This window comes from Candidatus Omnitrophota bacterium (assembly GCA_041649175.1).
GTDB lineage: Bacteria > Omnitrophota > Gorgyraeia > Zapsychrales > JBAZNR01 > JBAZNR01.
Map to the genome: position 1 here is coordinate 576,715 of JBAZNR010000001.1, position 57,671 is coordinate 634,385.

General features: G+C 42.9%; 58 protein-coding genes, 4 tRNA genes and 1 riboswitch (1 of these 63 running past the window's edge). Of the genes, 47 read left to right on the top strand and 15 right to left on the bottom strand.

The features are described from left to right. Nucleotides 1-1,141: the 5' portion of an FIST N-terminal domain-containing protein gene (locus WC676_02095; protein MFA5059401.1), read on the bottom strand. It extends 80 nt beyond the left edge of the window; the window shows 1,141 of its 1,221 coding nt (coding positions 1-1,141); it begins with the start codon at nt 1,139-1,141; the stop codon falls past the left edge of the window. A gap of 155 nt (nt 1,142-1,296) precedes the next feature. Between WC676_02095 and WC676_02100 the strand changes: the two genes are divergently transcribed. Further along, a tRNA-Glu gene (locus WC676_02100) sits at nt 1,297-1,374 on the top strand. A 26-nt stretch (nt 1,375-1,400) separates the two neighbouring features. Next, complete coding sequence (locus tag WC676_02105) at nt 1,401-2,177, top strand: dienelactone hydrolase family protein (GenBank protein MFA5059402.1); 777 nt, start codon at nt 1,401-1,403, stop codon at nt 2,175-2,177. A 1-nt stretch (nt 2,178) separates the two neighbouring features. Here WC676_02105 and WC676_02110 read toward each other — a convergent pair whose 3' ends face one another. From WC676_02110 to WC676_02160, 11 genes are all read right to left on the bottom strand, one after another. Then, nucleotides 2,179-3,057 (bottom strand): ATP-binding cassette domain-containing protein, encoded by an 879-nt coding sequence (locus tag WC676_02110; protein MFA5059403.1) that lies wholly within the window; start codon nt 3,055-3,057, stop codon nt 2,179-2,181. A 2-nt stretch (nt 3,058-3,059) separates the two neighbouring features. Continuing rightward, nucleotides 3,060-3,731 (bottom strand): molybdate ABC transporter permease subunit, encoded by a 672-nt coding sequence (modB, locus tag WC676_02115; protein MFA5059404.1) that lies wholly within the window; start codon nt 3,729-3,731, stop codon nt 3,060-3,062. A 6-nt stretch (nt 3,732-3,737) separates the two neighbouring features. Beyond that, on the bottom strand, nt 3,738-4,139 hold the full coding sequence (locus WC676_02120) for a TOBE domain-containing protein (GenBank protein MFA5059405.1): 402 nt from the start codon (nt 4,137-4,139) through the stop codon (nt 3,738-3,740). Beyond that, a complete protein-coding gene (gene modA / locus WC676_02125; protein MFA5059406.1) occupies nt 4,136-4,894 on the bottom strand; it encodes a molybdate ABC transporter substrate-binding protein in 759 nt (252 codons plus the stop codon). Before modA ends, WC676_02120 begins: the two co-directional genes overlap by 4 nt. Before the next feature lie 23 nt (nt 4,895-4,917). Next, nucleotides 4,918-6,210, bottom strand: a complete 1,293-nt coding sequence (locus WC676_02130; GenBank protein MFA5059407.1) for an alginate export family protein — start codon at nt 6,208-6,210, stop codon at nt 4,918-4,920. Beyond that, complete coding sequence (locus WC676_02135) at nt 6,210-6,788, bottom strand: TetR/AcrR family transcriptional regulator (protein MFA5059408.1); 579 nt, start codon at nt 6,786-6,788, stop codon at nt 6,210-6,212. Before WC676_02135 ends, WC676_02130 begins: the two co-directional genes overlap by 1 nt. A gap of 89 nt (nt 6,789-6,877) precedes the next feature. Continuing rightward, nucleotides 6,878-10,090, bottom strand: a complete 3,213-nt coding sequence (locus WC676_02140; GenBank protein ID MFA5059409.1) for a CusA/CzcA family heavy metal efflux RND transporter — start codon at nt 10,088-10,090, stop codon at nt 6,878-6,880. Beyond that, nucleotides 10,080-11,213 carry an efflux RND transporter periplasmic adaptor subunit gene (locus WC676_02145; protein ID MFA5059410.1) on the bottom strand — a complete coding sequence of 378 codons (1,134 nt, stop codon included), beginning with the start codon at nt 11,211-11,213 and terminating at the stop codon, nt 10,080-10,082. Before WC676_02145 ends, WC676_02140 begins: the two co-directional genes overlap by 11 nt. Before the next feature lie 53 nt (nt 11,214-11,266). Beyond that, on the bottom strand, nt 11,267-11,560 hold the full coding sequence (locus tag WC676_02150) for a TRASH domain-containing protein (GenBank protein MFA5059411.1): 294 nt from the start codon (nt 11,558-11,560) through the stop codon (nt 11,267-11,269). Between the two features lie 84 nt (nt 11,561-11,644). Then, nucleotides 11,645-12,055, bottom strand: coding sequence for a hypothetical protein (locus WC676_02155; protein MFA5059412.1), 411 nt, complete (start codon nt 12,053-12,055; stop codon nt 11,645-11,647). 18 nt (nt 12,056-12,073) lie between these two features. After that, nucleotides 12,074-12,358, bottom strand: coding sequence for a metal-sensitive transcriptional regulator (locus tag WC676_02160; protein MFA5059413.1), 285 nt, complete (start codon nt 12,356-12,358; stop codon nt 12,074-12,076). A 150-nt stretch (nt 12,359-12,508) separates the two neighbouring features. Here WC676_02160 and WC676_02165 point away from each other — a divergent pair, with 150 nt between their 5' ends. The 27 genes from WC676_02165 (at nt 12,509) to WC676_02295 (ending at nt 33,634) form a co-directional block, all read left to right on the top strand. Then, a complete protein-coding gene (locus WC676_02165) occupies nt 12,509-13,342 on the top strand; it encodes a serine hydrolase (protein MFA5059414.1) in 834 nt (277 codons plus the stop codon). An 86-nt stretch (nt 13,343-13,428) separates the two neighbouring features. Continuing rightward, nucleotides 13,429-13,644, top strand: a complete 216-nt coding sequence (locus WC676_02170) for a hypothetical protein (protein ID MFA5059415.1) — start codon at nt 13,429-13,431, stop codon at nt 13,642-13,644. 18 nt (nt 13,645-13,662) lie between these two features. Further along, on the top strand, nt 13,663-14,025 hold the full coding sequence (locus WC676_02175) for a PilZ domain-containing protein (GenBank protein ID MFA5059416.1): 363 nt from the start codon (nt 13,663-13,665) through the stop codon (nt 14,023-14,025). An 18-nt stretch (nt 14,026-14,043) separates the two neighbouring features. Beyond that, complete coding sequence (locus tag WC676_02180) at nt 14,044-14,832, top strand: thioredoxin domain-containing protein (protein ID MFA5059417.1); 789 nt, start codon at nt 14,044-14,046, stop codon at nt 14,830-14,832. Nucleotides 14,833-14,980: 148 nt separating this feature from the next. Then, a complete protein-coding gene (locus WC676_02185; protein ID MFA5059418.1) occupies nt 14,981-15,244 on the top strand; it encodes a 50S ribosomal protein L27 in 264 nt (87 codons plus the stop codon). A 2-nt stretch (nt 15,245-15,246) separates the two neighbouring features. Then, on the top strand, nt 15,247-17,085 hold the full coding sequence (gene glmS / locus WC676_02190) for a glutamine--fructose-6-phosphate transaminase (isomerizing) (GenBank protein ID MFA5059419.1): 1,839 nt from the start codon (nt 15,247-15,249) through the stop codon (nt 17,083-17,085). Between the two features lie 131 nt (nt 17,086-17,216). Beyond that, entirely contained in the window at nt 17,217-17,888 is a 672-nt protein-coding gene (gene rsmI, locus WC676_02195) for a 16S rRNA (cytidine(1402)-2'-O)-methyltransferase (GenBank protein ID MFA5059420.1), read from the top strand. Nucleotides 17,889-18,067: 179 nt separating this feature from the next. Then, nucleotides 18,068-20,029, top strand: coding sequence for an APC family permease (locus tag WC676_02200; protein ID MFA5059421.1), 1,962 nt, complete (start codon nt 18,068-18,070; stop codon nt 20,027-20,029). Nucleotides 20,030-20,066: 37 nt separating this feature from the next. Further along, nucleotides 20,067-20,723 carry a MotA/TolQ/ExbB proton channel family protein gene (locus WC676_02205; protein ID MFA5059422.1) on the top strand — a complete coding sequence of 219 codons (657 nt, stop codon included), beginning with the start codon at nt 20,067-20,069 and terminating at the stop codon, nt 20,721-20,723. Then, nucleotides 20,707-21,132 (top strand): biopolymer transporter ExbD, encoded by a 426-nt coding sequence (locus WC676_02210; GenBank protein MFA5059423.1) that lies wholly within the window; start codon nt 20,707-20,709, stop codon nt 21,130-21,132. The genes WC676_02205 and WC676_02210 overlap by 17 nt, the downstream gene beginning before the upstream one ends. A gap of 19 nt (nt 21,133-21,151) precedes the next feature. Continuing rightward, entirely contained in the window at nt 21,152-21,406 is a 255-nt protein-coding gene (locus tag WC676_02215; protein ID MFA5059424.1) for a Smr/MutS family protein, read from the top strand. Next, a complete protein-coding gene (locus tag WC676_02220) occupies nt 21,387-22,238 on the top strand; it encodes a trypsin-like peptidase domain-containing protein (protein MFA5059425.1) in 852 nt (283 codons plus the stop codon). Before WC676_02215 ends, WC676_02220 begins: the two co-directional genes overlap by 20 nt. A gap of 133 nt (nt 22,239-22,371) precedes the next feature. Beyond that, on the top strand, nt 22,372-23,079 hold the full coding sequence (locus WC676_02225; protein MFA5059426.1) for a trypsin-like peptidase domain-containing protein: 708 nt from the start codon (nt 22,372-22,374) through the stop codon (nt 23,077-23,079). Between the two features lie 33 nt (nt 23,080-23,112). Further along, nucleotides 23,113-23,937, top strand: coding sequence for a hypothetical protein (locus WC676_02230; protein ID MFA5059427.1), 825 nt, complete (start codon nt 23,113-23,115; stop codon nt 23,935-23,937). A gap of 202 nt (nt 23,938-24,139) precedes the next feature. Beyond that, on the top strand, nt 24,140-24,685 hold the full coding sequence (gene pyrR / locus WC676_02235) for a bifunctional pyr operon transcriptional regulator/uracil phosphoribosyltransferase PyrR (protein ID MFA5059428.1): 546 nt from the start codon (nt 24,140-24,142) through the stop codon (nt 24,683-24,685). After that, nucleotides 24,663-25,616 (top strand): aspartate carbamoyltransferase catalytic subunit, encoded by a 954-nt coding sequence (locus WC676_02240; protein ID MFA5059429.1) that lies wholly within the window; start codon nt 24,663-24,665, stop codon nt 25,614-25,616. The genes pyrR and WC676_02240 overlap by 23 nt, the downstream gene beginning before the upstream one ends. Next, nucleotides 25,613-26,887 (top strand): dihydroorotase, encoded by a 1,275-nt coding sequence (locus WC676_02245; GenBank protein MFA5059430.1) that lies wholly within the window; start codon nt 25,613-25,615, stop codon nt 26,885-26,887. The genes WC676_02240 and WC676_02245 overlap by 4 nt, the downstream gene beginning before the upstream one ends. Then, nucleotides 26,888-26,959 (top strand) — tRNA-Arg (locus WC676_02250). A 503-nt stretch (nt 26,960-27,462) separates the two neighbouring features. Continuing rightward, nucleotides 27,463-27,927, top strand: a complete 465-nt coding sequence (locus tag WC676_02255; protein MFA5059431.1) for a TIGR00725 family protein — start codon at nt 27,463-27,465, stop codon at nt 27,925-27,927. Nucleotides 27,928-28,012: 85 nt separating this feature from the next. Continuing rightward, nucleotides 28,013-28,819 (top strand): DNA-formamidopyrimidine glycosylase, encoded by an 807-nt coding sequence (mutM, locus tag WC676_02260; GenBank protein ID MFA5059432.1) that lies wholly within the window; start codon nt 28,013-28,015, stop codon nt 28,817-28,819. Between the two features lie 4 nt (nt 28,820-28,823). Further along, nucleotides 28,824-29,513 carry an isoprenylcysteine carboxylmethyltransferase family protein gene (locus WC676_02265; protein MFA5059433.1) on the top strand — a complete coding sequence of 230 codons (690 nt, stop codon included), beginning with the start codon at nt 28,824-28,826 and terminating at the stop codon, nt 29,511-29,513. Continuing rightward, entirely contained in the window at nt 29,494-30,264 is a 771-nt protein-coding gene (locus tag WC676_02270; GenBank protein MFA5059434.1) for a dihydroorotate dehydrogenase electron transfer subunit, read from the top strand. Before WC676_02265 ends, WC676_02270 begins: the two co-directional genes overlap by 20 nt. Continuing rightward, on the top strand, nt 30,265-31,173 hold the full coding sequence (locus WC676_02275) for a dihydroorotate dehydrogenase (GenBank protein ID MFA5059435.1): 909 nt from the start codon (nt 30,265-30,267) through the stop codon (nt 31,171-31,173). Then, complete coding sequence (pyrF, locus tag WC676_02280) at nt 31,170-31,901, top strand: orotidine-5'-phosphate decarboxylase (GenBank protein ID MFA5059436.1); 732 nt, start codon at nt 31,170-31,172, stop codon at nt 31,899-31,901. The genes WC676_02275 and pyrF overlap by 4 nt, the downstream gene beginning before the upstream one ends. Before the next feature lie 142 nt (nt 31,902-32,043). Continuing rightward, nucleotides 32,044-32,117: transfer RNA gene (locus WC676_02285), tRNA-Val, on the top strand. 61 nt (nt 32,118-32,178) lie between these two features. After that, on the top strand, nt 32,179-33,456 hold the full coding sequence (gene nhaD / locus WC676_02290; GenBank protein MFA5059437.1) for a sodium:proton antiporter NhaD: 1,278 nt from the start codon (nt 32,179-32,181) through the stop codon (nt 33,454-33,456). Nucleotides 33,457-33,559: 103 nt separating this feature from the next. Then, nucleotides 33,560-33,634: transfer RNA gene (locus WC676_02295), tRNA-Asp, on the top strand. Nucleotides 33,635-33,755: 121 nt separating this feature from the next. Here the strand turns inward: WC676_02295 and WC676_02300 are convergent. Further along, on the bottom strand, nt 33,756-35,366 hold the full coding sequence (locus WC676_02300; protein MFA5059438.1) for a hypothetical protein: 1,611 nt from the start codon (nt 35,364-35,366) through the stop codon (nt 33,756-33,758). Between the two features lie 116 nt (nt 35,367-35,482). Here WC676_02300 and metG point away from each other — a divergent pair, with 116 nt between their 5' ends. The 18 genes from metG (at nt 35,483) to era (ending at nt 52,462) form a co-directional block, all read left to right on the top strand. Beyond that, the gene (metG, locus tag WC676_02305; GenBank protein MFA5059439.1) at nt 35,483-35,830 is read left to right on the top strand and encodes a methionine--tRNA ligase subunit beta; all 348 of its coding nucleotides are present in this window, start codon (nt 35,483-35,485) and stop codon (nt 35,828-35,830) included. Nucleotides 35,831-35,875: 45 nt separating this feature from the next. Beyond that, a complete protein-coding gene (locus WC676_02310; protein ID MFA5059440.1) occupies nt 35,876-36,409 on the top strand; it encodes a YkgJ family cysteine cluster protein in 534 nt (177 codons plus the stop codon). A gap of 205 nt (nt 36,410-36,614) precedes the next feature. Beyond that, nucleotides 36,615-37,520 (top strand): phosphatidylglycerol lysyltransferase domain-containing protein, encoded by a 906-nt coding sequence (locus tag WC676_02315; GenBank protein ID MFA5059441.1) that lies wholly within the window; start codon nt 36,615-36,617, stop codon nt 37,518-37,520. Beyond that, nucleotides 37,513-38,067, top strand: a complete 555-nt coding sequence (locus tag WC676_02320) for a 3'-5' exonuclease (protein ID MFA5059442.1) — start codon at nt 37,513-37,515, stop codon at nt 38,065-38,067. The genes WC676_02315 and WC676_02320 overlap by 8 nt, the downstream gene beginning before the upstream one ends. A gap of 78 nt (nt 38,068-38,145) precedes the next feature. Continuing rightward, nucleotides 38,146-39,549, top strand: a complete 1,404-nt coding sequence (locus WC676_02325) for an anthranilate synthase component I family protein (GenBank protein MFA5059443.1) — start codon at nt 38,146-38,148, stop codon at nt 39,547-39,549. Further along, complete coding sequence (locus WC676_02330) at nt 39,546-40,382, top strand: aminotransferase class IV (protein MFA5059444.1); 837 nt, start codon at nt 39,546-39,548, stop codon at nt 40,380-40,382. The genes WC676_02325 and WC676_02330 overlap by 4 nt, the downstream gene beginning before the upstream one ends. A gap of 55 nt (nt 40,383-40,437) precedes the next feature. Continuing rightward, complete coding sequence (locus WC676_02335) at nt 40,438-41,799, top strand: tetratricopeptide repeat protein (protein ID MFA5059445.1); 1,362 nt, start codon at nt 40,438-40,440, stop codon at nt 41,797-41,799. Between the two features lie 54 nt (nt 41,800-41,853). Continuing rightward, complete coding sequence (locus WC676_02340) at nt 41,854-42,339, top strand: Lrp/AsnC family transcriptional regulator (GenBank protein MFA5059446.1); 486 nt, start codon at nt 41,854-41,856, stop codon at nt 42,337-42,339. Between the two features lie 20 nt (nt 42,340-42,359). After that, complete coding sequence (locus WC676_02345) at nt 42,360-43,517, top strand: aminotransferase class I/II-fold pyridoxal phosphate-dependent enzyme (protein MFA5059447.1); 1,158 nt, start codon at nt 42,360-42,362, stop codon at nt 43,515-43,517. Between the two features lie 23 nt (nt 43,518-43,540). Next, nucleotides 43,541-43,939 (top strand): hypothetical protein, encoded by a 399-nt coding sequence (locus WC676_02350; GenBank protein ID MFA5059448.1) that lies wholly within the window; start codon nt 43,541-43,543, stop codon nt 43,937-43,939. Nucleotides 43,940-43,944: 5 nt separating this feature from the next. Beyond that, nucleotides 43,945-45,054 (top strand): M48 family metallopeptidase, encoded by a 1,110-nt coding sequence (locus WC676_02355; GenBank protein MFA5059449.1) that lies wholly within the window; start codon nt 43,945-43,947, stop codon nt 45,052-45,054. Beyond that, nucleotides 45,051-47,087 carry a PilZ domain-containing protein gene (locus tag WC676_02360; GenBank protein MFA5059450.1) on the top strand — a complete coding sequence of 679 codons (2,037 nt, stop codon included), beginning with the start codon at nt 45,051-45,053 and terminating at the stop codon, nt 47,085-47,087. The genes WC676_02355 and WC676_02360 overlap by 4 nt, the downstream gene beginning before the upstream one ends. Before the next feature lie 52 nt (nt 47,088-47,139). Next, a complete protein-coding gene (locus WC676_02365; protein ID MFA5059451.1) occupies nt 47,140-48,876 on the top strand; it encodes a tetratricopeptide repeat protein in 1,737 nt (578 codons plus the stop codon). Nucleotides 48,877-48,907: 31 nt separating this feature from the next. Continuing rightward, nucleotides 48,908-49,327: a secondary thiamine-phosphate synthase enzyme YjbQ gene (locus WC676_02370; protein MFA5059452.1), complete on the top strand. Its 420-nt coding sequence runs from the start codon at nt 48,908-48,910 to the stop codon at nt 49,325-49,327. Between the two features lie 14 nt (nt 49,328-49,341). After that, nucleotides 49,342-50,244, top strand: a complete 903-nt coding sequence (locus tag WC676_02375; GenBank protein MFA5059453.1) for a PfkB family carbohydrate kinase — start codon at nt 49,342-49,344, stop codon at nt 50,242-50,244. Between the two features lie 32 nt (nt 50,245-50,276). Then, nucleotides 50,277-51,257 (top strand): bifunctional oligoribonuclease/PAP phosphatase NrnA, encoded by a 981-nt coding sequence (locus tag WC676_02380; protein MFA5059454.1) that lies wholly within the window; start codon nt 50,277-50,279, stop codon nt 51,255-51,257. A gap of 9 nt (nt 51,258-51,266) precedes the next feature. Next, the gene (locus WC676_02385) at nt 51,267-51,539 is read left to right on the top strand and encodes a hypothetical protein (protein MFA5059455.1); all 273 of its coding nucleotides are present in this window, start codon (nt 51,267-51,269) and stop codon (nt 51,537-51,539) included. Further along, entirely contained in the window at nt 51,536-52,462 is a 927-nt protein-coding gene (gene era / locus WC676_02390; GenBank protein MFA5059456.1) for a GTPase Era, read from the top strand. Before WC676_02385 ends, era begins: the two co-directional genes overlap by 4 nt. A gap of 75 nt (nt 52,463-52,537) precedes the next feature. On the opposite strand, the gene WC676_02395 is transcribed toward era, so the two are convergent. Both WC676_02395 and WC676_02400 read right to left on the bottom strand, forming a co-directional pair. After that, entirely contained in the window at nt 52,538-55,354 is a 2,817-nt protein-coding gene (locus tag WC676_02395) for a hypothetical protein (GenBank protein ID MFA5059457.1), read from the bottom strand. A gap of 18 nt (nt 55,355-55,372) precedes the next feature. Then, nucleotides 55,373-57,346, bottom strand: coding sequence for a Hint domain-containing protein (locus tag WC676_02400; protein ID MFA5059458.1), 1,974 nt, complete (start codon nt 57,344-57,346; stop codon nt 55,373-55,375). Nucleotides 57,347-57,480: 134 nt separating this feature from the next. Beyond that, a riboswitch (cyclic di-GMP riboswitch) is annotated at nt 57,481-57,599 on the bottom strand. Between the last annotated feature and the right edge of the window lie 72 nt (nt 57,600-57,671).

Genomic DNA, 57,671 nt, shown 5'->3' on the forward strand with positions numbered 1-57,671 from the left:
TTTCACCGTAGCTATACATTCCCGCGACAGGGACGGATGGACCGAAGATCTCTTTAATGCTTTTGATCTCATCGGACGAATCCCGTCCGAGCAATTTATGGCGCGTTAATGATTCAAAGATCAAAATAAGTTTTGGCTGTTTATCCGCTAAGTTTCTTTTTACATCCCAAGCGGCTTCAATGCCAGAGGATTTGCAGAAATCTTTATTATTGATCATGACATGGACTTCTGCGCCAGCGGGAATATCGCCCCGGCAAACAAGACTACCGTCTTCTGCAATATCGATGATATCACGCAAAAGGTATTCTTTGTGATGTTCTAGATAAATTCCTAAAGGATAAAGAGCCAGCTCATTGTTGGCATGCGCTTTTTTAAGATTCTTGAAATCTAAGCTAAGATAATCCTCATAGATAGCGCAGGCTTTTTTCCCGTCGATGGTTTTAATGACATGATTGTCCACTTTGTCGACGTATCGCGGTTTTCCTAAAGGCTTCCATCCGTGGCGGCTGGCGGTTGACACGGTCAGCTGTCCGCCCAAAAGAAGGGCAACGACGGATCTTGTGAGAGGTTTATCCTGAAAATATTGATGTGTTTCTTTAAAATGGAAAAGGTCGCTGCTTCCAGCGCCGACAATAGGGAACATTCTCCCCAGCATTTCTTGGATACCGGTAATGAACGGAGAATAATTTGCGATCAATCCATCAGAAAAAAGCAGCATAGATTGCCGCTTGCTTTGTTCCGGGCTGCCGACGATGTTTTTTGCGAGCATTGCCCCCAAGGGGCGCAGGTCATTTTGTGCGATATTTTCCATGACGGCTGCGCTGAATTTAATATCCTGCGAACTAATGGCAATAATGGTAATTCCGCGCATTTCCACGGCTGATGAAACGATAAGCCCGGCTGTTGAGCATCCTACTATTTTTGCGGGATTAAGGGTTTGGCGGATCACGTGAAGCGTTTCTAGCGGGCTGTAGTGAGGTGTGCAAAAAACGATGGCAACGTCAACGCTTGACTGCCGGGTTTGCGCTTTAGCTTCCAGGGCAGCCTCACGAGCGGCCAAGAGGGTTGTTAATTCGCGGCTAAAACCGATCCCGATATGTGTTTTTTCGACGGAGGAAAGATTTAGATGGCTTGATGGCATTTTTATGGTTTTCTAGAATGAAGAATCCGGATAAGAATTAACGAAACGGTTTCATTCTATCCGTTGCCTTAGGGAGTGTCAATAATTTTTGTTGACCTCGAGGGGGAATGTGATAAGATTTTAATCCACATTTGCTTTTTTACCTTTTCAGATGAGGCCCCATCGTCTAGCCTGGTCCAGGACGTCTGCTTCTCAGGCAGAAAACACGAGTTCGAATCTCGTTGGGGCTACCAAATATAAAATAATCAGGAAAAAATCAATGCGCTATCTGTTTTTTACGATATGTATTTTCTTATCAGCCAGCAATGTCTTTGCCGCCATTCATACGGAAACTGTGGAATACAAACAAGGTGATGTTCTTTTGGAAGGTTATTTGGCGTATGATGACGCGCTCGCAGGCAAGCGTCCCGGGGTTCTAGTTGTTCACGAGTGGAAAGGCATTGTTCCTTACACAAAAACGCGGGCTGAAAAACTGGCTTCATTGGGATTTGTTGCTTTCGCTGCTGATATTTATGGCAAGGGAATAAGACCTCAAAGCAATGAAGAGGCAGCCCAGCAAGCCGGTATTTATAAAAATGATCGTAGTCTTATGCGCGAGCGTGCCAAGGCAGGTTTAAATGTTTTGCAAAACCACGCATTGGTTGACCCCAAACGTGTGGCGGCCATTGGATACTGTTTCGGCGGAACAACCGTATTGGAATTAGCCAGAAGCGGCGCGAACCTTAAGGGAGTGGTGAGTTTTCACGGCGGGCTAGGCACACCCAATCCAACGGACATTAAGAATTTCAAAGGAAAGATCCTCGTCTTGCACGGCGCGGATGATCCGTTCGTTTCTTTAATGGAAGTTTTAGCTTTTCAAGATGAGATGCAAAAAGGAAAAGCAGATTGGCAATTTATTTCTTACGGCAACACCGTCCATAGCTTCACTAATCCTGATGCAGGAACAGATTCATCCAAAGGCGCTGCTTATAATAAACTTTCCGATGAGCGTTCGTGGGAAGTGATGAAGCAATTCTTCGCGGAGATCTTCAAATAATTTAAGAATTAAGTTTAAGAATGATGGGATTAAAGGCTTTTGACGCGACGATAATGCGGTCGTTGATACGAAGGCCTTGCATCTCCTCATCTGTGGCGACAACACGGATCAAATGATTTCCTACGCTGACCAGGACAATATTCAGAAACTCCTCCTTTTGAATATCAATGATCTCTCCGGTAAATTTAAACTTTCCGCTTAAATGGTTTTCTAAGAAAACTTCAGCAGGAATACCTTGTTTTTTTATTTCTCCATTTTCTAAAATAAAAACCTTTGAAGACATTTTAAAGATTTCCGGTAGGCTGTGGCTAACAAAGATCGTGGTGATTTTGAAGCGTTTATAGATATTTAATATTGAATCTTGGAGTTTTAGGCGCATGTCCATATCTAAGCAAGAAAAAGGTTCGTCTAAAAGAAATATCTTTGGTTTTCGTAAAACGGCTCGCGCCAAAGCCACACGTTGCTGCTGTCCGCCCGACAATTGATGAGGCTTTTGATTTTGTAATTCTTTTAAATGAACGATTTCTAAAAGTTCATCAACAGGGCCTCGTTTTTTCTGGTCACTCAAAGCAAATTCTAAGTTCTGCCGTACGGTCATGTGGCCAAATAGGCTGTAATTCTGGAAGACAAACCCAACTTGTCTTTTTTGTGGGCCCAGGTTAATGCCCTTATCGCTATCAAACCAGATCTCATTGTTAACTTCGATCTTGCCTTGGTCAGGATCTGCTAATCCGGAAATTATTCTTAAGATCGTTGTTTTTCCAGCCCCAGATTCTCCAAAAAAGCTGGCTAAATCGCCTTCGTTGACCTCAAAGTTGACTTTAAGCGTCATGGGGCCGCGCGCGGTCATTAAATCTTTTTTGATATCGGCTTTGATCATGATTAGAAAGTTTGCGGTGATCTTCTATTAAACCAGTAAAGTGAAAAAAGTAAAAGAAAACAGGTTCCGACCAAGATAAGGGAATAGAAATTTGCTGTCGAATAATTAAGCGCCTCTACTTCTCCATAGATCGCGATAGAGGCAACCTTTGTTTTTCCGGGAATGCTGCCGCCGATCATTAAAACGACACCGAATTCTCCTATTGTGTGAGCAAAACTCATAACGATTCCCGTCAGTAAAGAGGGTTTAAGGCTTGGCAAGAGGACCTTAAAAAGAGTTTCTGATTTTGTTTTTCCTAAAGTGTAAGAAACTTCGGTCAGATATGCCGGAAGGCTTTGAAAACCCGCTTTAAGAGGATTGACCATGAAAGGAAGGCTGAAAATGACAGAACCGATGACGAGCCCCAAGAAGGAAAACACAACACGGATATCGAATGTTGATTCCAGAAAATGTCCTAAAGCATTATTGGGGCTAAAGATCAGCAACAAATAAAATCCTAAAACGGTGGGAGGAAGTGCCAAAGGCATGCTGACCAAAGCTTCGATGATATATTTAAATTTTCGTTTTGAGAAGCTTAACCAGTACGAAAGGGGAATGCCAATGACGATTAAAATAAGCGTTGTGACCAATGCAAGTTTAAACGTCAAAAATAAAGGCTGCCAATCATAAAGCATGGATTGTTACTCCGCGAGAATAGAAATTTCGTTGGCCTTAACGAGCCATTCTACGTCGTCGTTCTCTTTTAGTTGCATGCGTTCAATCGCTGTAGCTGAGATAATAGAGGTAATATTCTTACCATAATAATTTAAAGTAACCTGAGCTAAGAGGGGGTTTTGTTCGATTTTGGAAACCTTGGCTTTAATACGGTTGCCAAAGCAAATAAATCCGGAAAGATTTTTAGCCAAGGATACTTCTGTTTCTTTAAATAGAAGAGAAACTTCCGTGCCGATCTTCAAATAAGGAGCTGTCTGAGGCGTTTCTATCACAAGGGCATGGAGGATGTCGGTATTTACACCAACGCTGACGAGGGATATGTGATGATGCGTTTTGATTTCCGTGATCTTTCCTTTCAGTTTATTCATGGGAGAATATATCCATATCTTTTGAAGATTTCTTTGGCCTTATTAGAAAAAAGAAAATCAAAGAATTTCTGAGCATCTTCAAGATTATTTTTTTGAGCGTATTTAAGGATAACAGCGCCCTGAGCGATCGGTTCATAAGCATTTTTCTCAATTTCAATCCACTGGCCCCAATCTTTCATATTAGGTGCTAACACGATCGATTTAGCTGTGATCCCGCAATCGGCAGCTTTGGTTGTGATGAATTGATTTGTTTGCGCGATATTTTCGCCATAAACAAGTTTTTTCTTAACCTTAGGATATAAACTGTAATGTTTTAACGCATTGACAGCCTGACGTCCGTACGGGGCAGTCTTAGGAGATGCGATGGAAATTTTTTTAACGCTAGGATCACTGAAAATTTCAATACCCCTTGTTAAATCAATATTGTTCATTGTCCAAACGACTAATGTGCCGTAAGCGTAGACTTTCGCTGCGTTGCTCGTTAAACCTTCTTTCTCAAGTGCTTGAGGATATTCCATGTCGGCGGAAAGAAAAATGTCAAACGGTGCACCGTTTTCGATCTGTGCCGTAAACTTACCTGATGAGCCGAATACCGGCTTGATACTGATCCCCGTTTCTTTTTCAAATTCTGTTTTCAGTTCTTCAAAAGTGTATTGAACGTTAGCCGCTACCGCGACAGTTAAATCTCCGGCAAAAGCAGAAACCGAAAAAAGCAAAACAAAAAGAAACGATAAAGTCATTACCTTGATTTTCATAATAATTTTCCTATGTTTCGAGCTTAGAATTTATAAGCGATCTGAGAATAAAACCAATCAGCGCTGTCGTCGGCGCCGGTGTCTTTGGCGTATCCGCCGGGAGAAAAATGCGCGTAGCCTGCTTCTAATTTGATATTCTTGCTCAAGTCATAGTTGGCGCGCAAAGACCATTCAGTTCCAACAAAATAATTTCTATCCCCGCCGGTTTTGCTCCGGATAACCGTTCCGGATGAATTGACCCAAGAGTCATATTTGCTCTGAAGCCAGAAGAGATCAACTTGCGGTGTAAAACGAAGTTTCTCCGTCGGAGAGAGCACGACGCTTACTTCCGGATTACGTATGTTTTGCCATCGGAAAAGATCCATGAGCCCGTATGGGCTGTGAGTGGATTGGTAAAGCGGAACAAATGTATTGGAAACACTGTCATTAGGGTCTTTATCACCGGAGGCTTCATCATAGCTAAAGGATGCTTTTGGTTTCCAGAAAGTTTGGCTGAATTCCTTGGAGATGTCGGCATGAAAGGCGTAAGCACGGATATCTTTTGTTCCGGTCTCTCCAAATTGATAGGGAATTTCAATATCTAATAAAGTATTATTTGGTAATGCGCCCTGCCAGCGCAGTCCTGTTGTGTAACGGCGGGTAAGCGCGTCGGTGCTGCTGATAATTTGAGTTAAGAAATATCCTTCCCAAAGAGGGGATTTTTTATCTTTTTGATAGTTCGCATACAAGCCTGATAAATTTTCCTCATCTAACGACCGGTTAAAATTATTATCGTCGAATTTTACATCTTGAGCGTACAAGGCATCGACGGATAATGCTTGTTTGTGATAATGAATAACAGCGGCGTCAAAACTGCGGATACGGTTTGACCAGGTGGGCGCGTCGATGAGACGACTTTTTCCATATTTGATTTCTTGCCGGCCGATCTTTATATCGAAATCTGATCCCAAAATGTTAAAGACATTGAAATAAGCTTGATGCAGATCAAAATCATCCACTTGAGCGGATACGGCTTTTGTTTGATAGCCGCCGGTTTGCGCGTCCAAGCCTTCCACGAAGATGTCTAATTTTGGTTTTAGGTATTCATCCGTTAAGCTCGCATTGACTCCCAAGCGAAGGCGATGGTAAAGCTGGCTGCCGTTATCTTTGGCGCTTTTATTAAGATCAAAATCTTTTTTGTATTCGTGGCGGAATCTTTCCTCGGCGTTGATCTTGTATTGCCATTGGTTAAATTCACTTTTATCTTGTTCGCCGTAAGAAGCTCGTGCAGCAAAAACCAAGAAAAAAATGATGAATATCTGCCAAAGTTTTTTCATTATTTCGTCCCTTTCTTCAAAATACCGTTAGCCCATATATCTAAGACGGCGTCTAACGCTTGATCGAAAGAAATCTTTTCTTGTTCAAGGAATTTATGGTTAACAATGGCCTTGACCGTTCCTAGATAAGCTTGGACAGCGATGGGCGCATTGATTTTACGGAAAATGCCTTTTTTAATTCCTTTTTCAACGAGGGATTGAATTCCTAAGATCTTTTCATTTCGATAACGGAGAAATTCTTCCCATAGGGAAGGAAGCTCGGAAGGGATCTCTTTAAAGAAATATTCAAACCAAGGGCCGAGTTGTTTGCGCAAAAGTAAGATGCTTTCGGTAAAAATTTTTAAAGGGTCTTTTTCAGTCTTTTCGATCTTACCTAAGCTCTCATTGATTTTTTGTTCCAAGCGATTGACCAGCGACTTGGCAATTTCTTCTTTGCCCGTGAAATATTTATAAATGGTATTTTTGCTCATGCCAAGATCGCCGGCGATCTCATCCATGGTCACTTTACGGTAACCGAATTTGACCATACGGTTTTGGGCGGCATCAAGTATCTTTGTTATGATAAGAGTTTCAGGCATAAAATGCTCCTTTAGCGTACAATACTAATTTGGTATTTATAGTATTATACGCTAAAGGAGATGTCAAGCAGTTATTAAAAAGGGAAAGCTTAACGAAGCTGAGGTGCTTTTACTTCGCTATGCCATTTCCAAATAAAATAAACGACCGGGTAAATGAGAAGTTCCAGAATAAAAGAGCTTGCCAGTCCGCCAACCATGGGTGCCGCCACACGGCGCATCATATCTGATCCCGCGCCTGTGGCCCACATAATAGGAAGAAGGCCCATAAAGGCCGCCGCAACCGTCATCATCTTTGGGCGGATGCGTTTGACGGCGCCGTGTACAATGGCTTCTTCCAGATCTTCTCTATGACGCATTTTTCCCTTAGCGACGGCATCTTTATAAGAGAGATCCAAGAATAGAAGCATAAAAACACCGGTTTCGGCGTCGAGCCCCATCAGCGCTATCATTCCCACCCAGGTGGCGATGGAAATGTTGTAACCTAGTATCCATAGTAGCCATACGGCACCTATCAAAGAAAAAGGAACGGCGAGTAAAACAATCCCCGTTTTGATCCATGACTTTGTATTAAAATAAAGCAAAAGGCAGATGATAAAAATGGTCAAAGGGATAACGACTTTAAGTCGTTCTTTAACGCGGATCATATTTTCATATTGGCCGCTCCAAAGAAGCCCGTAGCCTTTAGGCAGTTTTAATTCGCCGGAAACGATTTTTTTGGCCTCGTCGACAAAACTGCCGATATCACGATTCGCCACATCCACATAAACATAGCCGGCTAACATTCCGTTTTCGTTGCGTATCATGGCCGGCCCGGTCCGTAAGACAATATCGGCAATATAGGAAAGAGGGATTTGCTGGCCCGATGGTGTGGCAATTAAGACATTAGCCAGCTCTTCCGGATCATCGCGTAATTCGCGCGGATAACGGACATTGACCGGATAACGCTGGCGGCCTTCGATGGTTTCGGTGATGTTTTCTCCGCCGATGGCCGAAGTAACGATCATTTGCGCGTCTTTGACCGAAAGTCCGTAACGCGCCAGCTCTGTGCGTTTTAAATCGAAATCCAGAAAATAGCCTCCGGCGGCGCGTTCGGCATAAATACTGCGCACGCCTTTGACATTACGCAGGATCATTTCGATATGTGTGCCTATTTCCTCAATTTTTTCGGTGTCATCACCCAGGATCTTTATTCCCACCGGCGTGCGCACACCTGTCGATAACATATCCAGTCGGTTTTTAATAGGCATGGTCCAGGCATTGGTGGTTCCGGGGATCTTGAGGGCGGCGTCCATTTCACTGATCAGTTGTTCATGTGATAGGAGACGCCCATTTATTTTACGCCATTCATTTTGTGGCTTTAGGATAACGGCTGTTTCCATCATGGAAAAAGGCGCGGGGTCGGTGGAACTTTCCATACGTCCGGCTTTGCCGAAGACGCTTTCAACTTCCGGAAAACTTTTAAGGATCTTATCTTGCTCTTGCAAAAGTTTTTGTGCTTGTGTTACCGAAATACCGGGTAAGGTGGTCGGCATATAAAGGATAGAGCCTTCCCATAGTGGAGGCATAAATTCCGAACCCAAACGCATATAGATAGGAATGGTTGCCAACCCAAGAACAAGAGCAGCAATAAGGGTTAATTTACGTTTTCTTAAAACAAATCGGCAAACCGGATCATAGCATTTAAAAAGGAAACGGCTTACGGGATGTTTTTCTTCCGGATAATAATTTCCGACCGCCAAGGTCGTTGCTATTTTAGAAACAAATGGCCATTTTATTTTCTTAAATTGAATAGGGTCCATTCGGGTGAACATGAACCTCAGTGCCGGATCTAAGGTGATGGCTAAAACGGCGGCGATCAACATGCTTAAATTTTTTGTCCACGCTAACGGCTTAAATAATCTTCCTTCTTGGTCAACGAGTGTGAAGATCGGCATAAAAGAAACAGCGACCACTAAAAGAGAGAAAAATACCGATGGAGCGATCTCGGTGATCGAGTTTAAAAGGACGGCATGAAAATCTCCGTTTCGTCCGTTGGCCTTCCATTCTTCCAAACGTTTATAGGCGTTTTCAACTTGAACAATGGCTCCGTCGACCAAAACGCCGATGGAAATGGCGATGCCCGATAGCGACATGATATTAGCCGTTAATTTCAGTCCATAGAAAGGAATGAAAGATAAAAGAACGGCAACCGGAATAGTGACAATAGGAACGAACGCGGAAGGGAAATGCCACAAAAAGATAATGATAATTAAACTAACGATAAGCATTTCTTCAACCAGCTGATGCTTGAGCGTGTCGATCGCCTTTTGAATAAGGTCCGAACGGTCGTAAAGGACTTTTAATTCTACTCCTTCGGGAAAAGAGGATTTAAGTTCCTTGATCTTTTCTTTTACGCGGTTGATAACAGTGAGCGCGTTTTCTCCGTAGCGCATAACAATGGTTCCGGTGACAACATCGCCTTCTCCGTTAAGATCAGCGATTCCCCGGCGCATTTCCGGCCCTAGAGCGACACGAGCCACATCTTTGATCAAAATTGGCGTTCCGTTCGCATCGGTTTTAAGAACAATATCCTCAAAGTCTTTGATCGTTTTGGCGAGGCCGTGGCTGCGCACCATATATTCAGTTCCCGAAAATTCTAAAAGACGCCCGCCGGCTTCTTCATTGCCGCTGCGTACGGCATCCATGACATCTGTTAAAGGAATGTTGTAGGCCAAAAGTTTTTTAGGGTCGACGGTGATCTGATACTGTTTGACAAATCCGCCTAAAGAGGCAACCTCGGCTACACCGGGAACACTCTGCAGATGATAGCGTAAAGACCAGTCCTGAAAACTTCGCAATTCCTGAAGATCGTGCTTGCCGCTTTTATCAACCAAGGCATATTGAAAAACCCATCCCACGCCGGTGGCATCGGGTCCTAATTCTGTTTTAACGCCTTCGGGGAGTCGGGGGAGAATTTTACTTAAATATTCCGTCACCCGGCTGCGCGCCCAATAAATATCCGTTCCGTCTTTGAAGATCACATAGACATAAGAAAATCCGAAATCAGAAAAACCGCGGATAGATTTTACGTTCGGAGCTCCCAGCAAAGAGGAAATGATCGGATAAGTGACCTGGTCTTCGACCAAGTCCGGGCTTTTATCCCAGCGCGAATAAATGATCACCTGAGTATCCGAAAGGTCGGGAATGGCATCGAGCGGGATATTTTTTATCGACCAGACTGCCGTGATGATAGCGGCGGCGGTCAACATAAAGATCAAGGATTTATTGCGCACCGAAAAGGTGACGATCTTTTCAATGAACATGGGAGCCTCCTAAAGCAGCCTTTAGCCGGCTTTCTGAGTCTACGAGAAAGTTCGCGCCGCTTACAACGACATCGTTCTCTTTAAGGCCGTCTAAAACTACAACCCATTCGCTATTTTCTTCTCCGACCGTGATCTCTTTCGGTTCAAAATCATTTTCTGTTTTCACAAAGACGATGGAACGCGTTCCCGTCATTAAGACCGCATCGCGGGGGACAAGAAGGCTTTCTGCTGACTCGATCGGGATATAAACATTCGCGTACATATCGGCCTTTAGATCTGTCGTGTGCGCAAAAAGCCTGATGCGTACTTTCACTTTACGTGTTTCTTTGTCGACTTGCGACGAGATACCGTGAACTTCTCCCAACAGTGTTCCTTTCAGAGCCGGAATTTCAATGTGTGCTTTTTGTCCTTCGCGGATAAGATGAATATCCGCCTCCGCGACTTGGGCATAAATAAAGGAATTAAGCGTTTCATGCAAAAAGGCAAGTTCGGAGGTGTGCTGCGACGGCAGGAATGTTTCGGCAATTTCCTGAGGAGTTTTTGACGATGCCGCGGATAGATCAGGAGTTAGTTTTACAGCCCGCAAACGGATCGCGCGTAAATGGTCCAATTCGTCTTGATTCAGGCCTAAGTGCTGTAATTCATATTCGGTTTTTAGAAAGCGCGTATACGCGTTTTTAAACTCTTCTCCGGCGATCCGGCGGGAACGTAAAATGCGGTAATCCTGCCAGGCGTCGATATATTCCAAAGCCGCTTGGTACAGTTCTAGGTCGTGGACAAAGTTTCCCGTTGCAAAAACTGTTTTAATGAACGGTTTTTTGACGACGGTAGCCGTTTTAACGCCCAAGAGTTTTTGTTGATCCGAATTTATAGAAACCGTGCTATATCCTGAAACGGAGGATTTGGAAACATCAGAAGTGTTTTCTTTTTTAACCAGGCTCATATTGCAAATAGGGCACAAACCCGGTTTATCGGCGGTGTAACTAGGATGCATCGGACAATAATAGATATTGGCCTGCTCGTGGTGACTTGGGGCCATCCGGTTCTTTGTAAGAAATGACCCAACCGCGCCAATGGCCAACAGGCTTAAGAAAAGTATGGGAATGAGTTTTTGGATCTTCATGTTTGTTCTCCTAAGTTTAAGGATAAAAGGTAAGGCAATTTTCTGACCTACCGTTATTTTTTCAAGCTTTCTTCAGCGATGCGGCTGAATTTTTCCGGGTTTTTCTGAAAATCTTTTAAACATCCCAGACAGCAAAGTTTATAAACTTTTCCGTTATATTCATAAGAAACACCTTCGCCCATACCGCCGATTTCCTCGCCGCTCACCGGGCAAATTTTATTTCCAGCATCGACGGCTGTTGAGGGTGTTTGAGCGGTGGCACCTTGGCCTTCATGATGATAGGCCAATGAGGCTGGTGTGTTTGTAAGCAGTAAAGCACCCATTAATAGCAGTGATAAAACTTTCATTTGAATCCTCCTTTTGTTTTTAAAATAGTGAGATTGCCTAAAGAAACATTCTTCAGGATGAAAAAGAAATTTTGTGGATAGTGTTTAGAGGCGAAAAACGGAGTTTTTAAGATAGAGAGAAACGAGGTTTGTTCCAGTCGGCGGTGAATGCTGAGCTGCAAGAGAGAAAAGGGTATGTTGTGAAAATTCTTTTTCTGCCGGAAGCCCGAACGTTGCCATCGCAAACAAAAGCTTGGAAGAAAATAATGAACTTCCTTCCGGCGACGATTGCACCGTAAGAGCTTGTTCTATTTTCTGGCAGTTGCAAGCGTGGCCGCTATCGGGATGATACGCTTTGATCTGGGGGCTTGTCGCATGGTCCGGTGAATAATTTTTATCACAGCAAGATGCGGCTGTCGCAAAAGCCACTGCATGCGTACAGCAACAAAACATGGCCGCCAGAACAAGAAAAAGGGCCATCAGGCAAGCCGTCATTTTTTTTATTGTTTTACGCATCAAAGAATTCCTTGTGCTTTACTTTTTCATCCGACGGATAATATTTAGAACTTCGTTGATCTTTTCGGAACGCTGTTGTGTTGATCTGCTGGTTAAAGCAGACCCGACACATGTTTGAAGATGGCGCTCAAATATTTTTTCGGAAACCCGATGCAGGGCTTGGGTCGCGGCATTGACTTGATTGATAATGTCGACGCAATATTCTCCGCTTTCGATCATGTTGCGGATGCCGCGAATCTGCCCTTCGATCCTTTTTAGGTGAACGATCTGTTCATTGTGGCCCGGGAATTTCTTTTGGATCATAGCAGTAACCCCTTTTTATGATTAAGCAAACTATAGCATACCCCCAGGGGGTATGTCAAGGGCTTTGTAAGGCAAAATCAACGAAGATATATTTGAAATTGACCAAACTTAGTGTAAAATGTGCCATAAACAATACCGAAAATATCGCCAATGAAATTCTTTCGATCAAGATCAGGGATCATTTTTACCGGCCTTTTGGCTTTTGTTTTTCTTTTTTGCTCCGATACATTCGCTGCGAAAAAAAAGTCTAAGGCCCACCGTGTTACGGCTCGTTCCGCTATCTTCTCTAATAGTACCAAAGGCGTACGGCTTTACGGAAAAAATGTCGAAACCACAGTTGTTCCGGCCAGCACAACCAAGGTAATGACGGCCTTGCTTGTTTTGGAGAACTTGTCTTTAGATAGCGTTGTAACTGTTTCTTCTAGAGCAACTTACGTTCAGCCAAGTAAAATATATTTAAAACCCGGAGAACGTTACAAAGTTTCCGAATTGCTTTATGCCATGTTGATCAGCTCGGCTAATGATGCTAGCGTTGTTTTAGCGGAGGCGGTTTCTGGATCAGAATGGGAATTTGTCAAAAAAATGAACGCGCGGGCCAAGCAATTAGGAGCTAAGAAAACAAAATTTATGAACAGCCATGGGTTGCCCACCAAGCAATCGCAATACACGACCGCCTATGATATGTATTTGATGTTCCGCGAAGCGTTGAAATATCCTTTTTTCAAAAAGGCCCTCAGCTATAAGTACAAAACCATTGTTTCCCAAAGCGGTAAGAAGACTTATCTTAAAAACCATAATAAGCTTTTATGGAAAAGCTGGGGGCAAAATATTTACGGGAAAACAGGCTATACCAGAAAAGCACGCTCGTGCTTTGTCGGTTATTTGGATGGCAAGAAAGATACGATGATCATCGCGGTTTTCGGCTGTGATCAGCGTTGGGATGATATCAAGACAATTGTAGCCCGTTATATCCATTCGCGTTAAAGACACTAGAGGCCCTTTCGCTGCTTAAATAAATTTGAAAAACACCCGACTTTACGCTACAATTGCAGAACAAGCGTGTCCCTTTTATGGATAATATTAAGAAAGCCTTAACCTTTTTGTTCGCGATCATCGGTCTTTTGATCTTCTATACGGTGATGATGGTTAAGCTTGAGGTAGCCGCCCAGCAAACACAGGCGCATATCCAACAATTATCCGCTGACTTGAACTGGGAAGATTTCTTATATCAAAACGCTGTTTATACCGTGGCTGAAGAAAGAACAAGATCAAAGGTAAATCCGTAAGTATAAGGACGATGGATCATGTACGACCGACGAAGAAATCCTCGCTTTGAATGTCCGCCGCAGCACGAATATGTTGTCGAGCTCGCGGATCACAGCGCTGTCGCGCAGTTATCCAATTTGAGCCGCGACGGAATAGCGTTTGTTTCCTCCAAGGATTTTCACCCCGAAGAGATCTATCAATTTTTGCTAAAAGGGCCGCACGTTCATTCGGCCGTTGCCTGTGAAGCTCGCATTTCCTGGACGAAGGCTTTGCATCCGTCCCGTTTTTCTTATGGGGCCAAGATCACCAAAATAGACCCTCAGGCTAAAACAGATATTTTGGATTTTTTGTATCAGGACTGGAAAGAAAAGATCACCGCGAGTTTTAAACCGTCGCTTTAAAAACAGAAGGAGCCTTGTATGCCAAGATGGGTTTATACGTTAAGCATTTCGTTTTCGATCATTCTTCTGATGTTCGCCGCGTCCGAAACTTTAAGAAGGCAGGATACTTTAGAAAAAAAGATCGCGGGACTAGAATTAAAGCTGGAATCGCATGAGTCGAAAATAACAAGCGATTTGACTGCTGTCCAGATGGCCCTACGCAGTCTGCCGTCGGCTTTGGGCCGTATGGCCGGCAACAATCCTCCTGCGCCTCAAGCTCCCAACCCGGAAGACGTTAATAAAGTCTACAAAATTGATGTTGGAAGCTCTCCGGTCTTGGGAAATAAGAATGCTAAAGTCACCATTGTCGAGTTTTCGGATTTTCAATGCCCATATTCACAGAGATTTCATCCCGTTGTTGCGGAAGTCTTGAAGGCTTATCCGAACGACGTGAATTATATATTGAAGAATTATCCTCTAGGATTTCATCCCAATGCCAAACCGGCGGCTAAGGCGTCACTTGCGGCCGGGGAACAAGGAAAATATTGGGAAATGGTCGAAGCCTTGTTTGCCAACGGCAAAGAATTGAGTGAAGAGAAATATAAAGAATTAGCCAAGCAAATTGGGATCAATGTTGATCAATTTTCCAAGGATCTCAAAGAAAAAGATGCTCAATGGGAAAAAATGATCGCCGCGGATTTAAAAACTGTGGAAGAAGTTGACGCCCGCGGAACGCCGACATTTTATTTGAACGGCAAAAAAACCCGCGCGCGTGATCTAGCGGGATGGAAAGCGGAAATAGATGCGGTTTTAAAGGAAAAGAAGTAAATTAATGATCAATGTCAAATTCCAAATGACAAATAAATTCCCAATTTCAAATGTTTAATGACGGATTGGGAATTAGCCATTTGATATTTATTTGACATTTGTCATTAGGAATTTGTTATTTAACGCACAATTCATAAGGAGATACACAATGACACGTCTAGGCGGTTTATCGACAATCAATTACAAAGAAACCAAGGGAATGAAGGTTTCCGGCGGGCAAGTGGTTAAAGCCGGAACAATTCTTACCCGTGAAGGCCATCGTTGGCAGCCCGGCATCAATGTGGATGGGCGCACCAGTTTAACGGCTAGCTGCGACGGAGAAGTTTATTTTACCCGTAAACGCGGCAGTTATCGAAGAGCTGTAACATTGATCAATATCAAACCCAAAGCACTTAAAGAAGCCAAGAAATAATTATGTGCGGTATCGTCGGCTATGTCGGCCACAAAAATGCCGCCCCTATTCTTTTAGACGGCCTTAAAAAGTTAGAATACCGCGGCTATGACTCCAGCGGTATCGCGGTCATCGCGCGCGATAAAAGTAAGATCGCTGTGCGAAAAAATCAGGGCAAGATCAAAGCCTTAGAAGAGCTTATTCAAAGCAAGCATCTGCCCGAAAGCTTTTTAGGAATCTGCCACACCCGTTGGGCCACTCACGGAAAACCTAACCGCACAAACGCTCACCCTCACTGTGATTGTTCCGGAAAAATCGTTGTCGTTCATAACGGTATTATCGAAAATTATCAGGAATTAAAGAAATTCCTTCAGGAAAAAAACCATACCTTTTCCTCCGAAACCGACACGGAAGTCATTGCCCACCTCATTGAACATTATTACAAACAGAAAAAAGATTTTCTATCGGCGGTACGCCGGGCGATCGTCCAACTTAAAGGGTCTTTTGCCTTAGGGATCCTTTGTTCGGATGATCCCGATCGCTTGATCGCGGCGCGGGTGGGTTCTCCTTTGATCGTTGGCATCGGCAAGGGTGAGAATTTTATCGCATCGGATGTTCCGGCCATTTTGGATAAAACTAAAAAAGTTATCTATTTATCCGACGGGCATATGGCGGTTTTAACCAAAGGTAAAGTGGAAGTATCGACCTTTTCCGGGAAAAAAGTTCCAACCAAGATCCACACCGTGGCGTTTAAAGTGGGCGCGGCGCAAAGAGAAGGTTTTGCCCATTTTATGCTCAAAGAGATCCACGAGCAACCGGCTGTTTTGTCACAAATTTTATCTTCAAGGCTAAAGGGAAACCGCGTTTACCTTGACGGGATTTCATTAAACGATCGTCAGTTACGCGAATTTCAAAATGTGGTGGTGGTGGCCTGCGGAACGGCGTATCACGCCGGAATGGTCGGAAAATATTTGATCGAACAATTTGCCCAAATTCCTGTTTGGACCGATCTTTCCAGCGAATTTCGTTACCGATTTCCTTTGGTCAGCAAGAAAACTTTAGTTGTGGCGATCAGCCAATCCGGAGAAACAGCCGATACGCTGGCGGCGGTCAAGGAAGCGAAGCTAAAGGGAGCAAAAGTTATTTCTATTTGTAACGCGGTTGGTTCGTCTTTAGCGCGCGAATCCGACGGAATTTTGTATACGCATGCCGGCCCGGAAATCGGCGTTGCCTCCACGAAAGCTTATACGGCGCAATTGATGATGTTGTATTTATTAGCGCTCAAACTTGCCACAGCACGCGGGAAAATAAGATCGAAAGAATTAAATGAGATCGTCAAAGAATTAAAACATATTCCGGCGCTTTTGAAAGATATTTTAAATAATAAAGACAAGATAGCCCAGGTTGCCCGCGCCAATTCGCACTTTGGATGTTTTTTATTCTTAGGGCGCAACATCAATTTCCCGACGGCGCTGGAAGGCGCTTTAAAATTAAAAGAGATCTCTTATATTCCGGCGGAAGGTTACGCGGCCGGAGAAATGAAGCACGGGCCCATCGCTTTAATTGATGAATACCGCGCGGTTGTCTGTATCGCGCCGCAGTCGGATATTTACGATAAGATGATCTCCAATATGCAGGAAATTAAAGCGCGCCGAGGAAAAATTATCGCCATTGCCACATCCGGCGATGAAACGATCAAGCATCACGCCAGCCACGTTGTCTATATTCCTAAAACACACAAGATCTTAACGCCGCTTTTGGCGGTCGTACCTTTACAGCTTATTGCGTATTATATCGCCGTTAAACGCGGGTGCGATGTAGACCAGCCGCGGAATTTAGCGAAATCTGTAACGGTTGAATAAATGATCAAAAACCAAATTCCAATAACCAAATAATTTACAATATTCAATAATCGAATTCCAAACGGTTTGGCTATTGAGAATTGGTTATTGTGATTTATTTGGTTATTGTTGCTTGGTGATTGGAATTTAAAATGCTATATATTGTTTCTACACCTATCGGTAATTTAAAAGACATCACCTTTCGCGCTGTTGAAACGCTTCAACAAGTTGATATTATCGCCGCTGAAGATACCCGCCATAGCAAAATCCTTTTAGATCATTACAATATTCAAAAACCTCTTTTAAGCTACTTTGAACATAATCAAGTCAAACGTGGGGAAGAGATCATTAAGCTCTTGAAAGACGGGAAAAATGTGGCTTTGGTAACGGACGCCGGGACGCCAGGAATAAGTGATCCGGGTTTTCATCTGATTCGCTTGGCGCAGGAAAACGAAATTCCTATTTATGTGATTCCCGGTGCGACGGCTTTAATCACCGCGCTTTCCGCGTCAGGTTTGCCAGCGCATGCCTTTATTTTTGAAGGATTTTTGCCGGTTAAATCTGCCGCCCGGCGTAAAAAGTTGGGAGGCTTTAAAGACGAGCGGCGGACCGTTATCTTTTACGAATCTCCTCATCGCATTGTTTCGGCTTTGGAAGACATCAAAGACGTTTTAAGTGACCCGGTTGTTGTTGTGGCGCGCGAGTTAACCAAGAAGTTTGAAGAGATCAAAAAAGGAAAGGCAAGCGTGCTTTTGGCGCATTTTGAGAAGTCAAAGCCTAAGGGCGAGATAGTGTTATTGTTCAATTTGACCGTAGAAAAGTAAGATAATATCCGATAGCGCCTATGTTGACAACCGGTCTTTTTATGATATAAATGATGGAAGTGTTTGCTGAATTCTTAGGGCTCTTTCTCCGCCTTTTGGCAGAGAAAGAGCCCTAGAGCTTGGCGGAGAAATTCCCGCCAACGAAGAAAGGCTGTCCAATGGCTGCAAAAATACCACTCATGAAACGGGTTAAACACCTGGTCATCGGCCAGGCGAGAAATCCAACCGACCGCGGGATCTTCCATAATATAACGCTCATTGCCTTATTTGCCTGGGTTGGTTTGGGCGCTGACGGGCTATCGTCTTCTTGTTACGGCCCGGAACAAACCTTTTTAGCCTTAGGCAAATACCCGTCTTTAAGCCTTTTTGTGGCCTTGGCCATGGCCGCCACGATTTTCGTGATCAGTGAAAGCTATTCGCAAATTATTGAGCTATTTCCCAGCGGCGGCGGAGGTTATTTGGTCGCCAGCAAACTTCTTTCGCCCACCACCGGTATGATCTCAGGATGCGCTCTTTTGATCGATTATGTTTTAACCATCGCCATTTCCATCGCCAGCAGTGCCGATGCCTTATTCAGCTTTTTTCCCGTCGCTTATCAACCGCTTAAGATCTATTTCGCCATCGGTGGTGTTTTACTTCTTATGATCATGAATATGCGCGGCGTTAAAGAGTCTGTCATCTCTTTGGTCCCGGTTTTTATGATCTTCATTGTGACCCATTTTATCGCCATCGTTTACGCCCTCGTTGTCCATCTGGCCGGTTTCACTCAAGTTTTTCATTCCGTCAGTACCGATATGTCAACGGCGCATAGCGAAATGGGCTTATGGGGAATTATCTTTCTTATCTTACGTTCTTACGGGATGGGCGCCGGAACTTATACCGGGATCGAGGCTGTCAGTAACGGTCTTCCTATTTTAAGAGAACCCAGAGTGCAAACAGCCAAAAAAACCATGCGTTATATGGCTCTTTCTTTGGCGTTTACCGCCACGGGGCTTATGATCGCGTATTTATTATTTAATGTGTCCGCTCAGCCCGGCAAAACGCTTAACGCGGTTTTATTTGAATCGATCGTCCGCGAATGGCCCGGCGGCGGTTATGGATTTGTCCTCACTGCTTTGTTTTCGGAAGCCGCTTTGCTTTTTGTGGCGGCGCAAGCCGGTTTTGTGGACGGGCCTCGGGTTTTGGCCAACATGGCCGTTGACCGATGGTTTCCTAATCGTTTTGCCAGTTTAAGTGACCGTTTGGTCACCCAAAACGGCGTTATGTTGATGGGTGTTGCGGCGGCGGCCACCATCATATTTACCCAGGGCTTGGTCCAGATGTTGGTCGTTTTATACAGCATCAATGTATTTATCACATTTTGTTTATCACAATTAGGGATGGTGCGTCATTGGTGGCAGGTTCGCCGGGAAGAGCGAAAATGGAAAAAAAGAATCACCATCAACGGCGCGGGGCTTGTTTTAACGTCATTCATCCTTTTATCTATGGTCATTTTAAAATTCCATGAAGGCGGATGGATCACTTTGGTTTTAACCGGAACTATTGTTTTACTGGCAATCTTTATCAAACGCCATTATTATCTGACCGGAAAATTGTTACGACGCTTAAACGATCTGGTCCAGACGGTTTCCGCCGAGCTTAAAGATGACGCTAAGGTGCCGAAAGTCCATCAAGAGCCAGACCATCAAGCGAAAACGGCTGTTTTATTGGTGAACGGTTTTAACGGGCTTGGCTTGCATACGCTATTTGGCGTTATGCGCCTTTTCGGAAGTTCTTTTAAGAATTTTGTTTTCGTGGAAGTCGGCGTTATTGATGCCGGAAATTTTAAAGGGGCCCAGGAAGTGGACCGCTTAAAAGAGCACGCGCAAAGTGATATCAAGCGTTACATCACCTTTATGCGCCAAAACGGTTTTTACGCCGAAGGGATTTCGCGCGTCGGCATTGATGTCATTGACGAAGTAGAAAAGGCCTCTCAGGATATTATCACGCGTTTTCCTAACGTGGTTTTCTTCGGCGGGCAATTGGTTTTCCCGGAAGAAACATTCTTCACCCGTGTTTTGCATAACCACACGGTCTTTGCTCTTCAAAGAAAGTTTTATTATACCGGAACACCGTTTGTGCTTTTGCCCATTCGTGTTTGATAAAAAGATTTTTCAGATTTTTTAGAAAGGATCAGTTATGTTCAAGAATTTTTCCATATGGGACGCTTTAAGAGTCGGCGGCCCGGTCATGTATTTTTTGATCTGTTGTTCCGTCGTGTCAATTGCCATCATCGCCGAAAGAATTCTTTTTTATTCTCTGCGCTCCAAAACCTCCAGGGTCAATTTTATGCGTCTTATTCGAAAAGAGCTGGAAGAAAATGATATCAAAAAAGCGCAAACCACCTGTCATAAAACCTTAACGCCTTTTTCCGAAGTGGTGGCGGCCGGATTAAACGCTTCGCACGGCGACGAGAAGGAAATAGCCGATGCCATGGAGCGTCAGATCATTATCGAAGTTAATATTTTAGAGCGGCGCACCGCTATTGTCGGCACCATCGGAAGCACGGCGGTTTATATCGGGCTTTTAGGTACTGTTTGGGGCATTATTGAAGCCTTTCGCGATATCGCTCAAATGGGCTCCGGTGGGATTAATGTGGTCATTCACGGCATTGCCGCGGCTTTGGTGTGCACCGCGGCCGGGCTTTTTGTGGCCATTCCGGCGGTGGCGGCTTACAATTATTTTGTCAAAAGAGTCAACGGTTTTGTGATGGATATGGAGCTATGCGCTTCGGAAGTTGCCGGGCTTCTTAAAGGACATAAAAAAACCAGAGTCAAAAATGAGAAGACCGCATAAAACCCAAAGCTTGATGGCGGAAATTAACATCACGCCGTTTACGGATGTTATCTTGGTTTTGCTGATCATCTTTATGATCACCACTCCCTTAATTGCCCAGCGCGGCATTGAAGTTAAACTCCCCGAAGCCTCTTCCAAAAGTACCTTAGAAGATCCCAAACAAGCGTATATCACCATTACCGCCGAGGGCGTTGTTTATTTAGAAGAAAAAACGCTTAACACCAAAGAATTAAAACAAAAGATCGATGAACTTTTGCGTCGTGACCGCAATTTAAAAGTGGTGGTGGCGGCGGATCAGTCTTGCCGGTTCCGGGATGTGGTCAGGGTCATTGATATCGTCAAAGAATCCGGTGTAAAAAGCCTCAATATCGCTACCAGAACCAACGAACGCGTTTCACCCGTAAAGTAAGCAAAATAACTTTCCTTTCATGGCTAAAATAAAATTAGATTTACACGATATTTTTAACCGCGGCCGATCCATTGACGAGGAGCTAAACCGTGTTATTCGTGAAGCGATAGATAAGAAAATCGCTTTGGTAGAGATTATTCCGGGCAAGGGAAGCGGGCAATTAAAAAAACACGTGCTAAAGTTTTTAGACCAATCGTCCATCAAACAGCTCTATCACCGAGTGGAGAAAGACGATAAAAACTTCGGGAGAATATTTGTTCACTTTAGATTTTAAAAAGATTTCCTGCGCGGCCATGATCCTCATGGCCGCGCTATGCTTTTCCCCCCAAAGCTCTTTTTCCAAAGAACTTTCCGCCGCCGATATCGTGAAAGATTATTCGCCTTCTATTGTCACCGTCGCCGCCACCAGCCCCAAGGGATTAAATTTCGGAAGCGGATTTATCGTCAATTCTAACGGGCTTATTGTTACCAATTTCCATATCTTGCAAACGGCGGTTAAGATCGGTATTAAACTTTCTAACGGCAAAACCTATGACCACGCGAAACTGCTTCGTTTCGACACTCCCAAAGATATCGCGGTTTTAAAAATTGATGCCAAGAATTTAAATCCGGTCATCTTAGGCGACAGCGATAAGATCGTGGTAGGCGAAGGAGTTGTCACAATAGGAAATCCCCTAGGATTAGAGGCGAGTGTTTCTGATGGGATCATTAGCTCCCGGCGTTCGGCAAAAAAAGGGCTGAAGCTGCTTCAAATAACAACGCCTATTTCTTCGGGTTCAAGCGGCGGGCCGCTTTTTAATTTAAAAGGGGAAGTCGTTGGCATTACAACTGCCACCAATAAAAAAGGGCAAAATATCAACTTCGCCGTTCCCATTAATTACGCCAAGCCGATCATCTTTTTGCATCAAAAAGGCGAAAGTATTTCAGGTGTAAAAAATGACCCCAACTCAAAAGAAACCTTTCTTTATACGATAAAGCCCAAAGACACCCTCTTTTCTTTGGCTAAAAAGTTTAACACTTCAGTACAAACGCTGATGGAGTTAAACAGCCTATCCAATCCCAGAATCCTCTCGGGACAAAAAATCAAAGTTCCTTCCAGAAAATAGCTTTTCAGGTTAGATTTTATATTGACAATTCTCCTTCGAGCCATATACTAACGCTCATGGGTGGTCTTTGAGGGGTGTTTTCACGGAATTCTGTTTTCGGGATTTAAAATTTACTAGCTGAAGGAGTTTAGCTATGCAATTGATTTCATCTGCTAATAGTATTCGGCTCCGAAATTATGTTTTCCCAATCGGATCTGTAGACAAAAAAGATGACAAGAATAGTAATGTGTATGGTACAGCAAGTTATTTAGGGGGAAAATATTTTATTACAGCAGGGCATGTATTGAAAAATGCAAGTAGCAAGAAAATAATTGGCATAGGCTTTATGGGGGACGATGAGTGCAAATATTTTAATATTTCAAAGTATGAAATATTAGAGGATATTGATGTAGGTATTATTGAGCTCAATTTAGAGCAAATACCTGCAGCAAAGTTAATTTGGGATTCCGATCTATCTTTAATGTTAAGCGATGTTCACACCTTTGGTTTCCCGCATGGACAATCTATAAAGGATGATGGGGAAGTTTATAATTCGTTAAGAGCATTAAAAGGTCACGTTGTTTCGATTGATAAGAATTATACGTATGAGCTATCTTTTTTCTGTCCTAAGGGCTTATCCGGAGCACCTCTCTTAAATAAAAAAGGAAATATTACAGGCATGATTATTGGGAATACAGGGGTAGAAATGAACGTATGCCAAGAAATAGAAAAAGATAAGAAGGAAATATATTCGAAAGACATTGTTTATTTCTTAGGTAAAGCAATATGTGCATGCAAAATATTAGATATAAAGCCCAAGTTGCTTAATATGACCATAGGGGAGTTTATTAAAAAATATTAAAATTTGTCGGGCACTTAAAGAAAAGGGATATATATGTCTTCAACGGGGAAAATCTTACAATCAGAGGCTGACAACACCAAGGAGCTTGTAAAGTCTATAAGTTTTTTAGCTGGTGAAGTTTCAGTATTTAAAGAAGCACTAAGCAAAAATGTGTCTAATTTAGATGAGACGCTCAAGAAAACAAATCAAAGTACAGAAGAATTACGAGATGCCGTTGTGAGTTCGACTGATAAAATTATTACTTCAGGTGAGAAATTAGCTGTCGCGCAAAATTTCCATTCAAAAACAATGCTTTTTCTAACTTTTGCGTTAGTTGTTGTGGGCATATTCCAAATATTGGTTATGAATGGGCAATCAAATATTATGAAATCACAATCAGAAATTATGAAACATCAGGCTGATCATGCTAAGAAAATAACTGAAATTGAGTTACGTCCAATGCTTGAAATTCAACCGTATGCAGCTACCTACTCAGAAAATAATCTAGTTTTTCATTATTTTCTTTCTAATTCTGGAAAATCAAATATTTTGAATATAAAGCGCTGCCATACTTTTGAGCTAATTAATAGAATTACAAATGAGGAGTCAAGTATTAAACCAGAGACATGTGTTTCTAATGAACATGACTTGACCTTGTTGCATGACAGGTCTAGCTTAATTCATGATGATATGATCGGAGATTACAAGCTAGATGAATTAGATCCTCATAAGTATTATCGAATTAATTTAAAAGTTAGTTATGCAACTGAAGAATTTCTAGGCAAAAAGTGTGTTGCCTCAAGAAAGTTTGACTTACTACCTATTGATAATAAGTTTGTAATCCGACCGTTAGCATATTTAGATACAGTGTGTGAGTAAGAATCATATGTGAATTCTGGGGACACGTACCTAAGTTTTCCTTCTTGACACATTCTCCTCTCAGTGTTATATTTTGGTCAATAATCAACCTTTAAGCTTAGCCCTGTGAGGCTGGCAAGGAAAACAAAATGGAAGTTTATATTACGAAATTTATTAAGCGCGTTTTTTCGAGAGAAAAAACGCGCTTTTTCTGTGAGCGCTTATGACCAACTCCACTCAAATCATGACCTCTGATGAAATCCGCCGAGCCGTCACCCGGCTTTCCCACGAGATCTTAGAGAAAAATAAGGGAATTGAAGACCTTTGTTTGATCGGGATTAGAACGAGAGGGGCGGTTTTGGCGCAGCGTATCAAAACCGCCATTCAAGAAATTGAACACGTCGATGTTCCTCTTGGAATTCTCGACATCACTCTTTACCGCGATGATTTAACGCTGGTCGGCGCTAAACCTTTGGTGCGCGAAACCGAAATAGATTTTGACCTAAACGATAAAAAGGTTGTTTTAGTAGATGATGTTTTGTATACCGGACGCACCATCAGGGCGGCCTTGGATGCAATCGCCGATTTTGGCCGTCCGGCCAGCATTCAATTGGCTGTTTTAATAGACCGCGGGCATAGAGAACTTCCTATCCGCGCCGATTATGTGGGCAAAAACATCCCCACATCCAAAACACAAATGGTGGAAGTGCGCTTAACCGAAACCGACGAAAAAGACGAGGTATCAATTGTCGAAGGTAAAAACAGATAATCCTCTCTGGACCCGTAAAGATCTTTTGGGATTGCAGGAACTTTCCTCCCAAGAGATAGAGCTTATTTTAAATACCGCCGCCTCATTCAAAGAAGTTTCTACCCGCGAAATAAAAAAGGTTCCGGCCCTTCGCGGCAAAACCGTGGTCAATCTATTCTATGAACCGTCCACCCGCACCCGCGTTTCCTTTGAAGTGGCCGCCAAACGCCTTTCCGCTGACGTCATCAATATATCGGTAGAAACATCCAGTGTCAAAAAAGGCGAAACGCTTTTAGATACCGGCGCTAATATCCAAGCCCTTAAAGCCGATATTATCGTGATGCGCCATAGCGCGTCCGGAGCGGCTTTAATGCTTGCCCGTCATCTTAAATCAAGTATTGTCAATGCCGGTGACGGTTGGCACGAACATCCCACCCAAGCGCTTTTGGATATGTTCACCTTAAAAGAAAAATTAGGCCGTATCAAAGGGCTTAATGTGGCTATCGTTGGCGATATCGCTCATTCGCGCGTGGCGCGTTCTAACATTTGGGGTTTAACAAAATTAGGAGCGAATGTAACGGTGTGTGCGCCCGCAATGCTGATTCCGGCGGAAATTGAGAAAATGGGCGTAAAAGTCACATCCGATATTGATGAAGCTTTAAAAAACGCGGATGCGGTCAATGTGCTTCGTATGCAATTCGAGCGTGACGCACAAAACGCCTTTCCTAAACAGCTGGAATATTTTAAGAATTTTGGCATCACCAAAGAACGCCTTTTAAAGGTGAAAAAAGATATTATTGTGATGCATCCCGGACCATTAAATCGCGGCATAGAAATGGAAAGCGATATTGCCGATGGGAAAAACTCGGTCATCTTAGAACAGGTCACCAACGGCATCGCCGTTCGTATGGCGGTTTTATATCTGGTATCGCAAGGACAACAGCAAACATGAAAATTCTTATCAAAAATGGAATTGTGGTCGATCCGGCGAGTAAACTAAACGAAATAAGCGACGTTTTGATCAAAGACGGCAAGATTAGCAAAGTCGCTAAGAGCATTTCTGACGCGGCCGATAAAACGATCGACGCCAAAGGAAAAATTGTTGCTCCGGGTTTAGTCGATATGCATGTGCATTTGCGCGAACCCGGCCGTGAAGATAAAGAAACCGTTGAAACCGGAACGCGCGCGGCCGCTTTCGGCGGCGTGACATCGGTTTTATGTATGCCCAATACAACGCCGGCCTTGGATTCGGTGGCAACCGTTCGTTTACTTAAAGATTCCATCAAAAAAACCGCTTCAGTGAATGTTTTTATCTGCGGCGCTATTACCGTTGGGCGTCAAGGTAAAAAAGTGGTTAATATCGCCGCTTTAAAAGATGAAGGTGTTTTAGCTTTAAGCGATGACGGCAGTGAGGTTGAAGATGACGCGATTTTTCTTGAGGCCTGCAAAAAAGCGAAGAAAGAAAATATCTTGATCGACTGCCACTCGGAAGACCGAAAACTTTCCAACAATGGCGTGATGAACTTAGGATATATGTCCACCATTTTGGGACTGCGCGGGATATCGCGCGAGTCGGAATATAAATGCATTGAGCGCGATATTACTATTGCCGCTAAGGCGGACGCGCGCATTCATATTTCTCATGTCAGTTGCCGCGAGTCGGTTGAGGTGATCGCGCGTTTTAAGAAAAAAGGTGTAAAGGTAAGCGCGGAAACCGCGCCGCATTACTTTTGGCTTTGCGATGAAGATTTACTCGATTATGATACGCATAAAAAGATGAACCCACCGCTGCGCACCAAAGATGATAGAGAAGCGATGAAACAGGGTTTGCGTGATGGAACATTGGAAGTTATCGCCACCGATCACGCGCCGCATACACAAAATGAAAAGGAAGTGGAGTTTGACCATGCGGCCTTTGGGATTTTGGGCTTGCAAACAAGCTTGGCGCTTTCAATAGGTGCTTTGGTTGAAACAAAGATCTTGGATTGGCCCGGGCTTATTGCCAAAATGAGCCTTAATCCGGCGCGCATTATGCAGGTAGATAAGGGAACTTTAAAGGCGGGCGCGGACGCTGACGTGGTCATCATTGATCCAAATAAAGAGTGGATTTTTCAAAAAGAAGATATTCTTTCCAAATCCAAGAATTCACCTTTTGTCGGATGGAAATTAAAGGGGAAGGTGGAAACGACGATTTGCGGTGGAAAAGTGGTTTATCAAGATTAGGCCCCCATAGCTCAATGGATAGAGTACTAGCCTCCGGCGCTGGGTGTACAGGTTCGACTCCTGTTGGGGGCGCTCTTTGAGATGCAACAGCCTCTTGAAAATCCCGAGACGCAGTCGAGGGACGGCGCTGTTGGTGCAGGCTCGACTCCTGCCGAACAATTGTAGCGTGGAAGTAGTAGGTCCCCTGCGGGGACCGGGCGCGTATATTCGAAGTAGTAGGCCCCCTTTGGGGGCTAGGCGCGTTCTTTGAGATGCAACAGCCTCTTGAACAGGCTTGGGGACAGACATACGCAGAGATTAGGGTCAGGCCCCACCTGCGGTGGGGCCTGACCCTAAGTCAGAGACGGGAAAAAGTGGAAACCACAAAATGTAGGGCTTTCCACAGAATATACACAATATGCATAAATTGTTAATAATGGAGTAATTGACCCATAACATAGTCTAATTTTGTATAATAGTGGATTAAATATACATAATTAATCAATAAATATAGTATATTGTGCATAATTAATACATATCAAAAAACAGCAATTTTCCACAGATTTTTGGCAAAATCAATCAAATAGGAGCTCACTTTGAGCCATCAAAAAATAACCATATCCGTGATCGGCGGACATGACTGCAACAAAGAAGTGGAGCAATTATCCCATAAAATTGGCAAAATAATTGCTAAAATGGGTTCTGTCTTGGTTTGTGGCGGTTTAGATGGGGTTATGCGGGAGGCGGCAAAAGGAGCTAAAAGCTGTGGCGGGCTGACGATTGGGATACTGCCGGGTAAGAATAAATCTGACGCCAACCCCTTTATCGATATTGCCTTGCCAACTTCTATCGGGTATTCCCGTAATGTCATCGTAGCTTGCTCGGCGGATATCATCATTGCCTTGCCCGGAAGCCACGGAACCCGAAGCGAAATATCTTACGGCCTTGTTTATGGGCGTCCGGTCATTGATCTGGGCGGCTGGAATATTAAAGGAATGATCAAGGTTAAAGACCTCAAAGAAGCAGAACAAGTAATCAAGAAGCTAATTAAGGGTTCTTAGGGTTCATTGGGTTTTTTGAGTCTATTGAGTTAACTCAATGACCCGGCGAACTCAAAGAACTCAATAGGCTCAACGGACAACGAATATGCCAGAACTTCCTGAAGTCGAAACCATGGCCCGGGATCTTGAGAAAAAGATCTTAGGTTTAAGGATCAAAGAAGTTGAGGTTTCTGATGCCATGGTGGTGCGCTCGTCCTCCCCAAAAAATTTTATCCGCAATTTAGAAAATAAGAAGATCATCGGTTCCGGCCGGCGCGGCAAAGCCATTATATTAAAACTTTTCCCCAAAGGTTTTTTGATCATCCAGCCCGTGATGACCGGACAAGTGATTTACGGTACCAAAGAACCTAAGGCAAGAGTGATTTTCGCGCTTTCCAACGGACAATATTTAAATTATAATGACCAAAGACGTTTCGGGCGTTTGAATTATATTGAAGACTTAAGCGCGTTTAAATATTTTAAAGCCTTAGGTTTAGAGCCGCTGGATAAAGAGTTTAGCTGTGCATGGTTCCTTGAAAGGCTCAAACAAAAGGCCATTCCTATCAAAACGCTTTTAATGAATCAGGCGTTTTTATCCGGGATCGGCAATATCTACGCGTCGGAAATATTATTCCGTTCGAAAATAAATCCCCGGCGTGAGGCTAAGGCATTAACACCGGCGGAGATAAGAGTTCTTTATCAGACAACTTTAAAAGTTTTAAAAGAAGCGATCTTGTTACGCGGTTCATCAGTTAATACTTACCGCGATCTCAACGGAAGAAAAGGAAAGTTCATTAACCGCCTTAAAGTTTACGGGCGCGATGGCCAGGCGTGTTTAAGTTGTCGCCAACCTATTGAAAGGATCGTGCAATCCGGGCGCAGCACGTTTTTCTGCCGGATTTGCCAGAGTTAAATTTATGAAAAAACGCATTCAAATGGACATTACTCTTTTAGTATCGTTCGTCATTGTTCTGACGATTGTTTTTGTGAAATTTCCTCGGCTTTATATTCAAGATGCGGTCAGCGACGACCTACTGGATTTTATCGGGTTTCTGACGATCCTTAAGGGAATTTTAGTGCGCATGACGGCGCGCGGATACAAAAAAAGTATTTCTTCTCGCGGAGAAAATCTGGTGACCGACGGGCCATATAGTATTGTGCGTAACCCAATGTATCTGGGAAGTTTTTATATCGGCTGCGGATTTGTGTTGATCCTCTGGCCCTGGTGGGCATTGCCTTTATTTGCGGCTGTTTTTTACTTAAGGTTTCGCCGGCAAATCTCATCGGAAGAAAAATATCTTAAAGCGCATTTTGGAAAAACGTTTGACGAATACGTTAGCCGTGTTCCGCGGCTTATTCCGTCGTGGAAAAGCATCAAAAATGCCAATATTAAAGAATCTTTTCCCTTAGATAAGGCATGGCTTACAAAAGAAAAGTGGGGGCTTATTAGCTGGACGTTTTTAGCTATTTTTCTAGAAGCGCTGCGCGAATATTTGGTTTTTGGGTCTTTTGATATTGTGACGACAGCGCAGGTTTTTTCATTAAGCGCTCTAACATTTATCCTTGTCTTGATCGTTTGGTATAACTATGCGCCAAATACAAAATAAATTTAAGATCACCGCCAACGAAAAGATCTGCCCGAAATTTTATAAGCTTTCTTTGGACGCCAAGGAAATGGCAAGATCGGTCGGGCCGGGGCAGTTTGTCCATATTAAAGTGACGGAAAGCTTAGAGCCTTTTTTCCGCCGGCCGTTTAGCGTGTTTCGCGCGAAAAAGCAAGTAGAGGTTTTGTACGAAGCCGTCGGAAAAGGGACGGTTGCGCTTGCCAAAAGAGAACCGGGAGAATATTTGGATATCTTAGGGCCTTTGGGCAATCAATTTTGTTTACCGCCCAAAGGCACCAAGCAGGTGGTGATGATCGGCGGCGGCATTGGGGTAGCGCCTTTAATGGTTTTGTCGGATTTTCTGGCAAAAGAGAAATGCGAAAAGATCCTTCTTTACGGCGCTCGCAGTAAAGGGCACGTATTCGATCTTAAAGATTTTAAGAAAAATGGATGTAAGGTTTTTGTGGCGACGGATGATGGTTCTTATGGGGTTCACGGGCGCGTTTCTGAACTTTTTAATAAAATTAAAACCGATCCTCAAACAACGGCTATTTACACTTGCGGCCCAAAACCGATGATGGCAGCGGTGAAAAAATTTTCCGAGCAAAACAAGCTGAACTGTCAGGCGTCCTGTGAAGAAGTGATGGCTTGCGCTTTGGGTGCTTGTTTGGGATGTTCCATTAAAACAACCAAAGGTTATCGCACCACCTGTTATGACGGCCCGGTGTTTGATATTAAGGAAGTGATTTTTTAAATGAATCTCACAGTTCAAATAGGGAATTTAAAACTAGCGAATCCGGTCACGGTCGCCTCAGGGACATTCGGCCACGCGGAAAAATATTTTGACTTAGAAGAAGTTAAAAAGCTTGGCGCTATTATCCCTAAAACCGTTACGCTTTATCCGCGCGAAGGAAATCCGCCGCCGCGTATTATCGAAACGGCGTCGGGAATGCTAAACGCCATCGGCATCGAAAATCCCGGAGCGGATATTTTTATCAAAGAAAAGCTTCCTGCCTTTAGAAAGATCGGTGTTCCGCTGATCATCAGTATTTTAGGCCACAGCGACGAAGAATTTGTAAAACTCGCGGAGAAATTTAGCGCGGCAGGTGGAGTCGCGGCATTTGAACTTAATCTGTCTTGCCCGAATTTACAGCAGAAAACTCTGGTCGCGCAAGATGCTGCGGCTACCGCGCGCGTTGTCGCGGCGGTAAAAAGAATTTCTAAAGTTCCGGTCATCGCGAAATTATCTCCGAATGTTACCGATATTTCCGAAATTGCTCTTCACGCCGAAGGCGCGGGCGCGGACGCGGTCAGCTTAGTGAATACTTTTACGGCCATGGCGGTTGATGTTAAAAAGAGAAAATCGGTTTTGGGAAATTTTAGCGGAGGGCTTAGCGGCCCGGCGATAAAACCCATCGCGCTTTATATGGTTTATCAAACGGCAAAAAGAATTAAAATTCCGGTGATCGGTATCGGCGGCATTATGACGCCTAAAGACGCGTTGGAATTTTTGATCGCCGGCGCAACGATGGTGGCGGTGGGGACGGCGAATTATTTAAATCCCAAAGCGCCTTTGGAAATTTTGGAAGGCATTCAAGAATATATGACCGCCAATAAAATAAAAGACATTAAAGAAATTATTGGGAGTTTAAAAGAGAAATGAGCAAAAAAAGGGCCGAGCTTATCGTAGCGTTGGACGTTGATACCTTGGAAGAGGCGCGTAAATTAATTGACGCGCTTTCGCCGGCGGTAGACATTTTCAAAGTGGGAAGCCAGCTTTTTACGTCTTGCGGCCCGGCGGCGGTGCGGTTTCTTCAGGCGCGCGGCAAAAAAGTTTTCCTAGATCTTAAATATCATGACATTCCCAATACGGTTGCCAGTGCCGTTTCTTGTGCTGTTGGTTTGACGGACGCGGTGAAAGCAACACATGCCGAAAGCAGTTCTTTATTTATGCTGACACTGCATACCGTAGGCGGAAAAGAAATGTTAGAGGCGGCCGTTCGATCAGTCAAAGAAAAAGCAAAAGCGATGAATATTGAAAAACCCTTCTTGGTCGGCGTAACTGTTTTAACCAGCCAGAAAAAAGATGACAATACTTCCCAGCTTGTCATAGAGCGTGCTTTATTAGCGAAGGAATGCGGATTAGACGGGGTTGTGGCGTCCAGCCAGGAAGTGGCGCTTATTCGTCAGAAATTGGGAGAAAATTTTCTGATTGTTACACCCGGTATTCGTCCCACGGGTGCGGATGCGGGAGATCAAAAGAGAGTGACAACGCCCAAAGACGCTATCAAAAACGGAAGCAACTTCTTAGTGGTGGGCCGTCCTATCGTGGAAGCGGCGGATCCTTTGGCAGCGGCACAAAATATCCTCAAAGAAATAAACATAGCTTAAAAAAGCTTTTTGTCTCGATGAAGCGGTTGACATTGTTTTTATTTCATAGTAGGATGCCGACTTCAATAATGCTGAATTTAGAAAACGTCGGGATTAGAGCGTCTGCTTTGCGCAAGTTCAGATCTTTGGATTAATAGATAGAGGGGAATTAGCTCAGCTGGTTAGAGCGTCTGCTTTACACGCAGAAGGTCGAGGGTTCGATCCCTTCATTCCCCATTTATTTTATAGAAGGCCAGGGAGTTTCTTTATCGTGTTTTGCTATGAAAGGTTTTAACGTATGGAAGCCGTACTTATTATTATTTTTGTTTTAGGATATTTGGCGATCGCTCTCGAACATGTTATTCACATTAACAAGACGGCAACAGCCATTCTTTTAGCGGTAGTTCTTTGGACGATCATGTCGGTGCACGGCTATACGGTGGGCTCGGTTTATTTTGACTCCCATCAAATTATTGAACAGTTAGGCGAGCATCTGATCGGTATTTCGCAGATCATTTTCTTCTTGCTTGGCGCGATGACCATTGTTCAGTTGATCGATTCGCACAATGGTTTTCGGATCGTAACAGATTTCATCAAAACAAAAGACAAGCGCACACTTTTGTGGGTCATTTCGTTCATTACTTTCTTTCTTTCCTCCATCTTAGATAATCTAACGACCACCATTGTCATGGTTTCTTTGATTTATAAGTTGCTTAGTAAAAGAGAAGATCTTTTAATTTTTGCCAGTATGATCGTGATCGCCGCTAATGCCGGCGGCGCCTGGACGCCCATCGGTGATGTGACAACCACCATGCTTTGGATTGGCGGATGTATTTCGACGGGTAAGATCATGACGGGGCTTTTTATTCCAAGCATGGTTTGTATGCTTGTACCACTTTCATACTTTTCCTTTTTTATGGAAAAAGAAAATGTTTCCACGTTGTCCGCTGGGAAAAACGAAGAGGGGATTCTCGGCGCGAAGAGGGTGTTTTATGTCGGAGTGGGTGCTTTGATCTTTGTTCCGATCTTTAGGGCACTCACCGGCCTTCCTCCGTTTATGGGAATTATTTTAGGTGTTGGAGCCATGTGGGTGATGACTGATCTTATGCATCATAAGCGGGAGCATTTAAGGATTCCGCATATCTTATCCAAAGTTGATATTACAAGCGTGCTTTTCTTTTTAGGTATTTTGTTAGCCGTCGGTGCCTTGGAAACGGCCGGCATTTTAAAGAATTTTGAAATATGGCTCGATCAGAATTTTAAAAACAAAGATTTGATCGTAACCGCTCTGGGGCTTTTGTCAGCCATTGTCGATAATGTTCCCTTGACAGCAGCGGCCATGGGCATGTATGATTTATCTCAATTTCCGATGGATCACAAACTCTGGGAGCTGTTGGCCTACAGTGTTGGAACGGGCGGCAGTGTTTTGATCATCGGATCAGCGGCCGGTGTGGTCGCCATGGGTATAGCCAAGATCAATTTTATTTGGTATATGAAAAGAGTAAGTTTTCCCGCGCTTTTAGGTTATTTTGCGGGAATTATTTCGTATCTAGTTATCTACAATATCGTTCATTGATTTTTCTTTAGCTTTTTTGAAGTTTTAGTGTTAAAATCCTAAAATATTTTTTCCTAGCTTTCATAGGCTAGGTGCTCTAACAAATTTCACGATAGTGAAATTTGGGGACGTGGTGTAGCCCGGTTAACACGTCGCCCTGTCACGGCGAAGATCGCGAGTTCAAATCTCGTCGTCCCCGTTTTTTACTTTAAGCGAAAAACCATCAATCCGAAAGGGAGATGGTTTTTCGCTTTATAGAGGAAAAACGGGCATTGGTGAAGCTCCGCCTGAGCCAATGCCTGAGAGGTTTTAAGATCTATTTATAAGTTTTTTCGCTTAAAGATTTTTACCGCGTGATTGGTTACCCACCCAGCCGGCTTTTCCCAGGGGCCGAAAACCGCCATCTCATTAAAATTTCTTTCAATATATGCGAGCAAAGCCAACCCATAATCTACACCCATAATTCCCATCATTTGAGCCTCGGTAGGCCGCAGGGCACGATTAGATAAGATGATAAAATTAATTTTAGTTCTTTCAAGGTCATTGATCACATTTTGTTCTCGTTGACCGTTAAATCCATGAAAGTCAGATTCACGCACAGCACGGTCATGTCCGCTAAGGAAATAATAAATGGAATCGCTGGGGATTGCGATTATTTTTTCGCCTCGAGGGACATTTTTAACAATAAACCGATTGGCATCAGTTACAGTTTGGATCCATTCTTTTTGATTGGAGGAAAGATAAACTTTGTTGGCCCCTACCTGAAGCATATTTTGAGGTTTTTTGCTAGCGACAACAAAATTACGATAATTAGTTATTCCTAAGAAACAAACGATGAAAAGAGTGACCCAGAGTAAGGAGCGAATAAACTTGGATAAATCCCTCACTCCCTGATAAAAAATAAAAATGACAATGAGTGGAGTGAGCGATATGGTCCAATGCGATCGAAAGGGTATGGCGCTTAAAAGAAATTCATGCAATGAAGAAATCAGGAAAAATACAAGAACCATGCATGAAAGAAGGAAGTTCTGTTTTTCTTCCCGAGAAAAAGGACCGTTTTTTAATGCCTGTAAGCTCTTCAAGAGGCAGAAAACAAAAGCACTATTTAAGAATAATCTTGGCCATGATATAGAGAAACCATTAAGTATCTGCTCGTATAGCATGACAATGGCTTGAAATGATGTTGAAGAAGAACTTTTGTAGGATTTGAGGGAGTTGAAATATGAGAGATCGTCAAAGATGAAGTGTTTTGGGAGATGAAAGAAAATAGCTGAATAAACAAGAAAAACTGCTAAAAAAATTACAAAAGAAACAAAGCCATATCGCATTATTGATCTAAGCAAGAATGGTTTTTGCTTAACAATATCAAATATCATTGCGGATAAAAGAAAAACAGCCAAAGAAGAAATTCCAATATTGGGGCGTATTAAACAAAGCAGGAAGGAAAAGAAAGCTCCTTGGTAAATGGCGCTGTCATTGCTATTTCTTAGGTATTTTAAAATAAAATAGACCATAGTCAAAACAAGGGCAATAGCTCCGATATGATTATATGTGTAGAAAAATTCTCCGGTTCGAGAGGTCCAATACCATAAAGCACATAAAAACGCAAAAGGGGCTGAGACTAGTATTAAGCCACAAAAATAAATCAGTATGCCAGCTAAAATAACGAGTATGTTGTATCCTAGAATCGTTGATTGAATACTGACCCCAAAGATTTTGTAGAAAAAACTGTAGTAATAAAGCATGAGCGGCCCATTGCTGGTGGAGAAGTCTCGATGCGGAACAGCTCCTTCAAAAGTTTTTTTGAAAGAATAAAGGTCTCGCCCGTGGTCGCCTTGGGCTAGGTAGAGTTGAAAATCATTTGCTGGCCAGAAGATGTAAATGCCAGCCAGGAGGGTTAAGACGAAAAAAATAATTTTCTTATGGTTCATTTGAACAATAATAGTATAAAAGGCTGCTTTTAATTTTGCTGTTATCCTAGAAGCACCTCATATATAATACCTTAAATATTTTACGTTTCTGTAATTAATCTAAGTTTCTCTCGGTCTTGGCCGGGAAATCACAAGGAGAAGAAATGATCTCAATTGATGAATTCAAAAAGACCCAAATCATTGTCGCTCAGATCAAAGATGCGCAAGAGCATCCTAACGCGGATAAACTTTATGTTCTAAAAGTTGATACCGGAACAGAAGAAAAGCAATTGGTGGCCGGTATTCGCAAAGCGTATACAAAAGAAGAGCTCATCGGGCGTAAAGTTATTATGGTCAGCAACTTGGAGCCGGCTGTGATCCGCGGCGTAGAGTCCCAAGGGATGATCTTGGCGGCTTCCGACGAAAACGGCCTTTGCCTTTTAGGGATCGACCGCGATATAAAACTGGGCAGTATCGTTAAATGAAGCAGTGCGTACTTATCTTAGAAATATTTTAGAGAAATATCAGCCATGTTGGAAAACCTAAAGCAATTTGTCCCTTCGGAAGTTTGCCTTTCCTGCGACGGGTGTTGTCGTTTTAAAGAAGCAAAAAGTGTTTGGCGCCCTCAAGTTTCTGCCGAAGAAATACACCTGTCAAAGAAGAAAGGCTTGGCGGATATCATTTTCTCAAAAACGACCATGGATCCTGAACATCGCATCAAAACAGTTTCTTGTAAAGACGGAGAAAATATTTGTTATTTCTTTACGCCGGAAACAAATACCTGCAAGATCTATGAATTTCGTCCTTTTGAATGCCGGCTGTATCCGTTCGTTTTGCGCAAAAGTGATTCTGTAGTTTCTATGACCGTTCACAAGCTTTGCCCATTTATCGAGCAACAGGCGAAAACGGAAGAATTTTCTAAGTATGCGGCCTATCTTAAAGACTTTTTTCAACATCAAGATGTGATCGATTTTGTTCAAAAGCATTCTTTATCTTTAAGCGATTATCATGATTATCAAGATGAGTTAGAGTATCTTTTTACTGTTTGTTCGCCTTCGCTATAAATCTACGGTCGCACGTCTTGCTGAGTAAATAAGGCCGTAGATTTATAAGGCGAATCCCGATGAGCGTGGCGAAATTATCCTGCTTTCAGCAGGAGAATTTCAACACAGCATGCGAATCGGGATAGCTTCGGCGAATTTCTTCGAAAAAATGCAAAAGTGCTATGGCTGTTAGTCCACAGAGTTTTATTAATTGCAATTCCTCCAAATGAAATCTGATCTCTTGAAGAAAAAACCCTTAGTTGATAAATTCTTACGGGAATGCCCCACACGGCTATCCGCGTTTTCTTTTGTGAACATCTTCGCTTGGAAAGATTTCTTTGATTTTACTTTTGAAATAAAAGACAATTGTCTTTGCATTTTTGCTTCAAATGCTATCGGCACATTTCTTTACCTTCCTCCATTAGGAAAAAATATTTCCTCCGATGTGATCCAGGGGTGTTTTGAGACGATGGAACGTCTAAATAAGGGAAGTGGGGTATCTCGCATTGAGAATGTTCCGCAAGAGGCGGTAAAATATTTCTCTTCTCGGGAATTTCGCCTTGAATCAAAAAGCGAAGAATATCTTTATGAACGCAAAAATATTGCAGAATTTTCCGGGAACCGATTTAAATCCAAAAGGTCATCGTATAATTATTTCGTTAAGAATTTTAAGTGTGAATATTTGCCTTTTAAAATGTCGATGAAAAAAGAGTGCCGAGATCTTTATGATAGCTGGGCCAGTCATAAGGCCCTGGGGAGCGACGATATTATTTTCCGGCAAATGCTTGAGGATAACCGCATAGTCCATCAGACGGTCATGACGCACTATGATTCGTTGGAATTATCCGGACGAGTTGTTTGTATCGATGGGAAAATAAAAGGTTATACGTTTGGGTTTGCGCTTAACCGGGATATTTTTTGCGTGCTTTTTGAGATCGTTGACCTATCGATCAAAGGGCTTAGTTCTTTTATTTTCAAAGAATTCTGTTCCGACGGGGCCGTTAAACCATTTCGATATATCAACGTCATGGACGATTTTGGTTTAACGAATATCAGAAAAACAAAACTGTCTTTTCATCCATCGGCATTAGTGCCGTCTTATGTTGTTTCAAGAAAGAAAGATCATGAATGAACTTTTAGAAAAAGAGCTCGTTATCTTTGATGTGGAAACCACCGGACTTTCGCCGCAAAGCGGAGACCGGGTGATCGAAATTGCGGCAGTCAAGATCAAAAAACTTAAAGTCATCGACAAATTCCATTCGCTTGTTGATCCTCAAAGAGAAATATCATTCGGGGCTTTTCAGGTCAACGGGATCAGCCAAGAGATGCTGGAAGGACAACCCTTGGCAGAGGATGTCTTTCCGCGTTTTTTGGAATTTGCCGGCTCTCGCCCCTTAGTTGGCTATAATGTCGGATTTGACATGGGATTTTTGCGTAATGAACTTATGCTGATCGAAAAAGACCTTCCGCCTGATATCGTGACCGTTGATGTCTTAAGGATGGCCAGAAAATTCTTGCCGAATTTAAAACGTTATCCGATGTGGCATGTCGCTCAATGTTTGAACATCGAAGAGCCTCAACAGCATCGCGCCTTAGCCGATGTGATGATGACGCTAGAAATTTTCCGTAAATTAACGGAACATTCAGAAGGAAAAAATCCTGAGAGATCTCAGATATAGGTGTTGCCGATCTAGCCGCGTATTTTACAGAATTTTTCTGATCTGAATTTCTTATTCAATATTTAAGAGGCCAATATTTTGACAGGATCTTGCGTTTGGAAAAGTTATGATTTTAAAGGGGAGGCTGCCCACGTTCTTCGTTTGTTCAAAGACGAACCTTTTGTTTTTTGTTTAGACAGCAGTCTTCGCCATCCCTCGCGGGGGCGATTTTCTTTTGTCGGTTTTGATCCGTTTATGGTTGTAAAGGCTTCAAAAAATGACCCTCTTTCTGATATAAGAAAGATCTTTAACTCCTTTCGAATGTCTTCTCGCAATTATCCCACGCCTTTTCCGGCGGGAATGATGGGTTATTTGGGTTATGATTTTGGCTTGGGCCTAGAAAAAATAAAACGCAAATCCCACGGTAAAGATTTGATCCCAAACGGCCTTTTAGGCGCTTATGACACAGTGATCACCATTGATCATTTGGCTAAGAAGATCATTATTTCTTCGACAGGCCTTCCGGAAAAAAGTGCTTTTTTAGCGAAAAAAAGATCCGAAGAACGGATAAAAAAAATCTTAAAGCGCCTTAAGCAACAGGAAGGTCGCAAGGAAGGTTTTTCTGAAAAGATATTCCGCGCCCAGAATTTAGCGCTTAAAAGTAATTTCACCAAAAGCCGTTATTGTGCGGCTGTGCGTAAAGCCCTGGATTATATTAAAAAAGGCGATATTTATCAGGTCAATTTATCTCAAAGATTTTGCGTGGATATCGGTTTGAAATGCCAAGACATTTGTCCGGTCAGTCTTTATGAGTCTTTACGCGCGCTTTCTCCGTCGTATTTCGGCGGTTATTTTAACGGCGGCGATTTTCAGATTATCAGCAGTTCTCCGGAAGAATTTTTACGGGTCAATAACCGCGCGGTGGAAACTTTTCCGATGAAAGGAACGCGTCCGCGGGGAGCAAGTAAAAGTGAAGATCAAAGAAATCAAAAAGAGCTTTTACAAAGCCGAAAAGAAAAAGCGGAATTGCTCATGGTCACCGATCTGGAACGGAATGACTTAGGTAGAGTGTGTCGTTATGGAACGGTGCATGTTAAAAAGATGCGCGTTTTAGAACGTTATAAAACGGTTTTTCAGACCACGTCGGCTGTTCGCGGGATTTTGCGCTCCGGTCAAGATTGTTTTGATGTTATCAAGGCTTGTTTTCCCAGCGGTTCGGTTACCGGTTGCCCTAAGATCAGGGCTATGGAAATTATCGAGGAACTAGAGCCTGATCGTCGAGGTTTGTATACGGGTGCTTTAGGATACATCAGTTTTTCAGGGCCCATGAATTTTAATGTTTTGATCCGTACACTATTGTTGAAGAAACAAAAAGCCTATTTTCACGTTGGAGGAGGCATTGTAGCGGACTCAAATCCTCAGGACGAATACCTAGAAACACTTGTTAAGGCAAAAGCCCTGATGGAGTCTCTTAAGAAAGCTCTTTGCAGGGTTCCATCATGAAAAAACCACTTATTTTCATAAATGGAAAAATGGTTCTGGCAAGCCCGGCTGATTTGCGGGCGTTGACACCGGGCGCTATCAATAAGTATGGCGTTTTTGAAACGATGCGCGCCTGCCAAGGAAGAATATTTTTTTTCAAAGAACATTGGGATAGGTTTTGTTTTGGTCTAAGGAAATTGAAGATAAAGATTTCATATTCTCCCAACGAAATAAATACTATTTCTAAGGTTGTTTTAAATGCTAATCATTTAGATGAAGCGCGTTTGCGCTGGGAAATCTGGCGGGAAAAGAAGATAGTGCGATTCGCCATTGTCGCCTTGCCTTATGCTGAATTGTCAAAGCAAAAATTCCGTCGAGGATTAAAATCCGTCATTGTTCCGGTGCGCATTGACCGCGCTCAAGGACAATCACGTGTAAAATCACTTTTTTATACTGCTTATTTCAAAGCGTATAAGCTAGCGAAAGAAAAAAAATGTGATGAAGCGATCTTGCTGAATCGCCAAGGGTTTCTTGCGGAAGGCAGCCGCAGTAACATATTTGTTATCCGTAAAAATATCCTTTTAACTCCCGCTCTTTCCTGCGGCTGCCTTAAAGGAATTACGCGTCAGTGTATTTTGAAAATAGCCAAAGAAAAAAGAATAATTTGCCGGGAGAAAAATCTTACGGAGGAGTCATTATTTAACGCTCAGGAAGCTTTCTTAACCAATTCTCTCTGGGGAATTATACCGATTACTTTTGTTAACGGAAAAATGATCGCAAAAGGAAAGCCGGGAGAAATAACCTCTTTATTATCAAAGCGATACAAGCATCTTGCCCAGCAATACCTCGCCTAAAATTTTGTGAGTTTCTGTTTGCTCTATTTACTGCCGGAAGCTATAATTAAGAACTATGAGAGTATATATACTTATAACGTTGGCTTTTGTTTCTTTTGTCCCGGTGGCTTTCCTAAAAGCCGAGGAACCGGCAACAGCCACCGATATACGGGCTGTTGAATCCGTGTGGAAAGAAAGCGTTGTCGACCTTAAAGACAGCGTTGATGTCCTACTTCAGAAAAATGATGAACTGACTTCCGGCAATGAAGCCCTACGCAAAGAAGCTTTGGACACCCAGGATCTCATAAAGGCGGCCAAAGATGAAAATGCCAACCTGGAAAACGAGCCTGGGCGAATAACAAAAGCGATCGATGAAACTGTTTTAAAGACAAAAGAATTACAAAAAACATTAAAAAATGCTCAATCGGAGCTTTCGGCTTTAGAAAAGAAAAAGACAGACCTTGAAACAGAGTTGTCGAATTTGGAAAAAAAGCAAAAACCTTGGGAAGCGCAAGTCGAAGAATTAAAAGCTAAAGCGATCGCGATAGAATTAGATACGCAGTTGCAACGTTCTGCGCTCGACAAGGAAGCCGCGGAGAAAAAATCTCAGGTTGATAGCTTAAAAGAACAATTAAGCCAAAGCCAGCAAAAGCAAAAAGAACTTGATGAAGCGTTAGCGCAGGCTCAAAAGCAAGTTTCCCAGGAAAAACCGAAAGCCGCTTCTCGCCCCAATCAGGAATTAAAGGCCCAGCTGGTGAAGGCGCAAGCAGATCTTAAAAAAACATCTCGGGAAGTTGAGGTCTTGACCCAAAAAAATAGTGAAGCGCAGAAGGCGCAACAAAAAACCGTGGAAAAGATTTCTGCGCAGCAAAGCGATTTGCAAAAACGTAATCAACAGCTTCAAGAAAAGGTCAACAAGATCAATGAGCAAAGATCTTCCCAGAACGTTCAACCGGCATCAACAGCGTCGCAAGAGGCTGTGAAATTATTAGAAAGCCTGCAGGCTGAGCGTCAGGATCTACAGATCAAAGTAACCGATCTTGACGGAGCCATCGCTGTTTTAAAGCGGCAAAATGCCATGACCGAGGCCTTGCTGGACGCGCAGAAGGAAGTGTATGTTAAAGAAGCGACGGAATCAGCTCTCAAAGATATTCCCCAGAGCAAAGGGGAAGCGGAGGCTATGGCCTATGCTTATGCCGCGCAAGGGTTGTATCCTCAGGCCGCTGTTTGTTATGAGCAAGCCTTGAAATTGGGCGCTTCCAAGAAAGATATTCATTTTAATTTAGGGTATGTTTACTATCAGATGGGAAATCTTGACGACGCCATCAAAAGTTATCAAAACGCTTTAAAGGTTGACCCCAAAGACGACGAAGCCAAGCGTAATTTGCTCAAACTACGCAAAGAACTTTCCCAAAAGAAAAGTAAAGCAGCGAAGTAAAATTACTTTTTGCCTTTATTCCCGTCGATTATTATTGAAAAAAGGAGGATGTTCATGGATGAGATTTTAGAAATATTATCTAAAGATGCGCGTATTAGCCCCGAAGAAATTTCCAAGCTGACCGGAAAATCCGTCGCGGTGATTACCAAGGCCATCAAAAAATATGAGCAAGACGGCATCATTGTTAAATATAAAACTCTGATCAATCAAGAACTGTTGCAAGAAAATCGTCCTTTAGTGCGAGCTTTAATTGAAGTCAGCATTACACCGCAAAAAGATGTCGGGTTTGATTATCTGGCGGAGAGGATCTATAGTTTTCCGGAAGTGGTCAGTTGTTATCTGGTGTCGGGGGCGTATGATCTTTTGGTGGTGGTGGAAGGGGATAATATTCAAACTGTCGCCAATTTTGTGGCTTCCAAACTTTCGCCGATGGAAAATGTTCGCAAGACAACAACACATTTCTTGTTAAAAAAATACAAAGAAGACGGACAAGTCTTAAAAAAGAGCCAACAGCGTAAGAGGCTCAACATTTCTTACTAAGACTGTTGCAGTGAAATAAAATGAAAAATATCGTGATCTCAAAAAAAGTAGAGCAAATGGCGCCTTCGGGGATCCGTGCGTTCTTTGATCTGGTGTTAGGGATGAAAGACGTGATCTCGCTAGGTGTGGGCGAACCGGATTTTGTCACACCGTGGCATATTCGGGAAAAGGCTATTTATTCCTTGGAAAAAGGATATACGTCCTACACGTCCAATAAGGGGATGATCGAAGTCCGCAAGGAACTTGAACGTTTCTTACAAAAACGTTATGGGCTTAGCTATGACCCGGAAGAACAAATTCTTCTGACCGTCGGAGTGAGTGAAGGCATTGACGTCGCTATGCGCACTATTTTAAATCCGGGTGACAAAGTTCTCATTCATCAACCGTGCTTTGTTTCTTACGGGCCGATGGTGGATTTAGCGGGCGGCATTCCGGTTTTTCTGGATACAGAGAGCAAGAACGGATTTAAATTAACGCCTCAGCAAATTGACAGAGCTTGCGACAGAAAAGTCAAAGCCCTGATGATCAATTATCCGTGTAATCCGACGGGAGCGTCATACACAAAGAAAGAACTTCAAGAAATTTGTCGCGTTGTGATCAAGCGAAATCTTCTCGTCATCAGCGATGAAGTTTATGATGAGTTGACGTATGATTTTGACCACACGCCTTTAGCATCTTTACCGGGCATGAAAGAGAGAGTTATCTATCTTAACGGATTTTCTAAAGCTTATGCCATGACAGGTTTTCGTTTGGGATGGGTTTGCGGGCCGTCTAAGATCATTGCCGGGATGACCAAGGTGCATCAGTATACGATCATGTGCGTCCCTATTACCAGTCAGATGGCTGCTCTAGAGGCGCTTCGAAGCGGATTTAAAGATGTTGCCGACATGAAAAAAGAATATATGCGCCGGCGCCGTTTTGTGGTGGAGAGCTTAAACGAAATGGGATTGACATGCCTTAATCCGCAAGGAGCATTTTATGTTTTACCGTCGATAAAAATAACAAAACAAAATTCTTTGGATTTTGCCAAGAATCTTTTAAGCCGGAAAAAAGTTGCTGTTGTTCCCGGAGTGGCTTTTGGCCGATCGGGAGAAGGTTACGTGCGCATGTCTTATGCGTCCAGTTATGAAAATCTAAAAGAAGCGATGGCGCGTTTACGCAGTTACATCGGCTCTTAAAATATTTTTTATCCGAGAAATTTATGAAAAAAGAATTCAAAAAACAAGATAATCTTGATTTTGAGATCGCCTTTTATGAGGGCATCTTAAAATATAGTCCTAATTTTACCGAGGCCCTGATCGCCTTAGGCGATCACTATACAAAACGAGGACTCTATGAAAAAGGTTTGAATGTTGACGAGCGTTTAGCCAAGTTAAAGCCTGAAGACCCGCTGGTTTTTTATAATTTAGCCTGCAGCTATTCGCTTTTGGGAGATATTGATAAATCGCTGCAATCAATCGAGCAGGCGGTGAAGCGTGGGTATAAAGATTTCTCTTATTTGGAACATGATGCGGATTTGATCAAGCTGCGCGCGGATGATCGTTTTCAACAATTTCTGTCAAAAATCAAAGGTAAGGCGGATTCTTTAAAAACTTCCTAACAATTATGGACGGCCATCCGGCATCAAAAGCATATCAGCAGGCAAGGAAGATCATTTTTATTATTGGCTTTTTAGCCAATATTATTATCTTCCTTGCCTTTTTTTTAAGCGGGCTTTCGGTGGCATTACGAGATATTGCTTATGGTTTTTCTCAGAACTTTTTTATTGTTAACGCGATCTATATGTGTGCTTTAAGCCTGGGGCTTTTGCTCGTTCATTTTCCTTTGGACTTTTTAGGCGAATTTATCCTGGAACACCGCTTCCAATTGTCTAATCAGAAATTCCATGAATGGCTTTGGGATCTTACTAAAAGATTCTTTCTGCAACTTATGTTAACGCTTTTGATCGTCGAGGTTGGTTATATTCTTCTTGATCGTTTTCCTCGAACCTGGTGGGTCTGGGCAGGGGCATTCTGGTTATTTTTGACATTAATCTTAGCCAAAATAACGCCAAACGTGCTCATTCCGATCTTTTATAAATATTCAAAGATCGGCAATGAAGAATTAAGGGCAAGAATTTTAGGGCTTTTTGAAAAAGCAAAGATCCCCGTTCAAAATGCTTACATGGTGGATTTTTCTAAGAAAACGAAAAAAGCCAATGCCTTTATTTGCGGTTTGGGAAAAGGGCGGCGTGTTGTTCTAAGCGATACGCTCGTTAGTGATTTTTCTATTCCCGAGATCGAGGCTGTTGTCGCTCATGAGATCGGACATTATAAACATCATGACATTCTTAAGCTTACCATTTTCCATACATTAACAACGCTGCTTGGATTTTTTATCATGAATCGGTTGTGGGAAGTTTTTGCGGCGCATTCACCCGCTATCCATATTGCGGATATTGCTTTTTTTCCTGTCTTGGCTGTGGCCTTTTCGATGTTTAGCTTCTTGATGATGCCGCTTTCAAACAGTTTCAGCCGTTATCTGGAGGTGAAAGCGGACTTGTTTAGTTTAAAGGCGACATTAGCGCCGCAACATTTTATCTCTATGATGAAAAAACTTGGGGTCAAAAATCTATCCGAATTTAATCCGGGATTATTGACTGAAATATTTCTTTATGATCATCCGCCGATCTCTAAACGAATTGATCTGGCGCAGAATTACCAGCTAAGCCTATGAAGAGCTCCGGCCAAAATAAATCCGATCAAAGTGTTTCCGAAAAACGCCAATATCTTCGTTTAGAAAGTGTCTTTCCGGTAGAATTTTCTTTTGCGCGTTCCGCCCAAGCTACTCAAACCCTTGATTGGCATCAGGGCTTTACATCCAACATCAGCAAAGGCGGTATTTGTTTAAGCGTCCACATTGCTTCCGAAGATATCAAGAAACTTTTAGACACGCGGGGGATGCCTCTCCAACTGAGAATCGGAATTCCGTTGGGCGCTCGTTCCATTAAAGCCTCGGCGGATATTATGTGGAGCGAGCATCTTAAAGAGGTGGCGCCCGAACGTTACCTGGTGGGTTTGAAATTTACAAATATCGACGGAAAAGATTTAAACCGGATGCTTTTTCATGCCCAATGGATACACTTTCGCCTTAAGGCAGCCGTAGGAATAGCGCTCTTCTTTGTCTTAGCTTTCGCAGCCAGCGCTTTATATAATTTTAGCCTTCGTGAAGCCAATAAAAAGCTGATCAATACTTTGGTGACGACACAACAACAAGAAACAATGGCAACGTACAGCCTTAAAGGTATTGCCTACGAGAAAGAAGCCTTAGCCAGACAATTGGAGGAATACGCCGGCCGAATGAAGGATCTGGAAGCACAATTACTTGTTGCCCAAGAAGCTATTTCCGCAAAGTCTCAAACGGAAGTTGAGCTCAACGGCCAGCTTCAGGCTTCAACCGAAAAAGTAGATGGCTTAAAGAAACAAATTGCTGATCTTATTCGAAGAAAATCTCCTTTAGAAAATGAATACGCGGCTCTTTTGAAAAAAGAGAATATGATGGCGGATGAATTCGCGCTTTTAGAGCATAAGAAGGAAGGATTGCAAAAAACGGTTGTCCAGAAAATGTACCGGTGGATCAAAAACCATCAAAGTTCTGCGACGGGGCTGGTTTTAAGCTTCGAAGGTGATGTCGGGATCATTGAACATTGGGCGTTTAGTTATGACCAGGCCTTGGCGGTTAATGCCTTTTTGTTGTTTGGCGACATAGAATCCGCACGCAAGATCCTTAATTTCTTTGTCCGGAAACTAAACGATGATTTTGATGGTTTTGTAAATGGGTACTATTTTGATTCCGGACAGATCTCGGAATATACTGTTCACGTGGGTCCGAACACATGGCTTGGTATCGCGGCTCTTCAGTATATTGAAAAAACAAAAGATACAGAATATTTAACTTTGGCAAAGAAAATAGGAGATTGGCTGATCTCTATTCAAGAGCAAGATCCGGCGGGGGGACTGCGCGGCGGCCCGCAATTCTCTTGGTTCTCCACGGAACATAATTTAGACGCCTACGCTTTCTTTGGCATGCTTTATCAGCACACGAAGGAAGAAAAATACGCATTAGCGCAAAGAAAAGTTTTTGATTGGCTTAAAACTTACGCGTTAATACCGCATAGCCCCGATTATCGCAGGCCGCCCGTGAAACGCGGCCGCGGTGATTCGACCATCGCCACCGATACCTTTGCCTGGGCTTTGGCGGCGATAGGCCCCGAGCGGCTTATAGCTGCGGGAATGGATCCGGAAGAAATTATGCGATTTGCCGAGGAGCATTGCGCGGTTTCCGTTGATTTTAAACGTCCCAGCGGCATGAATGTCACTTTAAACGGATTTGATTTTGCCAAGAAGACTCATATGCCGCGAGGAGGCATGGTTTCTCCCGAATGGACATCGCAGATGATCGTTTCCTATCAGATCTTAGGAGATTTTTTCACGCAAAAAGACAATACGGTCAAAGCCAATTATTACAAAGAAAAAGCCAAGATGTACCTTAATGAACTTAATAAAATTATTATTGCCAGTCCTTCGTTGACGGGCCAGGGAGAAGGGTGTCTTCCTTACGCGACACTGGAAGATGCCGATACGGGCCATGGGTGGAGAACGCCGCACGGAACCACAACCGGTTCTATCGCGGGAACAGCCTATATGATCATGGCCATCCAAGGCTTTAATCCGCTATCTTTATCGCAGTATGATATTGTTTCTGAATAAAATTTTATACAAGATCTTTTTCAGAAACTGCCAGGAAACGCCTATCATTTAAATGCTATTCCATAAAAAATCTATACTGATCCTCGTTTTTATCGGGCTTATCACGTACGCAAATTCGGTTTTTAATGGTTTTGTTGGTGACGACCACATTGTTATTGTAGATAATCCTTTTTATTCGTCCTGGGATAATATTCCTCGCCTGGTCCAGAAAAGTTACATTTCTACATCTCACTCTACGGATTTCAATAGGAAAGACTGGGGATCTGGTTCAGTTTCTTACCGCCCGGTTCTCTCGGCGACCTATTTTCTTGATCGTGCTTTTTGGAAACTAAATCCTTTCGGTTATCATCTCCATAATCTTGTCCTTCACTTAGCAAATTCTCTCTTGGTCTATGCGCTAATTATGATCATGATCCAGTTACGCGGTGTTGCGTTTTTAACAGCAAGTTTGTTTTGTGTGCACCCCATCCATTCTGAAGCTGTTTGCAATATCGGTTACCGAGCTGATTTGTTGTCATTATTTTTTGTTCTTCTGTCTTTTTTACTATTTACTAGATACCCAACTTGCGATGGAAATAAGAGAAAGCTATTTTATGGATTATCTTTGGCAGCCTTTTTCTTATCTTTATTTGCGAAAGAATCAGCGATCACGTTGCCAATAATCTTTTTGTCATATGATTATTATTTTCGCCGAGGTCTTTTAAAGACACAAAAGTGGTTTTATATAGGATACCTACTGGTCGCCATTTTCTATTTATATGTCTACTTTTTGGTCTTTCCGAATAGTGCCTTGAATTCTCCTTTGATACCTGACCAAGGTATCTTTGTAAATCTTTCTGTCATTCTCATGTCTTGGGCCGGGTATGTTTACGCGATATTCAATCCTTTCGTGATTACATCGCTGCCGCCATTTTATATGCCGTTTCTTAATTTCTTGGTTATGGGTCCTTCCATTTTATTTTATAGCCTGATGATTCTTTTTATTTCATTTATTAGTCTTATCGTAAAATACTTCTACAAAAACAAGTTTACTTCTTTCTTTATGCTGTGGTTCATCGTCTTTTTTATCCCTATTTCGAATGTCATTCCTTTAACAAATCCTTTTGCGCATCGCTTTGTGTATTTACCGTCCATCGGGATCTTTGCTGCTTTGGCTTTTGGCTTTTGGCAAGTGTATTCAAAATATTTTAAGGAATCGTTTAAGATAATACTTAATACGTTTATTATCGGCTTGTGCATGGCCTTAACGCTATCGGTCAATAGTTTATGGCATAGTAATTACACGATCGCATCGGGCTGGGTTAAAAATTTTCCTGATCATCCGGCAGGATATTTTATTCTCGGCTTAGAACATCTTAAAGTAGATAAATTTTCTGACGCTGCGAAATCTTTTAAAACGTGCCTGAAGCTTAAGGAAAAAAATCCGCAAGCCTATCATTCTTTAGGCCTTGCATATAGAGCGCCTTACTTTCTGGGGCTCTGTAACCGAGATGATTTTCAAGAAACAGTTAATTATTTTAAAGAAGCCATTAATGCCAATCCGTTTTTTACTGCAGCGTATGTTCATTTAAGCCAGCAATATATGACAGCGGGTAAATCTGATCAGGCAATTTTCTATTTAAAAAAAGGTATACAAATAATGCCAAATAATTTAACCTTATATGAACGCCTTATACAGATTTATTCAAGTTTAAACCGCGCCCAAGAAGCACAACTAGTTTTGAATGCAGCGCAAAATTCAATTCAGAATATTGATGCGTTAAGATATTTAAAGGCGATGATTAAGTAAACCAAGTTATCTTGTGGAAAGAGTAAAATCAATGAAATCTTATAGGGAAGAAATTTGGTTCAATACAAAAAATCGACGAGATTATATTAATATCAGCGATAATGTCCAAGAACTTATTGATAAAAGTGGTATTAAAGATGGCCTTTGTTTAGTGAATGCTATGCATATCACAGCGAGTGTTTTTATCAATGATGATGAGAACGGCCTTATCAAAGATTATGATGATTGGCTGGAAAAACTCGCTCCCCATGAACCGGTATCTTTTTACCGCCATAATGACACGGGAGAAGATAATGCTGACGCGCATTTAAAACGTCAGGTCATGGGTCGCGAAGTGGTAGTGGCGGTGACAAATGGCAAGCTTGACTTTGGGCCGTGGGAACAAATTTTCTACGGAGAATTCGACGGGCGCCGGCGCAAAAGAGTTTTGGTAAAAATTATCGGCGAATAACAAAAGGATAAAAAATGAGTTTAGTTGTTGTGGGAACAGTGGCGTTAGATTCCATTAAAACACCGGCCGGTGCGAAGAAAAATGTTTTAGGCGGCTCGGCGGTGCATTTTTGCATGTCCGCGCGTTTATTTACCAAGGTGCATTTAGTCGCCGTGGTGGGGAAAGATTTTCCTCAGAAACATTTTCAATTTCTTAAAAAAAGAGGCATTGACTTAACGTCGCTTAGCCGTGTTTCCGGAGAAACATTTCGTTGGGATGGGGAATATAAAAAAGAGGACTTGAACGCGGCTTTGACGCACGCGACGCATCTGGGTGTTTTGGAGAACTTTATTCCGGAGATTTCTTTACAGCAAAAGAATATTCCGAACGTATTTTTAGCGAATATTGATCCCGATGTTCAGATAAGCCTGCTTAACCTTATGAAAAAACCACGCATGGTAGGGCTAGACAGCATGAATCTTTGGATCAAGATCAAGAGGCCTTCACTTTTACGGTTGATGAAAAGGGTGGATCTTTTTGTCGCCAATGATGGTGAGGCAAGAATGCTGACCGGAGAACAGAATATTATTAAAGCTGCTAAATTCCTTAGAAAGATCGGCCCCCGCTGGATCGTCATCAAAAAAGGCGAGCACGGCGTCTTATTCTATAGTGACCGGTTCAGCTTCTCTTTTCCGGCTTTTCCGGTTGAAGAAGTGGTAGACCCTACCGGTGCCGGGGATACTTTTGCCGGTGGCCTCATGGGATGTTTAAGTTGTGCAAAAACGATAAATCGTGATACATTTAGAAAGGCTGTTTTGTACGCGACAACGGCCGCTTCCTTTAATGTCCAGGGTTTTGGCCCGGATCAAACAGAAAACCTTACTTTAGCAAGAATGAATCAACGCCTTAAAAAATTAAGAGAGTTTATTGCTCCCTGATCATCAACGATCGACAACCGAAGGGCCTATGAATGAAATCTAAATGGTTTGATGTAAATTTAAAAGAGATCGCTCAGCTTATTAAAGACAGCCGCACTATTATCGTCGCTTGTCATATGAATCCCGACGGAGATGCCATCGGGTCAATGCTGGGATTAGGATTTGGTTTATCGAAGCTCGGAAAAAAGGTTGAAATGCTTTGTCCTGACAAGGTTCCGGCGCGTTATAAAACTTTACCCGGAGCAAAACGTATCAAACAACATCATCATCAACCGGCAGATCTAGCGATCAGCGTTGATTGTGGTGATATCGATCAATTATCCCGGATCCAGGATGTTTTTAAGAAGTCAAAGCGTATTGTGGAAATAGACCACCACACGTACCGGACTAAATTTGGGGATATACAGCTTGTTGATACGGCCGTTTGCTCGGTCGGAGAAATCATTTTTTGGATTTTAAGTGAATTAAAAATCCCCTTAGACAAACGAATCGCTGAGTGCTTGCTTACGTCAACCTTGGTGGAAACGTCTTCTTTTAGCCGGCACGATGTCAATATGACAACTTTTGAGATCTGTTCCAAGATCATGCGCGTGGGGATCAATTTTCGCCGTATTTCCGACCGTTATTATTGGCAGAAAAAACCTTCCGCCGTGCAACTATCGGGACTATGTTTATCGAGAGTTTCATTTAAAGCAAAAAATCAACTTGCCTGGTCTATTATTTACCAAAAAGATTTTGAACAATTTAAAGGAAGCAAGGAAGACGTTGACGCGGTTCCCGATGAGATGATGTTCATTGAAAATGTCAAAGTGTCTCTTTTGTTCCGGGAGATCGAGAATAATATGCTGCGTGTAAGCCTTAGGTCCAAAGGCGACATTGATGTCGGGCGCTTAGCGACATCTTATGGCGGAGGCGGCCATCCGGATGTGGCGGGGTGCCGTATCCATAACAATAAAAAAACCATAGAAAAGTTTGTCAATCAAGCCTGCCAATTAATCAACGGAAAGATCTAAGATCATTTTATGATGAGCCATTGGATCGAAACGATGGGCCTGATCGCGGCGGTTATTTTACCTCTTTGGAATATCCCTTTGATCGCGCGGATCATCAAAAGAAGATCTTCGCATGATATCAGCCTTTGGTGGGCGGGGGGTGTTTGGGTCTGCCTTTTGTTCATGGCACCGTCGGGGTTAACGTCTAAAGATGTGGTTTGGAAGGCGTTTAATATTATCAATATTATTTGTTTTACGATTGTGGTGGTCATCACTCTTTTGTACCGGAAAAAATCAGCATGACGCAACTCTCTAATCAAGAAAATCTTCGCTCAGGTATTGTTTCCATTGTCGGCCGTCCTAATACGGGAAAATCTACTCTCGTCAATTATATCCTCAAAGAAAAAGTAGCCATTGTCTCTACGGTGCCGCAGACAACCCGTCATCAAATGAGAGGCATTTATAATGATGAGCGAGGACAGATCGTTTTTATTGATACGCCGGGTGTGCATTTGGGCAAAGATAAGCTGGATCAATTCATGCATACATCTTCTTTGGCGGCTTTAGACGGAGCGGATTGCATTATTCATCTGGTCGATTCAAGCGAAGCAACAGGAAAAGAAGAGCGAGTGGTGATTGAGAGCCTAAGAAACATTAAAGCACCGATTATTGTGGGTCTTAATAAAATTGACCTAAAGGGCAAATATGTCGCGCAGTATATCGAGCTTTGGCAGGAGATCAAGAAAAAACCTGTTACGGAAATTGAAGGAATGGTTCTCTTACCGTTGTCGAGCAAGACAGGACATAATGTTGATACATTGCTGGACTTGATCTTTGAGCGCTTACCTCAGGGGCCGGCTTTATACCCGCAGGATATTATTTCAGATGTTCCGCAAAAAATTATGATCGCTGATATTATCCGTGAGAAATTCTTAAGATTAATGCGTGATGAGGTTCCGCATTCTTTGGCGGTGGTGGTTGACCAAGTTGTGCCAAAGAAAAATAAACTGACCTATATTAGCGCGCAGGTTTTGGTGGAGCGTGAATCACAAAAAGAAATTGTTATTGGAAAAGGCGGCCAAATTTTAAAAAAAGTAGGGACGCAGGCACGAGAAGAACTGGAAGAAATCTTGGGAGGAAAAGTTTTCTTGGAGATCTTTGTCCGGCTGGAAAAGAAATGGCGGGAAGATCATTCCTTATTGGAAGAAATGGGATATACGTTTTAAGGGAGAATTTAGAAAATAGGATAATAAAAAAGGCGCCCCGACATTTTGTCGGGGCGCCGTCAATTTTTTAATCCTTTATCCTAACGGTGCGTAATGATAGTTCCAGTTGTGATCTGTATAAGGAATAGCAAGTAAAACACCTTGATATCGTCCCACATAGTTTCCCGGAGGACGAATGGTATTAGCTAGATAGCGGGTTTGATAGATTTTTTCTTCGTTGGCCGCACGAAATAAGAAAGCTGAAGTGCCGCTTCCGCCGGCAACCGTGCGACAGGGGATTGGAAGTCCGCCCATCGCATATCCGCCAGGATCGTTAAGGACAACAGAATCGGTGCATCGGCGTTCGCTTTTCCCATCAATAGAGCCGTTGGCTGGAAAAGACGGGGTTTCTAACTGTACAAAAGCGCCCGTAAAAATAGCGAATCTATGGCCCATAGTATTTGTTGGCGGAGTAGTAAATTCATCTCCTGGGGTACGGTTAAAATACCATCGTTCCAATACTCTTGGGTCATGGGCGTAAGGGCCGATCAAAGATACGTCAAAATAATAATTTCCATAGTTGGGATCGGCAGGTTGGCCTGCAGTGCGAAAACTTTCTGTGTTGCTTTCATCAACTTTTGGGGCCATTAAGTTATCATATTTTCCTAGCCAGTTGAAGGTCCCAAATTCGTCGGTTGCTGTCCAACCGTTGCCTGCAGGGATGGTTCTTTCGTCTCCGTTAGAATCAGTATAAGTGCTTTCATAGGGGAAATTAGCATGGTAATAGGGAACGGGAAGTCTTGATAGATCGCTGCCAAAAAATCCTCCGGAAACCGGATAAACACGTTTAGCGGCGATAATAGCCGAAGGCTGCCAGCTCCAGCCGGATGCGGGTGGAGTAGTTCCGCTTGCACTTTGGTCACGTGTCCAATGATTATAATGGCTTTCTAAAAATACATTTTCTTCAGAAATAGTTGTGAGGCCTCCTGTCGGAAGCTGAGAGGAATTTTTTAAAGAAACACCGTAGTCCGATACGGACATAAGCCCATTGTTAGGTAGCCATCGTCCTTGCTGGCCTTCTTGATTGTTGCATTCAATAAGTTTCCCAACATCAACACGCACTGCGTTGTTAAGACGTCCGCTTTCCGGGTTAATGAATTCTTTGTACTCAAATGCCGTAACAGACCCGGAATTACCGGTGCACTCCAATGTGCTTCCTTGCGCCGGATCAAGATCATTTGGCAGAGGTGTTCCGTTGACTGTTATGCGAATCTTCGTCTCACCGGAATCGTTGACGATACTTTTAATAGACATTCCTTGGCCTGATTCTTCGGCCTCTGCTTGAAGCGCCGGAACATCAATAGGAGGTGGGGAAATATAATTTCCGCCGCGCAAGGGTCCAGCTTTGATGACAGGGCTGCTAGCAGCTTCATCATAAATTCCGGTAATCGAAATACTGCCGTCATCGTTGACAACACGTCCGGTTACCGGGTCAATAGGAAAGTTATTCATAAGATCATCCCACGCTGTCGGGGTAAATTCCGAATGAAATGTTTCTCTGCGTTTCTTTGGGTCTGTCGATAAGGAGTGCCCGTAATAAGCCGGTTGCTCATAATAGTTAGCGGGGCCGTAAGCACTATCACTTAATAAATTTGGCGTCGTTGTTCGGGAAGGGAGATATGTATTGTTTATTCTAAGTGTATAGCCATAAAAATTACTGTTATTAGCGACAGGATTTGCGGTGGCGCAAGCTCCCGCGGGACTAAAAGGAGTAGGGCTGCAATTAACATTTTGTTCTTGATAAATATAATTACGATCAACGCTGCCTAAATCCCAAACGTCATCAATGGTGCCATCTCCGTTGATGTCGCGCTGGTCGGGAGAGCGAGGTTTTGTGGATGTTGCATCGTTGAAATCGTCCCATGGATAAATAGGGCTTATATTTATTAAGGGATCAGGATTAGGATCAGAAGATCTCCAATAACGAAAGCCAGGGCCGGGTATAAGAGCATTTCCGGCGGCGTTTAAATGTTCGCCGTCAGCACGATGATCATACACCAAAAGGCCAAGACGTTCGCCGGCATAATAACCGTCTTCCTTATTAGCATAGCTTCCTGTGGCATTGTTGGGCGGTGGATTTGCGGCGCTGTATCCGATGGGTATAACGTATGGGTAACGCCAACCGTATTGGCTGTTCTCGTCTCCCGGCATGACGGATTTTCCGGTGTAAACGTACATATTGCCGTAACTGCTTAACTCACTGACATTATTTATTTCTGTGTCAGACCCAAATTCAATATTGTTATTAGAGTGAATTCTGCCGCCCTTAGCATCAAAGGTTTGCCATCCAAAATTGACATTCCCCGGATAAAAACCGAGGTAATTATATAGGGAAGTTCCGGGGAGTTGATTGATATAAAGCTTTGTCTGTCCACCGGCCATGCCCTTAGAAAGTACATAAATAATATTATCTCCGCCTGAAGGGCTGGGTTTTTGGTAAACTTTTACCTCAAATTCGGTCTCACCGGTAAAGGCCGCGGTTCTGGCATAAGAACAATCTTCTAATTGCTCCATGTGGTCAACGCCATCTAGGTCGTTATCGTGGATTTGAAAAGGAGGGCAAGTCCCATTAGCTGTAACAGAAGTCAGCTCACCTGAAGCGATATCCAACTCATGCGTTAAAAATTCGTCTGAACCGTAAGCTTGTCTTTTAACTTCAATGCCGGCGTATTCAATGCCTTTAATAGCCCTGTATTCCGCTTTTAAAGAATTAAAAAGGATACGCGTCTGGTTAGCATTGTTGATAGAAACAACAAATGAAGAAACGCTAAAGGCGAGTAAAAGCGGTAATATCGCCAGAACAATGACGGTTAAGACGTAACCTTGATTGTTGGAAATTGCCTTCTTGAACATGCTAACCCCTCTTTATTTTTAGTTGCCGATATGGATAGGGTTTTCGCTCGGACGCTCCCTTGGCCGCGGCTTGTTGTGAGCAACATAACCTCCGGCGACATAATTATGGTAACTGTCTACCTCAATATTGTAAACTTTTACTTTTTCGGTCATCTTTTCAATTGACTGGATAGGTTCATTTTCTTTTTTATTGTTTAAAAGAACATCGCCTGTTTTAAGCGAACCTATTTCAACCCATTGGCCATCGCTTAAAAAATGGTGGTTTGACGTTACTTTTAAGTTTCCGTTAATGATAAGATAATCGCCGGAATTATGCTCAAAAATTTCTGTAACTTTCCCAGGCTTAAATTCACCCGTATTTTCGTCAAATGATAAAACCTCATCACCTATCTCGACTAATTCAATCGGTTTCTGTGAACCGTTGGACATGGTAATGGCTGTTCCTGCTAAAAAGCAAACCGGTGGTGGTGGACACGCTCCGCAATCCAAAGGACAGATACTGCAGTTTTCCGATGCTGAGTTGCAGTAACCGTCAGGGCAAGTGGGGCAATCTTGTGGGCAACTACCGCTTGTCTCACTGCCATTACAAATTTGATCACCACAGCGTGGCGCGCAAGGAGGGCAATAGGGACACGTCGGGCAATTTTCGGCCGCCTCACAAATATTGTCGTTATCACAATTAGCCGGATTATCATTACAATCTTCGGGACATTCTGTGCTATTTTCTGCATCGCTACAGATGCCATCGCCGCATAAAGCGCCCGTCATGGGAATTCCTTGGTTTTTCAAGAAAACAGTTGTTGATACTTTTGAACTTGTTCTTTGCGTCGTCGGAGTTGCGTCTTTTCCGGCATCAAGGGTGATCAAAATAGTTCCATTTTTTACACCAGGTGTAGTTTCTCCATATTGGAATAAAATACTTTTAGCCTCTCCGAGCGTGGTGGCTCGAGATAGTCTTCGGGCATTGTCTTCTGCATAAGCCGTACCGGTAAATAAGTCGAGAAATCCCAGGGGGCCGATATTATCATCCGGAATATATTCATGACAGCAGTCCTGATTACATTGAATAACGATTTCGGGAGTGACATTGCCAGGTCCAATTTCTTCACGTGGAAGAGTATCTCCGACATTATTAACATTTCTTATATCGTCATCGGAAAGTTTAGCTCCGGAAGTAAAGACATTTGTATCATCCTCTTCTTCAAGCCGGGGGTTAATGACATGGTCATCAGCCGGCGCGACATTGCCCCCAGATTCTGCGGCTGTTAGTTCAATACACCGTTCTTCTCTGTCACAGACACCGTTACCACAGCGAGGACAATCATTAAGGCAATTTGTTTCATTTTCATACGGCCTATCGCAACGTCCGTCATAGTGAGCGGCATCGTTTACATCGGGGTGAGCCAGGCATGAAACGCAATCTACTGCACATCCCTCGACTGTTTCGTGGGACTCGCATTCACCGTTACCGCAGATCTCAACCGTATCCGAATAAACGATATTACGCATAAGATGTTCTTTTCCATCTGGGCCAAAGGTGACCTTATATTCGACCCAACCTGTTTGTGTTGGGACATTGCTGACATTTGCTCCGTATTTAATTCTTGCCGTGCCGCTACCCTCAGGCGTAAAAATAGTATTGGCGACAGGGTTTGTGTCAGCAATGGGAAGTTTAAATAAGAGGCGATTTTCCTCCCCTGGTGGAAGTCCTGTACAATAATTGGGGGAATTAACATTAGAATCGCAGGGGAGGATTTGAACAGTGTTATCGCTGATATTAGAGAAAGAGAGCTCTTTCGCGATCGCATCTACGTTACTGCGCGCGCTAGCGATAGAGGCCGTTTTGTTGGCTGTCACCAAGGAAGACCCGATGCCGGCTCGGCTGGCCATAGCGATCGCCGAAATGACGGCAACCGAAAGGACAGTAACAGTCATAACTTCAACGAGGCTAAACCCGAGTGCGTTAATTATTTTTGTTTTTTGAGTCTTCATTGTGTATCCTCCTCAATAATGATGATCAATGGTGATCAACGGAAATATTTTTATCTTTCAAGAACTTTTTTAGAAGAAAAGAACTTAAAATAAAAAAATCTCATCCGCGCGAAACAAGCGATGAGACTTTTCTTGTTGGCAGCACGGCTTTCCTTGTGGTTTTTATTTCGCTTGCGCGAATTAAAAACCAACCGCAAACAAGGAACCTTTGGCTTTGTGCCCCATCCTTACGGATGGTTTACCCCGTCAGATAAAAAACTAACGTGATAAATCCTATTTTTCTTCGGGATTTATCTTTTTCAACATATCACATTTCTTAGAGAAA

What these genes read in the sequence shown, in the direction of transcription:
- WC676_02155 (MFA5059412.1), bottom strand. Translation starts at nt 12,055, where the DNA reads ATGCGTAAAACAATAAAAAAAATGACGGCTTGCCTGATGGCCCTTTTT.
- WC676_02395 (MFA5059457.1), bottom strand. Translation starts at nt 55,354, where the DNA reads ATGTTCAAGAAGGCAATTTCCAACAATCAAGGTTACGTCTTAACCGTC.
- WC676_02140 (MFA5059409.1), bottom strand. Translation starts at nt 10,090, where the DNA reads ATGTTCATTGAAAAGATCGTCACCTTTTCGGTGCGCAATAAATCCTTG.
- pyrR (MFA5059428.1), top strand. Translation starts at nt 24,140, where the DNA reads ATGACCAACTCCACTCAAATCATGACCTCTGATGAAATCCGCCGAGCC.
- WC676_02160 (MFA5059413.1), bottom strand. Translation starts at nt 12,358, where the DNA reads ATGATCCAAAAGAAATTCCCGGGCCACAATGAACAGATCGTTCACCTA.
- WC676_02400 (MFA5059458.1), bottom strand. Translation starts at nt 57,346, where the DNA reads ATGAAGACTCAAAAAACAAAAATAATTAACGCACTCGGGTTTAGCCTC.
- WC676_02345 (MFA5059447.1), top strand. Translation starts at nt 42,360, where the DNA reads ATGAAAAATATCGTGATCTCAAAAAAAGTAGAGCAAATGGCGCCTTCG.
- modA (MFA5059406.1), bottom strand. Translation starts at nt 4,894, where the DNA reads ATGAAAATCAAGGTAATGACTTTATCGTTTCTTTTTGTTTTGCTTTTT.
- WC676_02110 (MFA5059403.1), bottom strand. Translation starts at nt 3,057, where the DNA reads ATGATCAAAGCCGATATCAAAAAAGATTTAATGACCGCGCGCGGCCCC.
- WC676_02120 (MFA5059405.1), bottom strand. Translation starts at nt 4,139, where the DNA reads ATGAATAAACTGAAAGGAAAGATCACGGAAATCAAAACGCATCATCAC.
- WC676_02365 (MFA5059451.1), top strand. Translation starts at nt 47,140, where the DNA reads ATGCTATTCCATAAAAAATCTATACTGATCCTCGTTTTTATCGGGCTT.
- WC676_02330 (MFA5059444.1), top strand. Translation starts at nt 39,546, where the DNA reads ATGAAAAAACCACTTATTTTCATAAATGGAAAAATGGTTCTGGCAAGC.
- WC676_02370 (MFA5059452.1), top strand. Translation starts at nt 48,908, where the DNA reads ATGAAATCTTATAGGGAAGAAATTTGGTTCAATACAAAAAATCGACGA.
- WC676_02210 (MFA5059423.1), top strand. Translation starts at nt 20,707, where the DNA reads ATGAGAAGACCGCATAAAACCCAAAGCTTGATGGCGGAAATTAACATC.
- WC676_02355 (MFA5059449.1), top strand. Translation starts at nt 43,945, where the DNA reads ATGGACGGCCATCCGGCATCAAAAGCATATCAGCAGGCAAGGAAGATC.
- WC676_02135 (MFA5059408.1), bottom strand. Translation starts at nt 6,788, where the DNA reads ATGCCTGAAACTCTTATCATAACAAAGATACTTGATGCCGCCCAAAAC.
- WC676_02375 (MFA5059453.1), top strand. Translation starts at nt 49,342, where the DNA reads ATGAGTTTAGTTGTTGTGGGAACAGTGGCGTTAGATTCCATTAAAACA.
- modB (MFA5059404.1), bottom strand. Translation starts at nt 3,731, where the DNA reads ATGCTTTATGATTGGCAGCCTTTATTTTTGACGTTTAAACTTGCATTG.
- WC676_02105 (MFA5059402.1), top strand. Translation starts at nt 1,401, where the DNA reads ATGCGCTATCTGTTTTTTACGATATGTATTTTCTTATCAGCCAGCAAT.
- WC676_02150 (MFA5059411.1), bottom strand. Translation starts at nt 11,560, where the DNA reads ATGAAAGTTTTATCACTGCTATTAATGGGTGCTTTACTGCTTACAAAC.
- WC676_02230 (MFA5059427.1), top strand. Translation starts at nt 23,113, where the DNA reads ATGTCTTCAACGGGGAAAATCTTACAATCAGAGGCTGACAACACCAAG.
- WC676_02130 (MFA5059407.1), bottom strand. Translation starts at nt 6,210, where the DNA reads ATGAAAAAACTTTGGCAGATATTCATCATTTTTTTCTTGGTTTTTGCT.
- glmS (MFA5059419.1), top strand. Translation starts at nt 15,247, where the DNA reads ATGTGCGGTATCGTCGGCTATGTCGGCCACAAAAATGCCGCCCCTATT.
- WC676_02185 (MFA5059418.1), top strand. Translation starts at nt 14,981, where the DNA reads ATGACACGTCTAGGCGGTTTATCGACAATCAATTACAAAGAAACCAAG.
- WC676_02275 (MFA5059435.1), top strand. Translation starts at nt 30,265, where the DNA reads ATGAATCTCACAGTTCAAATAGGGAATTTAAAACTAGCGAATCCGGTC.
- WC676_02265 (MFA5059433.1), top strand. Translation starts at nt 28,824, where the DNA reads ATGAAAAAACGCATTCAAATGGACATTACTCTTTTAGTATCGTTCGTC.
- WC676_02205 (MFA5059422.1), top strand. Translation starts at nt 20,067, where the DNA reads ATGTTCAAGAATTTTTCCATATGGGACGCTTTAAGAGTCGGCGGCCCG.
- WC676_02200 (MFA5059421.1), top strand. Translation starts at nt 18,068, where the DNA reads ATGAAACGGGTTAAACACCTGGTCATCGGCCAGGCGAGAAATCCAACC.
- WC676_02245 (MFA5059430.1), top strand. Translation starts at nt 25,613, where the DNA reads ATGAAAATTCTTATCAAAAATGGAATTGTGGTCGATCCGGCGAGTAAA.
- rsmI (MFA5059420.1), top strand. Translation starts at nt 17,217, where the DNA reads ATGCTATATATTGTTTCTACACCTATCGGTAATTTAAAAGACATCACC.
- WC676_02320 (MFA5059442.1), top strand. Translation starts at nt 37,513, where the DNA reads ATGAATGAACTTTTAGAAAAAGAGCTCGTTATCTTTGATGTGGAAACC.
- WC676_02145 (MFA5059410.1), bottom strand. Translation starts at nt 11,213, where the DNA reads ATGAAGATCCAAAAACTCATTCCCATACTTTTCTTAAGCCTGTTGGCC.
- mutM (MFA5059432.1), top strand. Translation starts at nt 28,013, where the DNA reads ATGCCAGAACTTCCTGAAGTCGAAACCATGGCCCGGGATCTTGAGAAA.
- WC676_02170 (MFA5059415.1), top strand. Translation starts at nt 13,429, where the DNA reads ATGGATAATATTAAGAAAGCCTTAACCTTTTTGTTCGCGATCATCGGT.
- WC676_02310 (MFA5059440.1), top strand. Translation starts at nt 35,876, where the DNA reads ATGTTGGAAAACCTAAAGCAATTTGTCCCTTCGGAAGTTTGCCTTTCC.
- WC676_02300 (MFA5059438.1), bottom strand. Translation starts at nt 35,366, where the DNA reads ATGAACCATAAGAAAATTATTTTTTTCGTCTTAACCCTCCTGGCTGGC.
- WC676_02385 (MFA5059455.1), top strand. Translation starts at nt 51,267, where the DNA reads ATGATGAGCCATTGGATCGAAACGATGGGCCTGATCGCGGCGGTTATT.
- WC676_02335 (MFA5059445.1), top strand. Translation starts at nt 40,438, where the DNA reads ATGAGAGTATATATACTTATAACGTTGGCTTTTGTTTCTTTTGTCCCG.
- WC676_02215 (MFA5059424.1), top strand. Translation starts at nt 21,152, where the DNA reads ATGGCTAAAATAAAATTAGATTTACACGATATTTTTAACCGCGGCCGA.
- WC676_02180 (MFA5059417.1), top strand. Translation starts at nt 14,044, where the DNA reads ATGCCAAGATGGGTTTATACGTTAAGCATTTCGTTTTCGATCATTCTT.
- nhaD (MFA5059437.1), top strand. Translation starts at nt 32,179, where the DNA reads ATGGAAGCCGTACTTATTATTATTTTTGTTTTAGGATATTTGGCGATC.
- WC676_02225 (MFA5059426.1), top strand. Translation starts at nt 22,372, where the DNA reads ATGCAATTGATTTCATCTGCTAATAGTATTCGGCTCCGAAATTATGTT.
- pyrF (MFA5059436.1), top strand. Translation starts at nt 31,170, where the DNA reads ATGAGCAAAAAAAGGGCCGAGCTTATCGTAGCGTTGGACGTTGATACC.
- WC676_02340 (MFA5059446.1), top strand. Translation starts at nt 41,854, where the DNA reads ATGGATGAGATTTTAGAAATATTATCTAAAGATGCGCGTATTAGCCCC.
- WC676_02165 (MFA5059414.1), top strand. Translation starts at nt 12,509, where the DNA reads ATGAAATTCTTTCGATCAAGATCAGGGATCATTTTTACCGGCCTTTTG.
- WC676_02270 (MFA5059434.1), top strand. Translation starts at nt 29,494, where the DNA reads ATGCGCCAAATACAAAATAAATTTAAGATCACCGCCAACGAAAAGATC.
- WC676_02350 (MFA5059448.1), top strand. Translation starts at nt 43,541, where the DNA reads ATGAAAAAAGAATTCAAAAAACAAGATAATCTTGATTTTGAGATCGCC.
- era (MFA5059456.1), top strand. Translation starts at nt 51,536, where the DNA reads ATGACGCAACTCTCTAATCAAGAAAATCTTCGCTCAGGTATTGTTTCC.
- WC676_02175 (MFA5059416.1), top strand. Translation starts at nt 13,663, where the DNA reads ATGTACGACCGACGAAGAAATCCTCGCTTTGAATGTCCGCCGCAGCAC.
- WC676_02315 (MFA5059441.1), top strand. Translation starts at nt 36,615, where the DNA reads ATGAAATCTGATCTCTTGAAGAAAAAACCCTTAGTTGATAAATTCTTA.
- WC676_02360 (MFA5059450.1), top strand. Translation starts at nt 45,051, where the DNA reads ATGAAGAGCTCCGGCCAAAATAAATCCGATCAAAGTGTTTCCGAAAAA.
- WC676_02380 (MFA5059454.1), top strand. Translation starts at nt 50,277, where the DNA reads ATGAAATCTAAATGGTTTGATGTAAATTTAAAAGAGATCGCTCAGCTT.